This is a genomic window from Methanoculleus thermophilus (genome assembly GCF_001571405.1).
Taxonomy (GTDB): Archaea; Halobacteriota; Methanomicrobia; order Methanomicrobiales; family Methanoculleaceae; genus Methanoculleus; species Methanoculleus thermophilus.
Map to the genome: position 1 here is coordinate 114,331 of NZ_BCNX01000007.1, position 53,098 is coordinate 167,428.

Genomic DNA, 53,098 nt, shown 5'->3' on the forward strand with positions numbered 1-53,098 from the left:
TCACTTCGAACCACCGCCGTGCCGGGCACAACACCTCCATCGCCGCATCATCGATGTCCTGGAAGTCTCAAATCTCCGGAGACGAAGCCAGCGGCTTAAGGGTGACGGTCTCATCCGGTGGCTCCTCTCCAATTATGCGGGGAGAGTGCGCTCAATGCCACCAAGCGCATCGGCAAGCCGCCGGGTGCTTGCCTTCGGCTCGCCGCCCGTAGGGGTGAAGCGTCCTCCGTCAAGGGCGGCGCAGATCGCCCCGATGGCCTCTGGATGCGACCGCCCGTAACCTCCCTCGAGCACGAGGGCAAGGGGCGTGGGACTTTGGTCCACAAGCATCCCCACCAGAACTCCAAAGTCCTCGGGGCGAAGTCGCATTGAGCCAAGCGGGTCATCAAAGAGGGCATCCTGGCCTGCCGATACCACGACCAGATCCGGTTCAAATCGCTCAAGCGCCGGAATGAAGACTTTACGAAAGACTAAAGCGTAATCGGCACCGGTCGAACCCGGTTCAAGCGGGGCATTGATGATATGACCGGCACCCTGCTCATCCGGCCATCCGGTCCCGGGGAAGATTCCCGCCTGATGAACCGAACAGTAGAGCACCTGGCCGGAGGTGTAAAACACCGCCTGTGTCCCGTTCCCGTGATGCACGTCCCAGTCGAGAATTGCCACCCGATCGATCTCACGGAGCGCCCTCTCTACCGCCACGGCGACGTTATTGAAGAGGCAGAACCCCATCGCCCGGTTGGGCTCGGCGTGGTGTCCAGGCGGGCGGACCAGGGCAAACGAGTGTTCACCATCAAGCGCCCGGTTCACTGTAAGGATTGCACCTCCTGCTGCATACAGGGCCGAATCGAACGAACCCTGTGTGACATAGGTGTCGGGGTCGATGTAGCAGGCCCGACGAGGGGGGCACTCCCTGCAGAACGACCGGACGGCTTCGATATGCCGGTGCGTATGCACCAGCGCCAGATCTGCGAGCGTCGCCTGTTTTGGGGTTATGCGGCGAGCGTCCGCCGGTACGCCCAAAAGAGCTGCATCGAGACGTCCCTGCGACTCGGGATGGCCGGGATCGTCATGGGCACGGAAGAGATCGCCCGTTACGATCGAGTATGGCATGACCCGGAGATTGGAGGCACCGATCATGAATCTTGCCCATGGACCCGGGTGTGCATTTATATGGGGAAGCAGTCATGGAAGTCTGCATGGTCCCGTCCAGTATGATCTCCCCGTCTTACATCTATGCCTGCACGCGATTCCGGGTACGGAAGACCACACTCCTTCCTCGTGAAGAATACCTGAGGATCATGCAGATGAGCATACCGGAGATCATCACCCACCTTGGCCGACAGGAGGATTACAGGCAGGATATCGTGAGTCTTGCGCATGAGTTTACCGGTGCGCAACTCATCGAAGAGGCAGTAAACCAGAACCTCTCGCGGTCCTTCCATCACGCCACGGCGATCGCTCCCGGTGACCTGCAGACTCTGACGAGAGAGTATCTTGCCCGGTGGGATATTGCAAACGTCATGGCAATCCTGCGGGGCACGGTCCACAACGTGGATCGACAACAGATCCGCGACCTCCTCATCCCGGCGGGGGAGATCGACGACGCGCACCTCAATCACCTTCTCTCTCTTGCATCCTGTAGCGAGGTTATTGATGGGCTTAGAGGCTGGCGGTTCTACCCGGTCCTTGCAGAGCAATACCGGGCCTGCGGAGAGAAAGGTGTCTTTGCCCAGTTTGAGAATGAACTCTACCGCGAATACTATACCAAACTGCTCAATCTCGGCACATCCGGGTGCAGTGGGTGCCAGGAAATGATTGCTTACCTCCGGTTCGAGATTGATATCACCAACATGAGAAACCTCCTCCGGCTCCATTGTGCAGAAGAAGCATGCGACATCACCACCATCGAACGGACTATGATCCCGGGCGGCCGGATCCCCCTAAGCCTCTTGCAGCGACTTTACGGCATTGAGACGGAAGGAGAGTTTCTCAACGTCTTCCTCAAGACCGATATCGCTCCGGTTCTGGCCCAGGCGGTGCGCGAACTCCGGCAGGACCCGGACTTCTCCAGCACTGATGCCGCAGAACTGGTCTGGCAGCGGTGGCACGAGCGCCAGCGGCCGGTTCACGAGATCGAGATGGCCATCACCCGGATCAGACTTCACCAGATGGAGGCCCTCTCCCGGCGTCACCCATTCTCAGTTCTCCCGGTACTTGCCTACCTGGAGCGCAAGAGGTATGAGATTGCAAATCTGAGGGCAATCGCACGAGGCAAGGCATTCGGGCTGCCGGCAGAGCGAATATGGCAGTACATCGTCGTATAGGAGCTCAACCATGCCACCGGACAAGATCCAACCCACCCGGTCCGGCCTTCTGATCGTCAGGCGGCAGTTGGCACTCGCGAAGCGGATACACCGGCTCTTATCGATGAAACTCGACGGTATGATGCTGGAATTAACCAAACTCGCCGAACAGGCTGCCCTGCATCGGAGAGTTCTCGAGAAAAGGTACACCGGGGCCCGTGAGATGGCGGCGGTCGCCACCATGATGGAGGGGGGAACCGGAGTGCTCCTTGCAGCTCTCTCGGTTGAGACCGCCCCGACCTACAAGGCCGGGCGCAAGAATGTCTTTGGAGTGCACCTCCCTGACTTCGAGCCGGTTATGATAAAAAAGACGCTTGAGCAACGGGGCTATGGTCTCCTCGGAACCTCGTCAGTCATCGATGATGCCGCTGATGCCTACGAAGATCTCCTCGAAGCAATCATCACAAGCGCCGAACTCGAAGGCGGGGTCAAACACCTGCTCGACGAGATCGAACGGACCCGGCGGCGGGTGAACGCGCTGGAGTTCAAAGTCATCCCGGAACTTGAAGAGATTCGTCGGCTTATCGAGGACCAGCGCGACGAGATGGAGCGCCAGGAGTGGACGCGGCTCCGCCGTATTAAAAAGATAAAAGCAAAGAGAACAATACCCTAGGAGGTCTCGGTCTCTCGCTTCTTTAGGCACTTGATTGTGGTATCCACAATCGCGCCGAGAGCGTCCACGCCGAAGGTCTCAGACGAGAGGACGATATCGTATACCGAGAGGTCGGCGATATCGATGTTATAGTAGTTCTGGTAGCGAGTTGCTTCCGAACGCTGCCGGTTCTCGGTATAGATCCGAGCCTCTTCTTCGTCCATTCCGTCACGGCCTGCTATCCGCTTTGCCCGGCAGGAGAGGGGTGCAGAAAGCCAGATCCGGAGATCGGCGTTCTCAACCATCCATCCTGAGAGTCGACCCTCGATGATGATATCATCAGTCTCCTCACCAATCTCCTTCTGTCGGGCATCGATCATCTTGTCAATCGAGGGATCGTTCTCCGCAAGCCTGCCGAACTCAGCGAGATCCATGCCGTGCTCCCGGGCGAGCTGGCGAAAGACCTCCCCCGCGGAGATGATCTTAAATCCATATTTTCCGGCCAGGTAACGGGCAAGCGATGTAGTGCCGCTTCCCGGCGGGCCGCTGATAGTGATTCGCATCAGAGCCCTCCGATGTTAAGTGACTTCCTTATCACCTGGCTGATGGTCAGCGAACAGATCATATACCAGAGGATCCAGGCAGGGATAATCCAGAACGCGAAGTCCGAGAGGCCAACCGTTCCAAGGAAGGGCAGAACGATGCCGTTCGTGATGCTGATCTCCGCCCCTCCAGGAGGGAGACGGAAGAGAAGCCAGAAGAAGATCGGAACCGTCAGGATGAGGATGATCGCCATCGGGGTAAACTGCTGTCGGGATAGTTCAAGCTGCTCCTGCATCATCCGCTCCTGCTTCGTCTGAAGTTTCTTGATCTTCTTCTCGTCCCCGGAGAGCTGGGCTTCCCGGAACTCCTTCTGAAATGCTCGCATCTTTGCCTGCGACTCCTGCATCTTCTCGTAATCGATGGTGTACTTCTGGACGAGCGATGAATAGAGACCTGTGATACTGGAGAGGACCAGAATCATGACAAAGAATGGTACGCCGAGGGTATCTATGAAGGGGCCCAGCAGTGCATCCATTATCGCACCGATCGTCACTCGCACCCACTCGATGCTGTACGAGAGGAAGACCAGCATGGTGAAGAGGAGGGCGATCGTCGGGCCGTGCTTCTTCAGGTCTACCATGTCAGGTTACCTCAGCGCACTCACCAGGTCGTCAATGCCCTTCTCAAGCAGGAAGTTCTCGTTTCTGACTATCTTGATGGTGCAGCCGGTGTACATCGCATATGCCGCGCTGATGGCACGGTTAAACTCCTGGTGCTCTGCAATCTCGCGGAACCCCTCCATATCGCGGATCCTCGAGGCATCGCCAAGCCGGCGCGTCAGGATCTGGTCCGGGTCGGTCTCAACAAGCACGATCATATCGGGCATCAGTTCCCGGAGCACCCACTCAGGCAGCCCTGCAAGAAAACCGCCCGGGGTCTTGACGCTGCTGTGGGTGTCGATAATAATGTTCGAATCCCCGCTCATCGCGGCGATCTCGGATGCAGCAGCCTGCTGGAGGCGCTTCTGAACATCTTTTCCAAGCTTGCGCATCTCATCGCGATTCGAGACCAGGTTCTCTTTCATGGCCACTTCGAACATACACGTGCCGAAGTTGACAGCCTTATAGGGGATACCCTCAGCCGCCAGTCTCTCCATCGCACCGTTGATGACGGTGGTCTTCCCAACGCCGGGAACCCCCGTCACGACAACTTTCTTCCCCAAATCTATCACTCCATTAGCATTGGGTTTGCGTGTAAAATAAATCCGCGCCTGAAGAATAATTCCTTTCGGAATCATGTCGGGCGATCGCGGAAGGAATCGCGTGATGACCGGATGACCTGTCCAGGGTTAACCCGTGCTTGAAAAGAGCAATAATTTCAGGAAAACGAACCGGCCCCCAGAGGGGCTTCAAACGATCTTAAAATATCGGGAAAGGTGCGGATGCACCTTTGAACTTACTCTTTCCCGAAGAACCCGCGCATGAACGGGTACATCTCCATGATCTGCTGACTTGCGATCTCCTCGTAGAGGCGGTAGGTGATACTCACCGCAAGCAGCAGTCCAGTTCCTCCGACGGCCCCGATGACACCGAAGAGGTTCGCCACGACCGAGAGGATACCGATGAACGCACCACCGATGATGGTGATCCGCGGGATGTAACGGTCGAGATACTTCTCGAGCACCTGGGCGTTTCGGCGGTATCCGGGGATCTGCATTCCGCTCCTCTGGATCTGCCGGGCGACGTCCTTTGAATCGAGGCCGGCGGTCTTAACCCAGAAGAGCGCGAAGATCGCGCCTCCAACCACCATGACGGTGATATCGATGCCCATACGCAGGAGTATCTCCCAGGGAGCGTGCCCAAGATCGCTGAGCCACCACATCCAGTCTTGAGGGGAGTTGATGGGTGCGATGTACCACATCAGGCCGTTGATCGGCACCTGCCCCTGGAACTCACCAAAGATCGTGATCCCGGCGTTCGAGAGGAACATCCCGATCATCTGGATGTTCGCCTGCAGCACCCGGACAAGGATCATGGGTAGAACGCTCGCATAGATGAGCTTCACCGGGAACCGTGCACGGGCACCGCGGACAGCGCTGTGCGCAAGCGGGATCTCGATGCGGGTCGACTCCACGTAGACGATGACCATGAAGATCACGATCGTCGTGATAAGGGCCAGGATATCCGTGCCGAAGTACTCAAGGAAACTCGCACCCGACGTCCCTATGGCAATCAGTCGCGGGAAGAACCCGATCGGGAAGGGATCGGTGCCCGTCTGCCAGTTCAGGAAACCGTTCACGAGACCTTGCGAGACACCAGCGACGATGAAGAGCCCCACGCCGGAACCAATTCCCCACTTGGTGACGACCTCGTCCATCAGCACCACAAGCAGACCGCCGATGCAGAGCTGGAGGAAGATCAGGAACGAGACCAGAAGCATGTTCCCGCCGAAGATCTGCATTGCCACCGACGGGTCGGGCATCATCATCCCGCTCGCAACCATGGGGAACGCTTCGACGACGATCATCACGAAGATGAGCAACTTCTGCAGGCCCATATACATGACCTGCCCACGTGCTTCACTGGTATCGATCTGTAGGAGTCCAGCACCCTTGAGCAGCTGCAACACAATCGATGCGGTGACGATCGGCCCGATACCAAGATGCAGGAGCGAACCGCTCGCACCGGCAAGCAGGGCGCGGTACAGACCAAAGATATCCTGAGACTGCGGGGAGAGTCCAAAGATGTCAATGTTGGTCAATGCGAAGTAGAGGAGCAAGATTGCAAGCGTCCACATCAGTTTGTTCTTGAAGTGGACATGCCCCTCCGGACCTTTGACTGCAGGCATTGCTGCAAGGATGGGTTCGAATCTATCCAGCAGTTCTCCCATGGTATTTCACCTAAAAAGGATCAGACGGTCACTGCCTGACCGCCCATCTCCTCAATTTTTGCCCGGGCTCGTTCGGAGAACTCCCGTGCAGAGATACTCATCTTGTGAGTGACTTTTCCGCCACCGAGTACCTTATCGATACCGAGTTCGGTGACATCGAGGGCGATGAGATCGCCCTCCTGAGTGGCCAGCCCCTCACGGAGCAGCGCCTCGGCCATCTGATCGATCTCCCCGATGTCAAGAGCGGAGACCGGCACGCTGGTCTTGTTGACAAAACCATGCTTGCCGTTGGATATCTCACCCTTCAGGTAGAAGTGGGAGAAACGGTGGTCACGCTGCCCGGCTCTACCCCGTCCACCCCTGTTGCCGGCGCCACGCCGGTTTTTGTGCGTGCCGCCGCCGCAGGTTCGTGAACCCCTATATTTGGATCTCTTATTTACGGGCATGTATCTCACCTCATCTTATAGAGGAGATCGTTGATCTTGGGGCCGTAGTAACCGAGAGCCCCACCTTGCTGAAAGGTTCGCTTGATTGTTTTATAGCCCTTTCGCGGTGGGTGCAGTCTCAGCACCGGCTTGATCTCCGCAAGATCGCGCAAGTTTATCTCACCCTTGCAGAGGGCTGCCGCAAACTCGTCGATGTTGGCATATGAGGTATGCGCACGGATGTAGTCGTCGGTCAGCCGCTCGTCCCCGGTTAATCGACCCCGGGTGCGCAGGAGGGTGGCCAGAGTCTCCGGCTCCACCTCGCCGTACGCCACGAAGTCCTTCACCTTGCGAATCATGCCAAGATACGCCGGGGTATCAGGCACGAGGACACAGTGGTTGACGTGGTGCAGACGGAGCATCTTTAAGGTGTCCTTGATCTCGCGGTTGGTGTTGACCACACCGCGTACCTGCACTATCGCGTACATCACTCTTTCCCTCCAATCCTGACGATATTCGTCTGTCGGAGTGCCTCAAACGTCGCCTTGGCGTAGTTGATCGTCGTCCGGGTCTGCCCCCGGTTAAAGGCCCAGACATCCTTGATGCCTGCAAGCTGCAGGACCTTCTTCGGGATATCCCCGGTCACAAGACCGATCCCCTGCGGGGCGGGCTTCAGCGTCACACGAACGCTGCCTGCCTTACCGGTCACTTCGATGGGAATCGAGTGGGCAGTCTCGCAACCACATTCCCAGCTCCCGCATCCACGGGAGACCTTGATGAGATTCAATTTCGCGTTTGTTATTGCTTTCTGGATTGCGTTGCCAACCTGGGCATCCTTGCCCTGGCCGAACCCGACATAGCCGTTCCGGTTGCCAACGACCACAACGGTCCGGAACTTCACGCGGCGACCCGAGTCGGTCATCCTCTGGACCATGTTGATGTCCAGCACCTCGTCCTCGAGGTCGGGCACGAGGAGGTCGACGATCTGCGGCTCCTTGATCGGTCTGCCGCTTGCGAGCACCTCGTCAATACTGGTGATCTCGCCTGCGGCGACCTTGCGCCCGAGACCGGTGAGCGGAACCCATTCTTCCTGTACGTATGCCATGTCACACCAGCTCCTTCTTGATGGCCTGAGCCACAGCCTCTACATTCTCCACCAGGTCACCCGCACGCTCGGGGGCATACCCGGCAATGTGGGCACCTTTGAGACGATCCTCATCGGGGAGAACCGATTCACCGTGGGGAACGTCGAGACCTGCATCCACTGCTCCCTTAAGGGCAGCAAAGACACGTGCACCCGGTTTCGCCCGGGCAAGCCCGATATCAAGGATTGCCTCATCGTACCCCGCATTCAACGCCTTGACTGCAAACAGCATCCCGGTCAGATAGGCAGCCGGGGTGCACGAAGTCGATCCCTTGTAGCCATACTTGACAAGTTCAGTCGAGTATGCGGCTACCAGGGTGCGGTCTCCCTCAATCTCGGGGACGATCAACTGCACGATGATCTGCCGGTTTGTCTTCCGGACAACCATCCGTGGTGTTCCCGATGACAGGAGCGCCATCCGCTTGTAATAATCTGTCTTGCCCTCATGCCTTCTCCGGAAGGGCACGAAGTATCTTGGGCCAGTTGCCATTATCTCATCCTCCCTGCCATCGCCTCAATCTGAGCCTCAAGGTACGACACACTCCGGAACTGTCCTCCGGAAGCCCGCCGATACATCACGCGATAGAGACTCCGTTCGATTCTGCCTTCGTCGCGCATCTGGCGCAGAACACGGCGCTGTGCACGGATCTTGCGCATCCATGCCTGTTTCTTGGGATTTCGAGCGCCAGCGGCACCCTTTCTCCGTCCGGGTCCTTTCTGGTGACCGTAGGAACGCTTTGCCATCCGTGCACGGGTCCTGCCCCGGCTGTTTCCCTTCACGGGGTGTGCCCGGATCGCACCCTCCGCAATGAGCTCGCGAAGGTCGTTTCGGGAGATAGCAGCCTCAATATCGGCCTGGCGCTCAGGATCGAACCAGACACGATTGACACCGCACTTTAGGATGGCTGCCGCTATGCGCTTCTGGCTTGCGAGATCACTCATTCTCGCTCACCTCTTCTTCGGTCTTAGCGGGTTCTTCGACAGCACGGGTGAGGTCCTTTGCGTTCAGAACTTTGAGCCCCAGTTCCATGGCCCGCTTCTGAATCTCTCCACGCTTCCTGTTACCCACAGATCCGCCGATCCGGACAGCCTGAGTCTCCGGATTCAGCCCGGCAAGTTCTGCAGGCGTAAAAACCCGCACTTCTTCATAGCCGCTCGGGTGCATGCCGCGGACCGCAGCGGGGCTGCCATACCCAGGTCTCGGCAGAGCGCCCTTTGCCTTGATCTGGCGTCTCTGCTTGCTGTGCAGACCACGCGGGCGCCGCCAGACATCTTCCAGTTTTGCTTTTTGCCAAAGCCCCTGCCTCTTAAAGGAGGGCTTGTTGTGCCGGGTACGGACGCGGATCAATCTTCTTGTCTCATCCATCTTCTTCACGCCCTCTCGGTGATGTAAATGCCGTCCTGGAACACCCTGGGGTCCCGCTTGGTGATCTTGGTCGCGTGTTCGATGTTTGCGGCCGTGTTGCCCACCTTCTCTTTATCGATACCGGTGAGAATCACCTCGTCGCTCCCAAGCCGGACAGTAACGCCTTCAACGATCTTTGCTATCCGGGGCTGCTTCTCGCCAAGGAAGTTGTTGATCTCAAGACGATCGCCCTGCAGTTTCAGCTGGATCGGGAAGTGGCTGTAGACCACTTTCATACGATACTCGTAGCCTTCAGTGACCCCCCGGATCATGCTCTTTATCAGGGCCTCAAACGTGCCGCACATTGCAAGGAACCGCTTCTTGTCAGACGTCGTGGAGACGACAACCTCTCTGTCGTCAACCGTGACATCGATCTGCGGGAAACGCATGTTCCGTGCCAACGTGCCCTTCGGTCCCGATACCTTGAGCATGGTGCCTTCGAGTGCAACATCCACACCAGGAGGGATCTCAACCCGTCGTGTAACTCCCATATGCATCTCCTCCCTTCAGTAGACGAATCCCAGCAACTGCCCGCCGATACCCTGGCCGCGAGCCTCCGCATGGGAGATGACTCCTTTTGAGGTTGAGACAATCAGGATACCGAAGTTCTTTGCAGGGAGATACTGCGACTCCCAGTATTCCATATCAGCCATCGCCACCGCGAACCGGGGGGAGATGGCGCCACACTTATTGATCATTCCGGTAAGCTGGACCCGGAACTGGCCGCCGCGGCCGTCGTCAATGAACTCGAAGCCGCCGATAAAGCCGTTTTCCTGCATAACGCGGAGCATTGAGCCGAGGAGTTTGCTGGCGGGTTCGACAATTACCTCACTCTTCCCAGCATCGCTGGCATTCTTGATTGCGCTCATCGCGTCAGCGATTGGATTCAGTCGTGCCATATTCTCGAAACCCCCTAGTTCATCTTCTTAAAGCCCATCTTGCTCGCCCACTCGCGGAAGCACTGGCGGCAGAAGTAGATGCCGTACTTACGTACAAGCCCCTGTTTCCGACCGCAGATGCGGCATTCGTTTGCCCCACGGCCGAACTTCCTCTTATTCTCGCTTACCGAAGGGGCCCCTGATTCTTCTGCCATTCCTTACACCTCCACCTGATAGTGCTCACGCATGAACGCGATGGCTTCCTCTTTATTCACTTTCTGCCTCACCGGCAGTTTCCTGCGCCCGACGCTCCGACGCGCAACTCGCACGCCCTTATACTCGAGCACAATGTTGATGTCCATGCCGTAGATGCCGACCATCGGATCGTACACCATTCCCGGGAAATCGGTGTGCTCCTCGATACCGAAGGAGACGTTGCCGGTCTGGTCAAACTGCGAGGGCGCGAGCCGCCGATCGATGATCTCAAGCGCGGTCTGGATGAACTTCTCGGCATTCTCCCGGCGCAGGGTGACCTTGCACCCGATGGGTGCGCCCTTCCGGATGCCGAACGCCGGCTGAGTCCGCTTTGCGATGGTTCGAACTGGCTTCTGGCCGGTGATCTGCTTCATAATATCCTCGGCCTTGACCAGACGCTCACCGCTCTCACCAACGCCCATGTGCACAACGACTTTGTCAATGTAGATATCCTTCATTGCACTCATGCCGAGGCCTCCAGTTCGGGCGCTATTGCGGAGCGACCGACCATGAAGATATAATCCTCAATGGTCTCAAACCGCTCCCCTGACGAGTCGTCCACGAGGACGACACGGTTCGGGACGGAACTTGCAGTCTTGATGATCTCAACGATCCTGCCAACCTTTCCGGAGTGCTTCCCACCCACAATCATGGCCACATTGCCCTCCGCGAAGGGGAAGTGATCGACGATCCGGAACCGCTCTTCGCCGTCAACCCCGAGGGTCACCACGATAGAGTCTTTTGTCTTGTAGGTGTTGTCGGCGAGTATGTTTGCGCCGTATGCAAGGTTCAACTGGACTTTGCCGCCCTTAATGACGGTCTTATTCCGGATCTTGCAGAGCCGGGTCTTTGCGGACTCTGCCGGGATCTCAACTCCAACCAGGTTGCCCTGCTTGTCGAGCTGTATCCGGTAGTGCTTGTTGAGTCTCGGGATCGAGACGATATCAAAGACACCAAGGCCTATCTGCGGGTCCTTGCAGATTCGCCCATTGACGACGATATCGCGCTGGTGCAGGATCTTCCTGACCTCGCTTGCATTCTGCGCAAGACCAACGTGCTCACGGAGCCAGACCCCAACCGGCAGGGCACCGGCGTTGTGGGGGCCCGGAGCGGTCTTCATGACGAATTTCTGTACTTTCTTCGGGATGTGCCAGGACTCCGGCGCCACCAGTCGCTTAAGATAGGGGGACATTATTCTTCGCCTCCGAGTCTCTCCGCACGGAGTTTGTCTTTCAGATTGAGCTTCGTGATCTGCACGTTCGAGGGATCGATCGGCCGGGGAACCTCAGTTCCATCCGCCTTCGTCACCGTAACACCGTGCACAACCAGCCGGCACGTCTTCATATCTACCGCGTCGACGACGCCCTCTTCACCAGCGAAATCTCCGCGGAGGACTTTCACGGTGTCGCCCTTGACCACACGGACTCTCCGGGTTTTGTGCTTCTCACGGAGTTCGGGGGAGAGCGGTGCGGAGAGGAATCGCCCCCTGGTGTGGTTAGGTGCGTTGTAACGCGCCTTACGCTGTTTTCTCGGTTGTTTACTTGCTATGCGTACCATTTTGTCACCACACCTTACACGATCATCGTCGCCATTGAGGCGATCTTGGGGTACCGCTCTGCGATCTCACGGGGGACAGCACCCTTGATCTCGGTTCCCTTCGGCTCGCCGCGGTCGTTGACCAGCACCATGGCGTTGTCCTCGAACGAGAGACGGATGCCGTTCGCGCGGCGGATCTCTTTCTTCTGCCGGATGACCACAGCTTTTTCGAGCTTCCGCCGCATCTCGGGGGTGCCCTTCTTGACACTCACGGTCGCCATGTCGCCGATGCCCAGGCAGGGCTGCCGCTTCCGGACGCCGTGGTAACCATCGACCGAGACGACCTCAACAAGTCGTGCGCCTGTGTTGTCAGAGCAGACCACCCGGGTGCCGGTGGCGAGGGCGCGTGGAATGGTCGACTGCAGCGCCTTCATTCCTTCATCACCTCAACCACAACGAAGTTCTTGGTCTTTGAAAGCGGTCTGCACTCCGCGATCCGGACCACGTCGCCTACGCTGGGATGCAGACAGGGTGTGCTGTGGGCATGATACCGGGACCTGCGCTTCTCGTACCGCTTGTATTTCTTGACGTAGTGGAGGTACTCACGCTCCACGACGACTGTACCGCTCATACGGTCGCTCACGACTTTGCCGGTAATCACCTGGCCGTGTACCGGCAAAGTGCCGTGAAACGGACAATTTGCGTCCTCACATTCTGTTTCCGGAATGGGGACATCCAACCCAATGTTTCGTGCCATTATTCATCCTCATTTATTTGATCCGCATGCTAATCCGCCGCTCCGGCTGCGCCTCCAGGCTCGATCCGTCTACATCGACGATCGTGCCGTCCGGGAGCCGGATGCGAAAGACACTGGATCGTTTTGGTATCCGCTTCTTCTTCCCCTCGGTCTGGATGATCAGGGTATTCTTGGTCTCATCGATGATGCGGCCAGATACCCCGACATGACCGGGGTTGCTTGCAGAGACGACCAGAACGTTCAGGCCGAGCAACTCGTGCCGCAGAACGTTCTGGGGAGAGATCATGCGTTCCTCCGTGCGTTCTTCTCAGTCTGGATACGCGCGATCGTTCTCTTAACCTCGCGGATCCTCCCGGGGTTCTCAGTGGCACCGCCGGCGCTGACTTTCCCCCGCCCCTGGATCAGTTCAAGGGTGAGCTTCTGCTCCTGCTCGATAAGCTCGGTATCGGAGAGCTGCCTCACTTCTTTTGCGCGAAAGATTGCCATTTATCTCTCCTCCAGGAACTCCTCTTCAAAGATATCCTCGTCGGGTTCTTCATCGAACTCATCCTCGAAGGGAACTTCGCTGACTTCCTCGGGCTTAGGGGCCTCAGGAGCCTTCTTCTGCTGGGGCTCGACAACCTCAAAGGTATCTGGCAGTTTTGCACCCGGCGGGACGATCTTAACCTGGACACCGATGGTCCCGAGTTTCTTGACGGCAATTGCATAGCCCGTCTCGACGATCGTCTCGCTGGGCTCGCCGCTGTGCTTGACGTAACCCTCGGTGAACTTCTGGGTCCGCGCCCGGGCCCCGGTCAGTTTCCCGGAAATGACGACTTCGCAGCCGAGCGCACCGGAATCCATCACGCGACGGATCGTGCTCTGTCCTGCCTTCCGGAAGTACCAACCGCGCTCAAGAGCGTTTGCCAGCCTCTCCGCCATGATCTGGGCGTTGAAGTTGGGGTTCTGGATCTGCTGGACCTCCACCTGCGGGGACTCAACACCATAGGTGGTGGCAAGATCCTGGGTGAGTTGCCGAACCTGCTTACCGCCCTTTCCGATCACGATACCGGGCTTCTCCGCAAAGATGGTCACCTGGGTACCAAGCGGCGTCCGGGTGATGTCCATGCCGCCGTACCCCGCCCGCTTGAGTTCGTTCGCCAAGAACTTCTCGACGCAGACGTTGCGGACACCGTCCATGATAAACTTCTTCTCGGTCGCCATTACGCCACCTCGCTCACGATGATCTCGATGTTCACGGTCTCCCTGCGCTTCGGGGTGGCGCGGCCCATTGCACGTGGGAAGAACGCCCGAAGGCCACGGCCAGCGTTGGCAGCAACGTGGTCGATCCTGAGTTTCCCGGTATCGAGACCGATATACTCGGCGTTCTTCTCAACGGACTCAAGCAACTTGATGTATGCCTCCGCAGCCTTGACCGGGTACCGCCCTGCGGGCCACTTTGAGAGGCCGCGCTTGTGGGCGACGTTCCGTTTGAACCGCCTGAAGGGAATAGCCTTCTTTAATGCCACCACGTCGGTGAGGTATGCCTTTGCCTCGGTGGTGGTCATGTTCCGGATGAACCTGGCAATCTCAATCGAGTGCTTGGGGGAGACAGGGAGCTCGTTCGCCTTTGCACGAGCGACGTTCTCGCCCACAATCTTTGCAGAGTATTCTGTCCTTGCCATAGCCATCACTTCAGTGGTACGTACTTACTCGACCTGGTCGCACCGATACCAGCGCTGCCGTGGGTAACTTTCTTGCGGGTCAGTGCAAACTCTCCAAGGTAGTGGAAGACCGCCTCAGGCTGGATCTCCACCTTCTGGAACTCCTTACCGTTGTGGACCAGGATAGTCTTGCCGACCATCTCGGGCATGACAACCATGTCACGCAGATGGGTGCGGATGTTTTCGTCCCCCGACCGGATGTCGGAGAGGAGTTTCTCGTGCTCCCTTGAGAGACCGCGGTTAAACTTCCTGCGTGCCCGGGACGGCATGATCGACAGCAGTTCGGTGAGAGCCATCTGCTGCAGATCCTCAATGGAATAGCCGCGATAGGTGAATTCCTCTCGCCGCCGCGGCATTCGCTTCTGTGCTTTCTTTGCCATGCTTCATCCCTCACTTCTTCCACTTGCCGGTTCTCCGGGCGGCAATGTGTCCCACTTTTCTGCCAGGCGAGGTCCCATGGGAGACAGTCTTTGGCCGTCCGCAGTGCTGGTGACCACCGCCACCGAACGGGTGGTCGATGACGTTCATGCAGACACCCTTAACACGGGGCCATCTCTCAGCGGAGGACCTGACGTGGAAGGCTTTCTTTCCTGCCTTGACGAACGGCTTTTCACCCCGTCCGCCGCCAGCAACGATACCGACGGTTGCCATGCAGGCACCGTTGAACCACTTGTTCTTGCCGCTCGGCATCCGAACACCGACACGGCCGTCTTCAGACTTGCCGATGACGAGAGCCTGAACACCGCTCGAGCGGACGAATTTACCGCCGTCGTTGGGCCGAGCTTCGATGTTGCAGACGTACGCACCGACCGGGATCTCCTGGAGCGGAAGGGTGTTTCCGTTCTTCACCTCACCGCCTGGTCCCCAGGAGAGTCCATCCCCTACGCCGAGCCCTTCAGTGGCAAGGACATATACCTTCTCGCCGCTCTCAAGCCTGACAAGGGCGATCGGTGCGTGGCGGGACGGGTCATGCTCGATATCGAGAACCACTCCGGACGTCAGAGCAGTATTCTTCCCCGCATGTCTCAGGTCGGCTTTATACCGGTGCGACGGTGCACGGTACGAAGGGCCGCCTCTACCGCGGCTCTGTGCTATAATTCGATGTGCCATCGTCACTCACCTTACATTATTCCCAGCCGGCTGAGGAACTCTTCAGCCGCTTTCTCATCCGCAAACTTTACAATGGCTTTCTTCTCGCCCTTCATGGTCATCATGGTGCGGACTTCGGCCACTTTCTGCTCGAAGGTCGACTCCAGCTCGCGTTTGATATCCTGCTTGGTGGCGTTCCTCTGCACGATAAACTGGAGTTTGTTCCCGCCTTCGAGCATCATCGTTGCTTTTTCAGTAACGAAGGGATATTTCAGTACCATTTAGAACTCCTCCAGTCTCTTGATTGCAGACTCCGTCCAGATCGTCAGGCGCCCTGCCTGCGTGCCGGGTGCTAAGAGTTCGGCATTGAGCTGGTTGACGGCCACGGCATCGACACCGGCAAGGTTCCGGGCTGCCCGGAGCGGCTCGTTCCCGGTGACGATCAGGATGCTCTTGCGCTGCTTGTAGCGGCGTCCACGCATGGTGCCTCGTCCAGCACGGACCTTCTTGCTCCTCCTTGCACGCTCGACATCGGCATAGAGCCCGAGAGCAGAGAGTGTCGAGATGACGTCGCTGGTCCGGGTGATCTCTTCGAACTTGTCCTCAAGGACCAGTGGAAGTTCGCCCTCAAAGATGTGACCGCGCCCCCGGACAAGGTCCAGGTGTGTGCTGGCCGCGATGGCGGACCTGAGAGCCTTCTGCTTCTCTTTGCGGTTGATATTCTTGATGAGGACCTTTTCGACCTTCGGAGGATGCGCTGCCCGTCCGCCGGTTGCCTGCGGCACCCGGGCCGCCCTGCTGCCGTTCTTCAGGCGGGGGACCTGAGCGACGCCCCGGCCGCTGCCCCAGGACTCTGCGGAGGTGCGTATGCCAGCATAGGGGTTTGTCCCATGCGGCTGGAACCGGGTGCTCTGGAGTGCGAGGACAGCCCGCTTAATCAGGTCGGGCCTGTATTCTTCGTTAAAGATCTCGGGGAGATCGATCTCGTGGCTGATCTCGCCTGTCAGTGTTCGAACCTGTGCCTTCATCGCTGCTCACCCCTGCTTGCTCTGCGTACTGACGAAGTTGATCGTCGGTGCGCTGATGGTCTGCTCATCTTTCCGTATTGCAGGCCGTATCCGGACCAGCCGCTTGCTCGGCCCGGGGACGGAACCCTTGATCAGGACATAGGGCCCACGCACAAGGCCGTAGTGGAGGAATCCACCTGCCGGCGTTATATCGTCGCCGTTGGTGCCGATCTTCAAGATCCGCTTGTTGAACTCGGTGCGCTGCTGGTAGCCCATCTGTCCCATCTGGGGCACCTGCCACCGGACGTGGTGCGGATTCCAGGGGCCGAGGTTCCCGATGTGGCGCTTCTTGCCGCCGCGGGAGTGTTTGCGCTTCCTGACCTGGACACCCCAGCGCTTGACGGGGCCTTCCGTACCCTTACCGGTGGTGACGGCGGTCACATCGACGTACTCGCCGACCTCGAAGTTGCTCGAGATTGTGACCTCTTTTCCGAGAATCTCTGCGGCGTAGGCAATCTGGTCGTCGAGGCTTCCGCCGGCGATCCGCATCTCCATCAGGTCGGGGACCTTCTTCGGGACACCAGTCAGCTCGATTGGCCGGGTGTATGTCAGGGCATAGAGTTCTACGACCTTACCTTCGCCAATTGCATTCCTGATGGCTTCGAGGGCAGCAGCGGTGTCGTGGTTCTTCGGGACGTTAATACGGCGGGACAACTCAGGATCGAGGTCGGTAGCCCAGGCCTCGGTCAATGCGTGCTTCCCGTAGGTGTCCTCGCTGTATGCGCGCACGCCGGCCACCCGCATGGGTGGGACCTCAACCACGGTCACCGGTACCATTATATCCTTGCCTTCGGTGGGGCTGTTTTTACGGTCATCAACCATGATGACGTGCGTCATCCCCACCTTGTACCCTGCAAATCCCTGCACGGTCGGGGCACCCGTGTGCTCAGGCCATGAGCCGTATCGGGGAACCGGACTTTTCGCCCGCTTTCTCGGGCTGTATGCGAGGGATCCTCTGCGTGGTCTGTGTATATTCGGCATGTTTCAATCAACCCTTCGTGCGTTGTAGTGAGATGCATGCGCCGAACCCCGTGCCGGGGTACCCGACACGATGGATTCTTCTGGTGAACCCGTAACTCGGGGCAAGACATCGAACACCCCGGTACGTCTACCGGGGCGTGAAGGGAAACAGTTGATGGAGGCAGTAGATATGAGAGTACAAGAGACATCCGTCTCCGCACAATCCTGTCGCCCACTCCACTGCCGGCCCGGTGTGCACCGGGCACACTCCAGTCGTCGCCAATAGATCCTGATTCTTCGACGCTCCCAGGCAACGTTCTCCTGGAATCGGGCACGCTGCACAGGCGTTGGCCCAGCGTCTCGATCAGATCCAGCTCCTGTCATCCCGTTGTGACGAGCACAACTCCGTATCGACATCGGCCCTCCGGGAGGAGGGTTCGACCTTCGCTTAGACTGATACCCCCTACACCGCCCCGCCGCGCGTATCTGGTCCACAGATATTGCGGAGCCAGAGGGATCCCGGCAATTAGAGGCACATACTGTGCCGGCTGACTTTCAGGATCAGGCGAAGATGTGTAGAGCGGTTTCTTAAACATTACTTAAAATAAGATATAAATCTTGTTATAGAATTCTGCACCGCTCTACGCGAAACGGACATCTACTGTAATTAAAGCGGCAATTCTCTAAACTGAACGTTCGGGGGGGTGAATGAAAGGCTGCCGTCACTCCACAAAGAGGTGCACGGCCGGACAGACTCCCCATAAGGGATCATGGATCCAACACGGCCGCTCCGGCACGAGACCTGCGCGGGTGCAGGGGCGGAAGCTGGATCATCCAAAGTACAGATCGCCGTCGTTGTTGATGTAGATCTCGACGTCTTCGCGGACCTGCCGGCCCCTGAACCGCTCGGGATTCGCGTCCCGGATCCGGTTTATAAGCGAGATCGTGTCATACTTGACCTTCACACCCACCTTCTCGGCCTCAGCATAGATGATCTCAGGGACTTTGAGGAGATCGAGGCCCTTCTGGAGCGTACAGAGGTGCGTGGCGTCGAGGGTGTAGAGGAACTCAAGCGTCTCACGTGCACGCGCGATATTCTCAAGCGCGGCTTTCTCGATGGTGCAGACGTTTGCCTTTGAGGTATGAATAATCTCTGCAATCTGTTGTTGGGTCAACCCTTTCTTCCGGTAGCGCAACACTTCTTTCTGGCGATCGGTAAGCAGACCTTGTTTCATCACCTATATATTGATCATCTAAATTTAAACACTTTCCTTTAACTTAGTTAAGGACGGACCAGACATACGGGCAATTTCAAAACGTTTATATGAGAACTTGGCGATACTATCGTGTTCTCAAATTTTGAGAGGTGTATAAAGTGGTAGTTAAAGTAGGAATCGCAAAACTGGGGAATATCGCCAGTGGTGTAATGGCTGAGCTTCTTCTTGATGAGCGTGCCGACCGTGAGGATATGATCACTTTCATGGCGACCTCCGGTACGAAACTGCAGCCCGAGGATATCGACCGCGTCGTCAGCAATATGAAGGCATGGGGCCCGGACTTCTGTATCGTCGTCTCCCCGAACGGCATCCTCCCCGGACCCACCCAGGCCCGTGAGGCCCTTGCAGCAGCCGGAATCCCCTGCATCGTCATCACCGACGACGTCACCTCCAAGAAGGAGCAGTTCGAGGCACTCAAGGCGAGCAACTTCGGCTACATCATCATGAAGGCCGACTCCATGATCGGCGCCCGCCGTGAGTTCCTCGACCCCATTGAGATGGCGGACTACAACGGAAACCTCATCAAGGTCCTCTCCGTCACCGGCGCGTTCCGCAAGCTGCAGATGGAGCTCGACAAGGTGATCGACCAGGTGAAGGCCGGCAAGAAGGGTGCGGACCTCGTGCTCCCGAAGGTCGTCATGACCTCCGACAAGGCGGTCGAGGGCGAGTTCACCAACCCCTACGCGCTCGCGAAGGCACGTGCCGCCTACGAGATCGCCCAGTCTGTTGCAGGCGTCAACGTCAAGGGCTGCTTCATGACGAAGGAGTGGGAGAAGTACATCCCGATCGTCTCAAGCGCTCACGAGATGATGCGCCAGGCCATGCTCCTCTGCGAGGAGGCACGCGAGCTCGAAAAGGGCATGGATGGAGTCATCCGCAAGCCGCACAAGAAGACCGGCGAGATCGTCTCAAAGACCGCGCTCATCAGCAAGCCCGAGTAACCTCGACACCACTTCTTTTTTCGAGTTTGTAGATTGTCCTACCCGGTAGTGAGTAGGCCGTTTGTCTTCGTTGGCGATGAAGTGACGTGTGGGTTCCCGAGACCCATCTCTAGGCGAGGAACGATGGTCAGACGGGCGACGGGTGGTATTTTCCTCAGTAACACTGACACGGTTTTCAAGGGGATATCGCCATCTGGGGGAGGGGCTGACGGGGAGTGCGACTGACCGGAGGTCAGGAGCTTGAGAAACTCGAAGAGTTTCGAGGAACGAAGGGCGAAACGCCCTGAGTTCGAGCACCGTTAGGTGCGAAGGGGCGAGCCCCCCTCCCCTGTCCCCACCCCCCATGGTGATAGTCCCACGGTCCACTGCATGGGGATATTCCCCGCTCGGGTCACCCGGTTTGCCGCACAGTAAAGGCCTTCGGCCTTCTCAAAATCTGGTTCTAACCACCTACGGCGAAAAGATCATCATCCGCTCTTCGGTCATCTCCTCGATCGCGTACTTCGGCCCCTCCCGCCCGATGCCCGAGCCCCTGACCCCGCCATAGGGGGCGTGATCCATCCGGAACGTCGAGACGTCGTTGACCACCAGGCCGCCGACCCGGAGTTCCGCGAACGCCTGCGCAATCCTTCGGGAATCGTGGGTGAAGATGCCCGCCTGCAGCCCGTACTCGGAGTCGTTCGCGAGCGCGAGCGCCTCCTCGAAGGTCTCGTAGGGGGTGACCGTCACCACCGGGGCGAAGACCTCGGTCCGGTTCACTGCCATATCCGGCGTCGTCTCGACGAGAACTGTCGGCTCAAAGAGCGGACCGTCGCGGGTTCCTCCGGCAAGCACCTTCGCGCCGCCTGCGATGGCGTCCTCCACCTTTGCAAACGCTGTCTCCGCGGCAGACTCCGAGATCATCGGACCCACATCGGTCTTTAGTTCGCGTGGATCGCCGACGGTAAGGGCACGAGTCCGTTCGACAAGCAGCCCGAGCGCCTCCTCGTAAATCGGCTGATGGAGGTAGACCCGCTGCACCGAGATGCAGGCCTGGCCGGCGTTCGAGAACCCGCCGGCAACGATGCGATCGACCGCAAAGGGGATATCGGCATCCTCATGAACGATCACGGCCGCGTTTCCGCCGAGTTCCAGACCGACGCGTTTTCTGCCAGCAATCGACCGGAGGTGCCATCCGACGGCCGAACTCCCGGTGAAACTCACACAGGCGATCCGGTCGTCCCGTACCATCCGCTCCGCAAGATCGGTGCGGCAGGGGACGACGCTGAGCGCTTCCGCCGGAAACCCGGCCTCAAGCGCCATCTCGCCGAGCATCAGCGAAGAGATCGGGGTGGCCGACGCGGGTTTGAGGATAACGGAGTTTCCGGCGGCGATGGCCGGCCCCAGTTTGTGGCAGGCAAGGTTGAGCGGGAAGTTGAACGGCGTGATCGCGAGCACCGGGCCGAGCGGGAACCGGCGGAGGCAGCCTATCCGCCCTTCCCCGGCCACATTCCAGTCGAGAGGAAGGATCGTGCCGTCGATCCGGCGCGCCTCCTCGGCGGAGACCTCGATCGTCTCCTGCGCACGCACGACCTCGCTCTCGGCAAGGGCACGGGTCTTTCCCGCTTCGAGCACGATCGTGCGGGCAAGGTCTGCGGCCCGTTCCCGGATGAGATCGGCAAGCGCGTAGAGGATCTCCGAGCGGCGGTGTGCGGGAAGGCGCCGCGTGACGGAGAACCCGCGTTCGGCAGAACAGAGAGCGTCCTCGATATCCTCGCTCCCGGCAAGGCAGACCCGACCGGCGACCTCCCCGGTGTACGGGAACCGAACATCCAGGATATCGTTGTTCGTTCGCCATTCTCCGCCGATCAGGAATCCGCGTGGCTCTATCATAGAAAAAGAGTTGGTAGGCCCCGGAATTAACTTTTCTCACGGAAGAGTGCGCCGAGGTCTTCCGGGAGCGTCAGGATGACCGGCTCCAGGTGCAGTCGCTCCATGAACGCCGAGTCGCACATGGAGAGACTGTTGGGATTCAACCGTGCTATGAGGGAGCAGAATGCACGGTGACCACAGCCCGCAGTTCCCGGGGCGTCAAAGAAGATCGAGGCATTGAAGGCGTATGTGCCAAGGTCCCGGTAGAACTCAATGATGCGGATGATCCCGCGAGCCAACGGCTCTATGTAGGGCTCAAATTCATCAAGCGTCGATATCGGAAGAATTCCGCGTATCTCCCGCTCACCGAGGGGAACCGGGTTTGCAGACCAGAAGATCTCATCTTCAAAGAGGAACCGCTCGGAGCAGCGCTCGCGATCCACCAGATCGTCCCAGTAGAGGTGACCATGGTCGACAAGGTAGCGGCGCCCGGCAGAGAGGTAAAGATCCACAAGCCGGGTAGGCTCTGCATCGACGATACCCTGCAGGTGCGGGTGGACGATGCTCGCCCCGGCCGAAGGGAGGTAGTTCCAGTTTATGCTCGCGTAACCCGGAGACCGGATCATGGCCTGTGTCGTGCCGGATATAGCGTCGGCAAGGTGCCTTGCGCTAAGGCGGCCCGGCTCATGTTCGGTGGTGATTACGGTGACGACATGATGCTTGGCGAAAGGATAGAGGTTCGGGAACGTCACGCTCTCTCCGCAGTGGAGACGGCTCCCGTCCCCAAACGTCGGGGTGGAGGCGTTTATGGCGTCGGAGCAGAACGGACAACGTTCGCGCGAATCGGGCAGAGCAGGAGCGGAATCGATCTGCCGCTCTATCCGGACGGGACTGATCCTGCACCGGATACCGGTGAGGGACTCCCGGCGGTACTGAAGAATACCTCGTTCCGTCCGGATCTCATGAGTGGTGAACATGACCCTTTGTACTCCAGTTAGCGCGCCAATTGTATAAAACCCTGACAGGGGCGTGGTTGAGAGAGAAGAAAGGTCCCTATACCGGCAGGAGCGGCGGAGCAAACTCCTCTGCAGAGTGGCCGGGGAAAAAAGTGATGAGTGTTTTTCGGTCTTAGATGATGTACTTGCCGAGCAGGCGGATGGAGTTGGTCATGTCGGGGCCGAGCGGCGAGCCGAAGATGATCTGGGTAACTCCAGCCTTGGCAAGGTCCTCACACTTCTGCTTGACCGTGTCGGGGGTGCCGGCGATGGTGAAGGCATCGATCTCAGCGTCTCCGACGAGTCCGCCGACGGCCTTGAAGTCGAAGCGTGCGAGCGCATCCTTGATCTTCGCGACGTTGTTCATGTCAAGGTTGTGGCGCTCGAGGATCGCGGGCGGGGAGCCTGCGGCGATGAACGCGGCTACGATCTTTGCGGCGTTCCGGGCCTTCTTCTCGTCTTTGTCGATGGACATGGCGGTGTAGGCGCCGACGTCGAAGTTCTTCTTGCCGGCCTTCTCCATCGCTGCCTTGATGATCGGGATAGCGGCATCGAAGTCCTTGGGGTTGGACGCATTGATCAGGGCGCCGTCACCGATCGTACCGGCGAGTTCGAGGACCTTGGGGCCCTGGGCACCGATGTAGATGGGAATACCCTTCTTGCCGGGCAGGGTGACACCGGTCAGCTTGGCACCGTCGTAGTCGAAGAACTCCATGTTGCCGGTCTTCTTGACCTCTTCGCCAGAGAGGAGCTTGCGAATCTGGGTGACACCCTCAGTCAGGCGGGCGACGGGCTTGACGGGGTCGATGGCGAGCTTGGGAAGGGTCGAGAGGTCGCCGGGCCCGATACCGAGGACGGCACGTCCGTCGGAGATCTCGTTTAAGGTAGCCATGAATGAGGCAATGGCCGCGGGGGTGTCGGTGAACGTGTTCATGATTCCCGGTCCCATCTTGATCGTGTCAGTGTTTGCCGCGATCATGGCGAGGGTCGGGTATGCGTGGCGGTTGTTGTAGTGGTTGGTGATCCAAACGTAGTCGATATCCTTCGACTCTGCAAGCTTGGTGTAGTTCACCACCTGCTTAACATTGATTGCTCCGGGCACAAATTCAATTCCATATGTAGTCAAGGCTATACACCTCATTGAGTAGTTACGTGCAGAGAGTTATATACATTACCATTTTGTGCTCACTAAACGGCACGTACCGCACAGATAGTGCAAAAAGGAGTGGTGTAACGTGTTCTCCAGGGCATTCGCGATATCTCCTCCCTTACCCGGCAGAAGGATCCAGCCGGGCAAAGACAAACCGGAATTTTTAAATATATTCTATTTTATGAACAGGTTCCTTCCTGCACATTCGGGGACGTACAGAAATGTATATCTTCGCCCGCCCACATATTCATCAGTAGTTTGAGGAGATATGCGCGCTCATCTCCGCATGAAGAGGCATTCCGGGCATGCAATGGTTCAGGATAGGGGGTAGATGATATGCGAGTGCTGGCGATTGGGCTCGGTGGAGCCGGGTCACGGGTTGTAGATAGTCTCTACGACCATGACCGACGGAGCAAGGTCTACTGCATGAATGCAGCAGCAATTGATATCGACCCGAATGCTCTTGTTCAACTTCGCCACCTTCCAGAATCCGCGAGGATCTTCTTCCCGCAGATCGATCTCGTGAAACCCGACGATATCACGTATGCGATCGATATCGAAGAGGTGATGAACCGCATCCAGAGTCTGGATACTATAGAGATCGATGCTATTCTCATCTGTTGCGGGCTTGGGGGCAGTATCATCGATATTGCTCCGCTCATCATCGACAGACTCCGCAAGTCGTACGTGGAGCCGATATTTGCACTTGCCATCCTCCCATGCTTAAATGAGGGAAAACGAGTCTCGGCCAAAGCCGCTGACGACCTGGATCAGCTCAGGGACCTCGTCGATGCCGTCATCCTCTTCGACAACCAGACCTGGTCGGAGAAGATCAAGGCGGCCGCAGCTGCTGAGAGGGAGAATACGGGCATCATGGATCAACTGCGCCGGAATCCGCTCCCTCTGATCTCCAACCCAAGGGAACACTACAGCATGCTCAACGAGCGCATTGCCCGCCAGATCGGCCTCCTCCTCCGCGCCGGGGAGTTCAATGAGTCCGGGCTCGACGTTGCCGAAGTTGTCCTGGATGCCGGGGAGGTCCTCAACACCTTAAAAGGGGGCGGCTTCGTCGCGGTCGGCTACGCCACCGAGCGTCTGCCGGCCGCGTGGCTGGACTTCCTTCGCCGAAGGCAGTCTTTGAAGTACTTTATCCAGGGCTCGCAGGAGAAAGCCGCCCGGATCGTCTCGCTCGCAAAGAAAGCGGTCTACGAGGAGGTATCGATCCCCTGCGACCTAACCAGCGCCAACAAGGCTCTGGTCCTGATTGCCGGCCCCTCTGCCGAACTCTCGATGAAAGGGTTTCAGACAGTCAGAAAGTGGATTGACCGAAGCATTGCCGGCCTTGAGATGCGATCCGGTGATTATCCAGTAAAAAACACTTCGTTCGTCGGTATCATCATTGTGCTGTCGGGGCTGCTCAACGTACCTCGCGTCGAGGAACTCAAGGAGATCCGGGAGGAGTATCGTCTTGAACTCGAGGAAGAGCAGCTGAGAGCCGAAGAGGAGAAGCGACTCCGCGAAGAGGAAGCAGCCAGGGCATCGGATGCCGCCTTGGGAGAGGATGAACTGTATATCGCTTCGCCTCTCGAGTCGGCGTATCTGGAGGAGAGTGGTTACGTGGCGGGATCATCGATACCCGAGAAGGATGAGATGATTGCCCTGCCGGGCAGCGGTCAGGGCAATGTGAGGAGGAGCGACGATACCATCGAGATGCTTCCGAGAGCCGAGAAGAAATCAGACGATGGCGCTATCATTCTCCCTCCTAAGCAGGGCGGAAGAGAGATTGACCTCACCGCGTCCGCCTCGGTCACGTCATCTGTGCCTGCACCAAAGAACTCTATCTTCGATCCCAAGGGGATCAGCATCGAGAAGGCCGTGCCGAAAGATGATGCAACACTCTACACCGCATCCATACAACCGGTTCAGCGTCCGAAGGACGAGGCCTTTTCCGGTACCAGGGCCACGCTGGATCGTGGGGTACAGCGGCCGAGCGATAAGACCTTTGATGAACATAACCTGCGCATGCGAGGTCTGTCTCCCGCGCCGAAGGATACCCTGCTGGACCAGTCCGGCCTGCGTCTCGGCCGCCCGAATACTCAACCAAAGGAGCTTGACCCATCCCGCGGGCGACTCCAGGTGATCGACCCGGCCGCCCAATCGAAGAGCCGGAGAGAGAGTGAGAAGAAGCCAGATGATGAGCCCGGTGACGGCGGGATCACCTGGATGTAGTATCCATCATCCGTTCGAACGGTATGGTCCCGGCGCCGATCTCCGTCCTGACGGTGTAGCCCTTCTCGATTGCGTTGCCTATCATGTTCATGCCGCTGAACGAGACGATGGATAGGCGATAGGGGTGTTTGGGAAGGTTGTACTCCCCAACCCCTCCCCCGGCGGGGAAGGTGAACCCATACTCTTCCATCCGACCGATAGCCGCCTCTATGCGGTTTCGTGCAGCCTCAGGGACTGCACGAATATTGGCGAGCCCTACACCGGATCCGGTCGTCACAAGCCGATTGATCGAGGTGAGGCCTGCGGATATAAAGAGGTGGAGGGGATCGACCGAGGTCCCCCGATATCCGATGAGATCGAGGAATCCGGCGGAGCCGTCTTTGTCGATGGCGATCCTGCCGGCATACTCAAGCCTCGTCGGGATGCCCATCTTCTGAAGGATGCCGTCCAGGGTAACGCTGCAGGCGGTCATGATCCCTGTATATCCCTCAGGTACGCGAGGGTCGGAGTCGACGATGCGGTAAGCGTTCAGGAATCCATAGCCGGCTTTTGCCACCTCGTCGAAGGCGGCCGTGACCCCTTCAAGGTCTTCCTCGCGCACAAAGGAGAGGTTGTAGGCGATGCTCCCCGCACCGGTCTCGAGATCGAAGGTGCTCTGAAAGGCGAGTTGTTCGAGTCTTGATATGATAAAGCCGATCTGCTCGTCGACGAGCGCGCTCTCACTCTCGGCCACGCCGGCATCGGTGAGGAGGCGGCCACGATTCCCGACTTTCCTGGTGAATCCCATCTCATCGAGATACTGGAGGTAGTACTGGACGGCGCGGTCGCTCAAGACGAAACCCCGTTCGGCCATCTTCTCGCTCAATCTCTTGGCGCCCAGTGGTTCGTGCGATTCCGCAAGGATTCGCAGGATTTCAAGGTATTTCCTTTCTGAACGTATCGACGAACTCATCGTGAATGCACCGCGCCCTGGCTGTCCTGATATCGGCCCTCGTATAGCCGATCGCCGTTCAATACTTCCTGGAGAATCATCTGCACGACCCGGTCACCCTCCGCAAGGCGGATCTCCTCAGCACCGGCATTCGTCAGGCAGAGCGTCAACTGGCCGCGGAATCCCGGGTCTACAAACCCCCCACCGAGGAGGACGCCCCGGCGGGCAAGCGACGAACGGCACCGGAGGGTTGCTGCGAGGTCTTTTGGGAGTTCCACCCGCTCGATCGAGGGGACGAGGGTGCATCTTCCGCGCGGGAGTATGGTCTCCTCGGCTACCCGGAGGTCGTAGGAGGCGGGCTGCAGAGACGCACTATGGTATGGATCGATGATAAGGTCACCGGCTTTGAGCCGGCGAAGGATTTCGCTGGACGAGAGGATCATCGTACAATGTACTGGTATAAAAACGCTTAATAACTTATGATAGAAATCAAAGAGGGGACCCATAGGGTAGAGGATATCCTCTTGGGCTTCGAACCCAAGGACGCGGGTTCGATTCCCGCTGGGTCCGTCGTTTTTCTTCGGGCGCACAAGGTGTGCATCCCGGATGCTGTGCACCATCTCCGGGAGTCTTTGGTCGTGCAGGAGCTCCGGGCGGGATACCCCCAAAACCTGGCCCTGATTGCTGCAAGTATGGGTAAATCCGCCCCTCAAAAAAGGAGTGGGGAATTTTCATTGGATCTGGATGTACGCGCTCCGGTTTGTCCCAACAACCACTTCCTGGTCCAGCCAGGCCGAGGAATCCCCTGTATCCGGCGCATAGCCGGTAACCCTGATGATGTACTTGCCGGCAGGAAGACCGCGCACGTCCAGCGTGGATGTATCGTGCGTTGTCGTGTTCGTAGCGTGGCGCGTGTCGAACTTCACCCAGGAGTAGCCGTTATTGTTGGAGTAGAAGAGATCCTCCGTCACGGTATAGAGACCGGTATAATTGAGATCCCAGGCGACCGGGAGGAATTCGGTGACCGGCTCCACTCCGGTGAATCGAAGGTTGCTGATCTCAAGGCTCCGGAAGTCCAATCCCGTGTTGTTCAGCGGATAGGCCGTGATGAAGGTGTCAGGGAGCGCCAATGTATCGGTGCCGTTGTTGAACGTGATCGTCGAGCCCGGGCCAAAGATATTGATGTTACCTTCCTTCAACACCTTGAGGCGGAACGTCGTCTCCCAGGTCTGACCGAGCCGCATGGTGCCGATATCGAAATGGAGGTTGTGGTCATCGTTCCAATCGTCGGTCTGGTCGATGGTGTGCTTTGGTGTTACCACACGGCGCCCAGTCTCATTATCCACCCAGCTCTCGACGGTCGTCGAGACCCCGGTCTCGTGGACGTAATCGAAGACGTCGGCTCCGGATTCGAATCTCTCGTTCACCTCGACGTTCTCAAAGGCGATGTCAAGTTTGGTGTCGACACCGGCCTCGGTCCGAAGCTCGCCGGCGATCTCGGTGTAAACCCTCCGGAGGTCGTCCTCGTTGCCGGCCCAGACATATCTCCCACCAGTTGCGCTAGACAGGATGCTGAGATCCCTCTCGACGCGCCAATCCAGGTTCGACGCAAAACCAATGCTGTAGATCTTCACTTTGTTCGTTTCACCGCCACTGTTGGCATACACCGACATGTTCTGGTTGGTGTATTGGCCGTTATCACAGGTCCAGCTATCGGGGCGGATGCGGACCCACTTTTTCTCCTTGGTGTCATACCAGTCTCCCCGGTCCAACTCTCTCAGAACATTCGCATCGCCTTTCGGTCCCGGAAGATCATGGTACCACTCGTACTTCTCGCTTGAGAAACTGTAACTGCTCCCGCTCCACCGATATCCAGACAGAGGCGCCCAGTATGGAGACGAATACCAATCGCTGGTGAGATAGCGATTATTATCCGCGTAACCTATGCCTTTTGCGAGCGGTGAGCCATGGTAATTCCAGTCGCCATCACCCATGAGGATGACTGCTTTGACCGCATCGGGTCTTCCATTCTCCTTAAGGTACTTGATCGCAGTATAATACGCCATCCTCATGTTTGTCGCACCGTCTGGCGACAATTTGTTTATCGCTCTCTTTATCTCATCAGGGTCACTGGTTAACCCCTGGTCCAGCGTGGCACCGAAAGAGAACGAGACCAGAGCCACCCGGTCGCATACAAAGTTCATCTGGTCGACAAAATCACTCGCCGCACTCTTTGCCGCCGCCATCCTTGTCGGGAGTACGTCCGTCCCCCCCATACTCCCCGATCTGTCGATCACCAGCACCACATCAATCGGGTCCGGCTGAAGAGCCCAGCCGTCGCCACGGAGGCGGACCGTGACATCGGTTGTGTTATCCACCGCAACCGTCTCAGGGGAGACGGAGGTCTCCACCGAGAGGTAAGGGTAGTTCTTCCAGGCGAGAACGATATCCCGGGTGACGTTCTCCCATGTTGCCCGGACGACCGCCGTGCCGGTCGCGGTGTCGCTCCAGCCCTCCTCGCTCCGGTCGGTCGTGAACATACCCGGCCGGAAGTCAACGATCGCGGAGCCGTTCCCGTCGGTATAAGCCCATGTCGTCACCAGTTCCGGCTCCCGGGTCTGAACGTATGGTGCACAGTTCACCGATATGATCTCAAACGAGACCCGTTCCCCCCCTACCGGGTTCCCTCTCTCGTCGATCACCTTGGCCCGGAGGTGCGAGACGGAGCCGTCGTTGACGTCTCGGCTCGGCATCGTCTGCGGGCTTGCAGAGAGGAGCATGTTCACCGGCTCGGTGCTGGTAAACTCCACTTCCTGTGATACACTCACACTCGAGTTCGCGGCGGTCGTGGCGGTGATGGTCGCACGACCGATCGAGTCCTCAGGCCCGTAGGTGATCTTCACCTGCCCATCGGAGTTGGAGACAAGAAGCCGGCTCTCTCGCTTGTCCTGCTGCCCGGGCCGCTTCATCGTGGCGTTCACCCAGAGGTCCTGCCCGACTGAGGGGTTCCCATACCTGTCGAACAGAGTGTAGGTGAGCGATATCATCGTCTTTCCGTCAGCCGGGACCGAACCACTGGCAGGGACAACAGCCTGTGTGATGGTGGACGGCACCCCTCCAACACCCGTGATTGGGATGCACAGACCCTCAATCGGCTCCGGCGGCTGGATGAAGATAAGGTTCTCTCCGGCCACGGTATCGACCCGGAACTCCACAATAGCGCATCCGTTCTCATCTACTTCGACGGAGACAGAGTCCTTACCCCCATCAAACACCCCGCCGGTGCCCCCCTCAATCATGCCTGCCGCAAAACGCACCTTCTCGGCTATGTTGCGGTTATCGACCGGGTTCCCGTACTCGTCCTCCAGCCAGACGATGACTCTCGCCTTCTCGCCTGCGATAACATCCTGCGAGCACCACCAATTGGCAATAACACGCGGGACCGCGTGATCTATCGGCTGGTCAACGCTCGCGACCAAGGACCCATCCGGGATCATCGCTGTGATCGCTGCATTCCCACTCTTTGTCCCAGGGGTAAAGAGCGCCGTTGCTCTGCCAGCACCGTCCGTCACCACCCGGGCGGGAGAGATGGTGCCATATGTGCTCTCCACCCTCAGGTCAACGGTAACCCCGGGAAGGGGGGTGTTCTCGGTACTGTTCGAGACCCGCACAGTTATAGTCGCGGGATCTTTGCTCCCCGCCGTCAACCACGGGGTATCAGTAGAAAGTTCAATCGTATCCGGTATCGCCGCTCCTGTCGGGATCACAAAGAAAAGGACCCCTATAATCAGGCACGCATACGTCCAGGTCTTCATACGCCACCGTATGTGCTCTTTGGCGAATGATCGTATATAAAAATTATCAATTGAATAATTGATTAAAATTGGTCTTTTGCATATATGAGCAATAATATTCGCCAAAATCGGATAACATTTAGTTTAACTAAGATCACTGGAAACAAAAACATCACTCACACCCCTCTGGAAGCACAACCTTTCCCACAAGGACACAATTTTCCCAAAAAAAAAGATCGGGAGCCTTACAGGCTGTCTCGGCCGCGAGACCTGCCCGGGCCCTGCCCGACCCGCCTGGCCTGTCTCTGCCGCACGATGAAGATCGCTACGAAGACGATCAAGGCGACAATCCCTATCCCGGCGACGAGCATCCAGATATTGAAGTTTGGCTCCATGACGAGCGGGATGGTGAACTCGGTCGTGCCGAGGGGGATCTCCTGGTTAATCGAGACGTTCTGGTAACCGTCGCGTGCGGCGGCGATGACATGCACCTTGTTCGTGACAAGCTCCGTCCTGAGGCATCCCAGACTGTCGGTCACCCCGGCAACCTGACCATCGATGACGATGACTGCATCGGCAATCACTTTCCGGTCGGGGCCTTCTGCGCGGATGGTCACACTTGCCCGGTCATACGAGAGTTCGGCGATGATATCCTCCGCCTGTCCGGAGATCTGGCGCATCTCGCTCCAGTCCACGTAACCGGGCGCCCTCACCTGGATCTCGTAAGCCCCTGCATGGATATCGGAGAGGGCGAACCTGCCATACTGGTTGGTCTTGCCCTTGAACGTTCCGTTAAGGTAGACCTCCGCGCCCGCGATTGGTTTTGTCGCTTCATCGAAGGCTGTTATCGAGAGCGGGTATGCAGACTTCGAGAGATCTGCCCGGAGCAGCACGGTATCGGCATCGAGATAGCGCTCTTCCTGATAGGGCTGGTAGTCCGGGGCCGTGACCTTAAAGGAGTAGCGCATCTCCCGCTGCAGGTTGAGCGGCAGCCTGCCGGCGCTGTCGGTCGCCCCGGCGCGCTTACCGTCGACGTAGACCTCCGCACCCGCGATGGGGTCCAGGGTCGCGCTGTCCCGGACCTGGATAGCCAGGAGATCGCTCCTGAAGAGCCAGTACTGGACGATCTGGCCGCCGCTCTCCATCTGCACGGTCTTGGTGAGATCGTAGTAGCCGGATGCCCGGATCTCGACGTTGTAGACCGCACCCGCCTTCACCGAGAAGTCGACGCTCCCGTCGCTCCCGGTGGTTCCCGAAGAGGAGGTTCCTTCGCCTTCGATGCGCACCAGGGCACCGCGGATCGGCTCCAGGGTCGCTGAGTCGTAGAGCTCGAACGTGAGGGTCTCGTCTTTGCGCTCCATATCGACGAAGATGCTGGTCTTATCGGCATCAACGTAACCGACCCAGTCCTTGTAGCCCGTCCGGGCCACCTTCAGGCGCAGGTCCTTTTTTCCGGAGTGATAGTATGAGTAAATGCCGTCGGATGCAGTGCTTCCAACATAACTGCCATCGATGTATATAGAAGCATCAACGAGCGCGCTCCCAGTCTTCTCATCGGCCACGTTGATCCGGAGGGTGACCGCCTGCGCCGAGCAGCAGAGAAGGGCGCAGGAGAGGAGAAGTGCTATGATGAGACGACGATCTGCCATGCTGGAGTGTACTGTGGCAAAAAATTTGAGTGCATCGGTTTAGACCCAGCGTTCGGATGGAATCCGCTCAAGGACCATCCCTTCGACGACCACCGGCATCAGGGTTCTACCGACCTCGATTGCACGCTCAAGCCGCCATTCGCGATCCGCGTAGATGGTAAAGATGGGGTCGCCCTTCCGGACCCGGGTTCCCTTCTTTGCGTGGATGAAGAGCCCTGCGCCGTGATCGTTGGGAGACCCTGCAAGGCGGGCGAGCGTGACGAGCGCGCTGTTGTTGAGCTCGATGACGTAGCCGTCCTGCGGTGCCCTCACGTCGAACCGGTACTCGCCGGGGACGATATCCTCGGCCTTCACATCGGGATTGCCGCCCTGGATCTCGATGATCTGGCGCATCTTCTCAAGCGCCTTGCCGCTCCGGAGGATCTCTGCAGCCATCTGATACCCCTGCCCCGGTGCGGCTTTCCCGGCCATCTCAAGCGCGATCCCGGCAAGCGAGAGGCTCTTCTGGATCAGGGAGTTGGGCTCTGTCGCCCCTTCGAGGACGGCGAGCGCCTCATGCACCTCGAGGTTCGGGCCGATGGTGTGGCCGACGAGCGACTCTCCGTAGCTTAATGCGCACTCAACCCGCATACCGAGCCGCTCCCCGAGTTCGATGAACTCACGGGCGAGTTTCCGGCCGTCCTGGGCCGTTGGGATCTTGGTGTTCCGGCCGATGGGGATATCGATGACCACGAGGTCGGCGCCGACCGCGAACTTCTTGGCCATGACGCTCGCGATCATCTGACCCCGAGCGTCGATCTTGAACGGGTACTCGTAGGTGATGATCTTGTCATCGGCCGGAGCGATGTTCGTGGCCCCGCCCCAGACGATCGCGCCGCCGACCTTCTCGGTCATCTGCTGCACCTCTAGCGCTGTAAACGAGACCGGCGCGAGGACTTCCATGAGGTCCGCGGTCCCGCCGGCACCGGTGATGGCCCGGGAGCTGGTCTTCGGGATCATAAGGCCGCTCGCGGCGATGATCGGGACGATCAGGAGTGAGATCTTGTTCCCGGGGACCCCTCCGATGGAGTGCTTGTCGACGACGGGGTGCCGGGTGAACCGGAGGTGTTCCCCGGTCTCGACCATGGCCCTCGTCAGGTGTTCGACCTCATCCATATCGAGGCCGTGGATGTAGGACGCGGTGACGTAGGCGGTGATCTCGCCCGGCGAGAGAGTATCGTTGACGATATCCCTCACGATATCCATGGTCTCGTCCTTCGTGAACCGACCGCCGTCCATCTTCTTCTTGATGTGCAGGAGGGAGCGGGGCCGCTCGGCACTCCGGACCACAACAGGAGTTCCTTCGTCTACGGCGAGCGTGGCGTTCAGCGGCCGGTAAACCCCGATGACGCCGGGCTCGATGAGCGAACCGGTGGTGTCGACGTGGGCCTGGGCGGTCTTTCCCGTCGTTTCGTCGATGATCTGGACGCGGTCGCCGTCGCGGACCCGCATCTCCTGTGCGTCGGTGCAGTGGAGGAGGACCCCCTTGTTTGCGATGTCGAGGAGTTTCACTGTCAGCTTCATACGCGTAACCCTATCCTACCTGAAATTGAGGGTTTGTACTACTTAAGGGCGGCAGGTCTGGGGGCCGGGTTGGGGAATCACAGGACGATAGAGCCAGTCGTCACTCGCAGCGGCACGACCTACCCGGCAGCGAAACGGATATCCTGCAGTGGAACCATTACTGAATGGGGGCATGGTGTGGGAAGACTTCGGGGAATCAAAGGTCACGAGGCAGTGCGGGCCTTTGTGCGGGCAGGCGGCGTGATGCGGCAGGGAAAAGGCGATCATGTCAACATTAAAATGCCATCAGGAGCGATCATAACTCTGCCTTGGTCGAAGGAGTTAAAGATCGGGCTTCTTACGGCGGCAATAAAGAAAGCTGGTTTAACTGAGGAAGAGTTTCTCGCGTTACTTTAAATAGGGTGCTTAAAATGGAGTTTACTGTTGTGATCCAGAAGGCTGAAGAAGGAGGGTTCTGGGCAGAAGTCCCGGCGCTTCCCGGGTGCTACTCCCAGGGAGAGACAGTCGAGGAGACATTGGAGAACATCCGGGAAGCGATCGAAGGGCACGTGGAAGCGTTGCGGCAGGAGGGGCAGGGAGTTCCCCCGGAGGAAGACCTGATCATCGGCAGGGTCCGGGTCTCCGAAGGCGTGGCGTGAGCCGGCCGGTAGACCGCGATGACGCCGGGCCCGATGAGCGAGCTGGTGGTGTCGACATGGGCCTGGGCAGTCTTTCCCGTCACTTTATCGGTGACCTCGAAACAGTCGCCGTCGCAGATCCGTATTTCTTTCGCGTCGGTGCTGTATGGCAGAGATCCATTCACTGCCATTAGTGATCTAGCGTATATCGTCTCAACATACGGCCTCCTATCCCCTAAAAGGCCGCAGATTGCAGAAACTGTTCAATTTCGTCCCTGAAGAAAGAGAAGTCTTCGATATGCTCTTTTAAGATCGAGAAGGCAAGTTCATCGTCGATTCTCCCGTAACGGTACGCCACAATGTTCCGGAATCCCTTCATTGCCTTCAGATTCTGCCGCGTTTCGGGTTTCAGCACCCCATGCTGCACGAGATTCTCAAGAATATCCTCATCAGTACCGGGGACTCCGAGATAGAGATCGGCGTTTAGGATGGCACAGATATCGAAGATGTTTTCGATGGCATACTCAGTCCGTTTGTAGATGCCGTCCTTTACGATGCCGAGCCGCCTGAATTCGTCAGCTGAATCAGGGAGGTGATCTTTGACCATATCGATACTCTCCGCCATCTCTTCAAGATTGATGCGGATTATGGTATCCCTGACCTCATTCGTCACACCATCGCCTCCTTGCCGATATAATCGTACAACCGATGTTTGAAGTCGTCGAAGTCACGGATCGTCCGGTACGCGACGTCGTAGACGAACCGCTCATCGGTGGAGTAGAGAACCCGTCCACGCAAGACCTCCATACGGACGTACAGCGGCAGGTGAGAGAAGATCTGGATGTCGTAGCGGTCGTCGGCGAGTTCAGAGAGCGCTGCAAGCCGAAACCGGGCGGCCTCCTCGCGGTCTCCGTCGTAATAGATGCAAAGATCGATATCGGAATCATCTCTCGCCCGCCCGGCGGCGACGGAGCCGTAGAGGATGATGAAGCGGACCTTCGTAAACCCCTCGATAGCCTTGAGCCGCTTGAGGGCATGCCGGACGAACTTTTCCATTGCTCTCACCCCGGGGCGGGCCCGGAAATCCTCCCTGTTCTAGAGAGGGATGCTCGTGCATTAACGTTTCCCAAACCGCTCTCCTCCGCAAGATCGCACTCCGGACAACCGCTCTCTCCAAGAGGATAGATACCGGGGTCCCGTGCTGGAGAGCGTCTGGCCGAACTCCTGCGCCGTGGTAGAGGACTTTGCGGCGTTGATGTCGGAGAAACGTCGGGCCGGGACTTCCTCTCAAACTCACGACCCCCGGCTGAGAAGACAATCATCATGGATTGTTTCATCGGGCTTTCTGCCCGCGTTCCCTCCCGTATCGTCCAGGTGATCGGATCAGGGACTGCGCTTGATGAGAGTTCCGACAACCTATCAGTGATAGGTAAGTAGCATTATCACAATTCAGGGATATATATCAGTGATAAGTTTAAATACATATCACTTTGAAGAGATACATATGACTCTGACAGACCGCTCCTCCGACGTCGTCGAGTTCATCCTGAATGCGCTTGACCTGCCGACCAGTCCGGAAATCCTCGATGTCGGCAACCTGTACGAAGTACTCGGCCAGGATTTCCCATTCCAGCCGGATATGATGCTCAAAGCGGGTGGCCGCCTCTACTTCATCGAAGTGGTATCGAGAGTAGCGTCGCTGGACACGATCGCAAGAATGCAACTTCTGCGGGAACTCTGGCGCCGAAAGGGCCAGGAGTTGCCGGAGCCGGTGTTGGTCATCGCCGCCAGGGCTATTCACCCCCGGGAAGAGCAATTAGCCGAAAAACTCGATATTCAGGTGATTCGTCTCCCATGGAAACCGGATCTACCTCTCAAACATGAGTACAAGCCATCGAAAAGCAGGCTCACCACCGAAAAATCCTGGAAAGTTGTATCCCGCCTGCTCAAAGAGAAGAGCACGTCCATCCGGCAGCTGGCACTACGGGAGGGTGTCTCTTACGGCTGGGCGCATAAGATCATCGGGGCGCTCATCGAGCAGGAGATCGTAGAGAGAAACGACAGTTACGTCCGGATCGTCGACGTAAAAAGACTCCTTAACGGTATTGCCTGGGAGCGGCCGATGAAGAACCTGCAGATAGCAGAAGTGCCGATAGACTTCAGCGAATCGATACCGGCAGCAAGGGATATTTCATACATGCTGGAGAGGCAGAAGATCCCGTTTGCCTTTACCGGTTACACCTCCGGCGGGCTTTACACCGGGTATGCTGTGCGCCAGGATGCAGTCAGTCTCTATCTTGAAGAGAAACATCTCGATCTCTTCGAGGAGTTCTTCAGTGGACCGTCTGGAGGCGGGATCCGGGCCTGGATTTATGCGCCGGACAGGGATGTATTTACCGATACCCGACAGATAGAGGGTATCACCATCGTATCCCCCGCTCAGACCCTGCTTGACCTCGCAGGACTTGGTTACAGCGTGATGGATCTGACGAAAGCCATGGTGGATAGGTATGCCGCCCTATAATCCAAACCAGGGTATCATCGAACGGTCGCTTGGTGAACTCAGGGTAATTGCAGAGTGGATCCATGCACGAGGAGAAGACCCGGACAACCCTGAGGTCATCCTCATCGGTGGTTGGGCGGTGGACGCATACAATCCCTATCTCGGTTCGGTAGACATCGATCTCGTAACGACAGGTCGTATCAGGCGTACCCTGATGCACTATCTTCGTTCAGATCATGACTTCATGCCGGAACGTCAGATGAACGTCACAAAGAGCGTCGCGAAGATGACGCCTGCAGGGAAGATAATTCTGGATTTCGCCACGCGGGAGGCTCAGCAACCATTCGAAGGCAAACCGGAAGTGCTCTTCACCTTCGAGATCCTTTCCGGGAACACGTCAAGGAGGCTGATACGAGGCGGGGTCGAGATGTCGATCCCGACGCGTGCCATGCTTGTAATCCTCAAGATGAAGGCCGTGTGGGATCGTTCTTACCGGCTCGAACATGGTCTGTCGCACGATGAAGTCTGGGAGGAGGGGAAATTGGTCAAGGATTATGCGGATATCCTTGCACTCATCGATCCGGTGCATGGGGGGCACGAACTTGATATTGAGTGTCTTGGTGAGCACCTTAACCGATATGACTTCCTGAGAGGTTGCATTGAACACCTTCCCCGGGTGAATGCGGCACACGAGCGATATGCGAGGATGGATAGGGCAGATGTCCGCCGCGTGTGCGAGGATTTACTCTCAATCCTCTGAAACAGGGGCACATGGGGCGGGCGGAATGAAGGGGTGAGCCTGACCGGGGAGATAACTGTCATGAATTGTTCTATCGGGCATACTCCTCAATCCGTTCCATCGACTCGAGGATATGAATACATTTCTGGAGGAATGTCGTTCTTCTCAAACTCTGAATATCCTACCCGTCGTTCTCCGCGTGATGCGGTATTCATTACCCATACACCGCGGCATCACGCGTTTACAGAACCGGGAGGCCAAGAACCCTCCGGCATCGTGACACCGTCCCGTACCCAAAAAAATCGCTCAACAAAACAGAGACGAAACAAAAAATTAGGGTTGGTTAGTTAGGGTTTAGTCCCGACGAAGGACCAGGAAGGCAACCGCACCAAGGCCGGCAAGAGCAACAAGTGCTCCGAATCCGGGGGACTGGGTGGGGGTTGGCTCAGTGGTCGCAGTTCCGGTCGGGGTGGTGGTCTCAGTGCCCGTCGGGGTGGTGGTCTCAGTGCCCGTCGGCGTCGGCGCGGTGCCCTCAACGATGTTGAAGGTCGTGCTTGTGGACGTCTGAGTCTCGATGGACTCGACCGTGACGGTGTACTGGTCGGGCCTGAAGGTGGTTCCGTCGACCTCGAAGGACCAGGTGTTCGCGGTCTCGCCCTGCTGGATGGTCACGGTGCCAGCGTCGCTCGAGAAGCCAGAGGTCTCACCGGCCGCACCGGGCTGGAACGCAGCGGAGGTCACTTCGACGATCAGCTCACCGCCAGCCGCGAGGTTGGTGGTACCGGTGATCGTGAACGTGCTTCCTGCGGACTGGTCACCGATCGGGTCGATCCGGATCCAGGCATCCTCGAGGAAGAAGGTCAGCTTCGTGTACTTGTCGTCGGAATACGGCGAGTTAAGGGCGTTGATAACCGCGTTTGCTGCAGCGGAAGCCGTCAGCTGCGTGAGGTCAACACTACCTGCAGATCCTGCTGCGGGTAAGCCGGGCCCGGTCAGGTACCGCCCGTTGGTGCCAACTGCGTAGCCACCGCTCATCGGGTGCTGGACGATGACAAAGTACTGGCCGGAAGAGAGCAACTCGGTGTTGTCGAGTTCGTACTCGAACGTACCGTCATCCTCAACACTGACGGTCTCGACATTTACGACCCTGCTGTTTGCAGCATCGCCGTAGAAGTTCTTGCCGAAGATCCAGATCTGGACATCATTTGTGCTGCCCTGTGCAGTTCCGGTGATCTTGATGTCATCACCGCTGGCAACAGTAGCGCCGCTCACGGTCGCGGTGACAAATCCGGGCCGGAGCTGGATGGTGGCCGTGGCATACTTGGCGCCGGAAAGGTTATTCCTGTCCCGGGGCTCCGAAACTGCGTAGATTGTGTAACCACCGGCTTCAAGAGCGCCGAGGTTGCCAGTATCCCAGTCATAGGACCAGGTGTCGTCCCCCTCAACATCCACTTCGAGAGGCTGCGCATTGTTCAGGCGCGTAAGGTTCTCAGGGTTGACACCCTCACTGCCGAGGTTCGGACCGGTCATGAAGAGGTAGACTGTGTCGCTCTCAGTGCAGGTACCGGAGAGTGTGATCTCCTCACCGACGTAGTAGGTGCCGGTTCCGGACGCGGTGATGGTAACCGAGCCTTCCTCAACCCTCACCTTGACGCTGTCAGTCTTGACGGCGACGCCCGACATTGCAGAGCCAGTCGAGTTAACAGGACCTGCGACTTCGATGGTGTAGGTCTTGGCATCAGTCGAGGAGTTGGTGGTGAATGCAACAGTCCGGGTTCCACCAGCAGTGGTCTTAAAGAGCCCGTGAGTCTCGTCGCCATAACCGCTCTGCCATCCAACCTGGTTCGGGACAAGCTTCGGCTGGGCCTTGCCGGTGGATGCAGAGGTTGTGATGTTCACCCAGTAGTACTTCTCGGACTCGCCGGTGATGGTCACGGAGAAGTCATTGCCGCGAACAACCGAATCCTTGTCAGCCTCAATGGCGACTGCCCCGGAGGTGACCTCGAAGGTCACGGAGTTGGAGTCCGTCAGATCGGCAGAGTCGCTGGACCAGACTGCCCGTGCAGTGTAGGTACCGGTTGGGAGATTGGCCACAGGGATAACAGGCGTCTCATTCCACTGCGCCTGACCGAGGTGTACCTTAAGGTCCTCGCCACCGAGTGTCGTCACCGTACCGCCGCTGGGTGTGGTGACGCGGACTTCAACGAGGTTGTAGTCCTTAGGCATGCCAGGGGTGTTAAGGCCTGCAAGGTTGTGGTCAATCCGGAACCGGATGTCGCTTGTCCGGGACACAGACTGGCCATCCACGGACGTGGTACCAGTGCTGCCCAGCAGGACGCGAAGGTTCATCGAGGGGTTCTCAATGAGAACTCTTCCGTCAGGGGCTATACCTGGGTCAGTGTAATCGGCACCGGCTTGGAAGGCCTGCCAGGTGGTCCCGGCTCCGGATCCAACTGCCGTTGCAGTCAGGTCGAAGCTGGTGATATCGGATACCTGAATGACCTGTACGACATTCCTGTCACTCAGGCTGCCGCTGAAACGAACTAAGTTTCCACTGCCACTGGCAGCACCGAAGACACTCGACAGGTCGAGGTTTTCTTCACCTACATAGATGGTGTCGCCGGAACTTATAGTCCGCGCTGCCGCAACCGGTGCAACGACCAGCGCAGCCGCGAGGATCATGGCAACGACCATCAGTTTTGTCATACTCTTCATACTATACCTCCATTGTGATGACATGAGGGAATGTGAACGCGAGGTACTCGACAGACGTCGAATACGGGTTCACCACGCTCTATACTCCGAATTACGGAATATGTCACAATATTTGTGGAACACTTAATATATCCTTTGTGGTCGACCGGGTACCTGGCGTCTCCAAAAGGCACCACAACGCTGGAAATCGTCCTGAATATGCCAGGATTCCGCTTCATTCCCGGATCATCGAGGTTCATGGTTATACGAGGATAAAAACCTTACTCCATAAAAATCAACGAGCGCCGGGCCCCGCCAGCACCCCAACCACCTCCGTTGGCGCCGGCTGGAGTAACCTGCCGCGCCCGGGGCGAGCGGCAGACTGCCTCCCCGGGCACCACCCTCGCCGCAGGCCCGCCGGTGGAGCATCTATATAGGAGACTTTTCTATCCCGGCCGGCCAACCACTCTCTATGCGGATCATTCGGGCCCCCACACTCGCACGGGCACACGAACTGGCAGTCAAGACCGTCCTCGAGAAGGGATGGGTGCTGGAGACCGAGAACGACGAAGCGACGGTCGAGTGCGAAGAACTCACGCTCGAGGTGGAGTCGCCGGAGACCGAGCCGATGGCAAGCCCCGCCTCCCGGTTCCAGAAGCGGTTCCTGGACGTTTACGTCGATAACCTCCTGCACGGCTCCGATGCAAAGTTCGAGTACGACTATCACCGGCGGCTCTTCGACTGGGGGGAAAGACTCACGACGGAGGGCGAGGACGTCCACGTCGACCAGATCGACTATATTGCCAGAAAGCTCGCCGCCGCCCCGAACTCCCGGCGGGCGGTCGCGGTCACCTGGAACCCGGTCGTCGACGAGAACCTCAATGACTGCCCCTGCCTGCAGCTCGTCCAGTGTCTGCTGCGGGACGGAAAACTCCAGATGAAGGTCGTCTTCCGGAGCAACGATATCCTCTCCGCCGCCGGGTCGAATATGTATGCGCTCGTGCACCTCCAGAAGGCGATCGCGGATCGACTCGGTGTCCCCTGCGGGCGCTACACCCACATCGCGCTCGTCCCCCACGTATACTACAGGCGGGATCTCAACGATATCGAGCCGTTCTGCAGATCCGGGACGGAGATCCGGCCTATCGCCGAGGTCTGCAGGGTGTGCGGGAAGTGCCCGCGGTCGTCCGAAGTACGCCGCTGAGCCGTCAGGTTAATTAGGAACTAAATATAACATTTTAGAGCGCAATTGTAGCAGCCCGGTAGTGTAGCGGTCAATCATGCGAGACTCTGGATCTCGCGACAGCAGTTCGAATCTGCTCCGGGCTATACTCGAGCTTTTTTCTGATTCTCAACCATACAGTAGATTATGCCTGATTACAACCTCGGCGGCACCGTCCGGCTCGATGATCCAAAGACCCTCGCCCGGCTCACCGCACTCTACGAAGAGGAGGCTATCCACCACGTCCAGGTCCAGGCAGTCCTGCTCCCCCAGCCCCTCTTTCGCGAGCACCTCGACCGGATCGCCGCCGCCGGCATCCCGGCCGTCATCCACGCTCCCCACCACGGCCACGGCGTCAACCCCTGTGCCCCGGCCGCCTACGACAACCGGCCAATCAAGGAGATCGAGGCGTACGTTGAGGAGGCGATGAGCCAGACGCTTGAAGCCGCCGACGTCCTTGGTGCGGAGACGATCGTCCTCCACGCCGGACGCTACGAGCCGGGCGCCGATGCAGCCGCGAGGGAGACCTTCGCCGGATTCCTCGACCGCCACTCCGATCCACGGTTTGCGCTCGAGAACCTCCCCGCGGTCTACGCCGGCTACCCCCTCCTCGGGAATACCGCCAAAGATCTCACAGCCCTTGCGGGCGAGACGATCACCCACTTCTGCCTCGACTTTCCCCACCTTGCCTGCACAACAAACTATCGCGGCCTCTCATTTACAGAGGAACTTGAGCGGTTCGATGCCCTTAACGTGACTCACCACCACCTCTCGAACATCCGCCGCGGCTCGATCACCGACGAACACCTCGAACTCGACCATCCCGAGGGCGGGCTCGATCTTAACGCCGTCGTCTCCCGGCTCCGACGGCACCCAGCCGTCCCGACGACGCTCGAGTATAAGGAGGACTCCCCGGAGGTTTATGCCCGGCAGGCGCGGGTCTTTGCCGGGCTCTGGGAGGGGCATGCCCGGGGCGGGAGAGATTAATATATAACTCTCTGCCAGCCCCTCCCTCACGCCAGAAGCGCCGCGATGATCCCCGTCAAAAAGATCCCATCAAACGTCCCCGCCCCCCCGATACTCGCCATCGGCGCCCCGAGGTCCGCAATACGGTGGAGGTTCAGGAGATCCGCCCCGATCAGGGTCCCAAGCGTCCCGCTCACGTAGGCGATGATCACCGACGAGCCCGGGACGCCGCCCGCAAAGACCGAGAGGATGAGCGCCGCAATGAGCGCCGCAAGCGGCGGGATGAAGAACGGGGTCGCGATCCCGAGGCCCGGCACCGGGCGGGCGACGAGTTTTGTCACGACCGTCACGACCCCGACCCCGACGAGGGCAAGCCCGAAGAGCAGGTAGCCGCCGCTGATTATGACCGAGTCGTAGAGCAGGTAGAGCGATATCAGGACAGGAATCACGGCACCGCCGACGTTGACCGCGAGGACCGTCCGCGACACCGGCTGCGGGATGCGGTAGAGCCGTCCGTACATGGCGACGTAGCGGTCGTAGACAGGCGAGGCCGGGCGGCTTGTGAGCGTCCGGATGGGGATATTGATGAAACTTCCGATGAGGATCAGGAAGAGTATGACGAGCGCCTGCCACCAGGAGAACCCGAGCCTCGTGAACGTCGCCCCGATCGCCGTCAGGAAGAGGATCGGAAAGACAACAATGGCAAGGATGAAGAGAACGAACAAACCGAAGAGAAGGAGGAGCATCACGGGGGAGAACGGGTTGAAGATGACTCGGTCCATGCCGAAAGGTCTCCTCCTCATCTATAATATAAGCTACTCCGGAAGCGAGCAGACGATCGCGGCGTGATCCTGGTGGTAGGGCTCGAGCCACCGGACATCCACGACGACAAGGTGCTTCTCAAGCCCGGCCCGGGCCTCCGCGAGCACCTCGGCCGGGTCACGCCGGACGTCCACGCTCCGGGTCTTGAGCATCAGGATGAGGTGCCCGCCGGGTTTGAGGAAGACGAGGTTCCGCTCCGCGATCTCGACCTGGTTTGGCTGCGCCACATCCTGGTAGACCAGGTCCACCCCCTCCATGAACGGCGCATACTCCTCCGGCCTCCCCGCGTCGGCCATGATCGGGACGATATTCTTCCTCCGGCGGGCCACCTCAAGGAGGTCCTGCATCGGCCGGGGGGCAAACTCCACCGCGTAGACGGTCTCGACGTAGTCGGCGACGTGCGAGACCGTGGTCCCGTTCGCCGCACCGAGGTAGAGCACCCGCATCTCAGGCATAAGGTCTATCCCGCCACCGAGGGCATAAAGCGCCGCAAACTTGCTCCGGTAGGGGTCCCAGACCCGGTAGCCATCGAGCGTTCGCTCCCCGTAGACCCCGCCCTCGCCGGGCGAGACGAGCACGTTCCCAAGCCAGATCATCTCACTACCCCCGCCTCGTCGATCCGTGCCTGGGCATCCTCGATGAACTCCGGCACCGCCTCTCCCCGGTAATAGTCAAGTCGAGCGGCGATGGCGAGCTTCGCCGCGAGCACCCGGGCCACCCGGCCCCGGACCTCTTTTGGCGCGTTGTGGACCCGTCGGTGCTGGAAGATGATCCCGTGCTTCGGCGGCGGCGACCCGCCCCGGAGGTGCGAAAAGAGCGCCCGCTCCGAGCCGAGGACCTGGATGGTGCTCCCCGGCATCCTTGCTAGCGCGGCAAGTCCCCCTGCACAGGAGAGGAGACGGGCCGCGACCAGCCCGCCGATGAGGGCGCTCGTGTTCGGCATAACCTCGTCGGCCCGGGCCGAGACCTCCCGCATCAGACGGCTCCGCGTCCCGGCGAGCCGTTCGATCTCGCCTGCGACGTCCGCTAGACCTCCCCCTGCACCTCTGCGAACGATCGCGAGCATCTTCTTTGCCGGGAGGGAGCGGTACTTCCGGGAGAACGAGGGATTCGTGACCTGGTACCACTCCGCGGCGCGTTCCTGGAGGAGGTTGATGACATTGTCGAGTTCGTCGAGCATCCGGACCATCTGGAGGAGCTCGACGTCGCGGGCCTGGTATGATTGGGCAATCTTTTGCCGGGCAAGGGTCGTAGTGACCGCACGGAGCAGGTTGATGTACTCCTCCCGCGTCCGGATGACCCCGCAGTCCCGGGCAACCTCCCACTCTATGGGGGCGTATGACTCCATACCGGTGCGGAGCGTGGCGGCCCGCTCTGCGAGCCTGGCTGGATCGGTGCCGGCGGGCCGGCACCCGCTCTCATCGACGTCTCCGAACCAGTAGCGCTGTAGCATAGTACCGTATTGGGGCTTGGTCGATATAAGAGCGTCAGGCGAGCCCGAATGAGTAGGCCATCACCGGGACCATGATCGCCCCCATGCAGTAGACCCGGCGGATGTTGACGAGGGCCGGGACGTAGCCGACGGCCGTAGCAAGTATGAGGACGAGCACCCCGAACGGGCCGCAGAGGAAGAAGGAAAGGAGGGCGACAAAGGCGATGACGCCGTAATTTAACTTTTTGACGCTCATGCCGGAGAACCACGCGGCCATCGAGGAGAGGCGGACCGTCAGGAGGTAGGCCCCGACTGCGGCTATCGCACCCGCAAGGAGGATCGCGGTCGCAGGCGGGATCTCTTCGAGCGCCCCGATCGCGGCCATCACGCCGCTCCGCGTCCGGGATATGGCGTAGAAGGCGGCAAGCCCGAGGAAAGCGTTCACGGTGTTTGCGGCGCTGGTCGCGAGGATGTACTCCCGGGGGTTTGTGTCGTAGCCGACGACCGAGGTGAGAAGGGCGTTAGCCGTGGCGTTCGAGAGGCCCGGGAGCCAGCCGACGAGGGCTCCGACAGCCGAGCCGAGGAGAGAGCCCCGCCGGAGCGCACCCGGCGGGAGATCGATCCCCGAGAAGTGCTGCACCGGCATCGCCCCGTGCGATGCCTGGAGGAGGACCGCGATCCCGAAAAGCCCCGAGAGGAGGGGCATCAGCACCCCGGACTCCCCGCCCGTCGACCAGGCGAGGAATGAGTAGCCGAGCGAGAAGAGTCCGAGAACCCCGGAGACCGAAAAGACCGCGAACGCCCAGCCGGGAGATTCGGAGACGACGATGAGGTAGCCCGCAACCGCGAGGATGACAAGACCAATCCCCCAGTCGATCGCCGGCTGGAGCGCCGGGAGGACGAGGACGAAGGCGAGCGCGAGCGGGAGGGAGAGGACGACACCAAGAGCGCTCCCGAGAGCCGATATCCGGACGGCCTCCTCACCCCGACCATCGAGGCAGAGGGCGTGCGCCGGGAGGACCGCAAGCGAGGTGTCGGCATCCGGGATGCCAAGGAAGGTGCCCGGGACGTTGTCGAGGAACGTATGCGCTACAAGCGTGGCAAACATCGCAGAGGCGATGAACACCGGGTCGAACCAGGCGAGCAGCAGCGCCTGGAGCGATAGGAGAAGACCCGCCACGGTGTTTGCATGGATCCCGGGTACAAGACCGCTCACGGCGCCGCAACCGATCCCGACCGCGGCCCCGAGCAGAATACTTATGAGCACACAAAATATCGGTCAGAGCGGTTGGGGATAAATCAACCGAATTGCATCGCCCGATACAGTCATATTCCACCGGGGCGAAGGTTGTAACGATGAAGATCGCCATCACCCGGCTCGAAGACAAGGCAGCGGGCGACCGCGCCCTCTGCGCTTCCTACGGTCACGACTGCTACACGGTCTCGCCCCTTCGGGCGGAACTGCGGCCCGAACGCGTCGCTTCATTCGTCGAGGCCGTCCACCGGGGCGAGTTCGACTGCCTCTTCTTCTCAAGCGCTCTTCCCGCCGCAATCGTCGGACCGAGGCTTGAGCGCTGGCCCCGGGTGATCGCAATCGGGCCGAAGACCGCCGAAGTCCTCAGGGAGGCCGGGATCGAGGCGGAGGTTCTCCCCTCGTTCTACTCCCGGGACTTCGTCCCCTACCTCGGCGACTGGCTCCGGGGCCGGACGATCGGGATCCCGCGGGCCGACGTCCCGAACCCGCGCCTCCTCGAGGCGATCACCGCAGCGGGAGGGAAGGTCAGGGAGGAGCGGGTCTATGCCCTCGTCCCCACAGGGACCGAACTTGCGCTTGATGACGCCGACGCAGTCCTCTTCACGAGCGCGATGTCCTACCGCGAGGCCCGGTGGCAGCCCCGCGACGACCTCCTCCTCCTCGCCATCGGCGAGATCACCGCCGATGCCATGCGGGCCGGCGGGCACCCCCCGGCGGTCGTCGGAGACGGATCGCTTGCAGGAACCCTTGAGACACTGAACCGCTACCTGGAGAGCCGGTGAGAGCGTTGAACGGAGAGGAAGAGATCATACCCGAATCCGGGATCGTCGTCATCGACAAACCCCGGGGGCCGAGCAGCCACCAGGTGACCGCCTGGGTCGGGGATATCCTCGGGCGGCGGGTCGGCCACGCCGGGACGCTCGACCCACAGGTCTCAGGCGTGCTCATCGTCATGTTCGGCAACGCCGTCCGGCTCGCCCCAGTCCTCCTCTCTCACAACAAGGAGTACGTCTGTCTGATGCGGCTCCATGGCGACGCGGACCGCAAGGACGTCGACCGGGTTGCGGCGGAGTTCGTCGGCCGGATCTACCAGCGGCCGCCCAAGAAGAGCGCAGTCAAGCGGAGCCTCCGGATCCGAAAGATCCATGAGCTCGAGATCCTCGATATGGAAGGCCGGCTCGTCCTCTTCCGGGTCAGGTGCGACGCCGGGACCTACATCCGGACGCTCTGCATCCATATGGGCTACGCCATAGGGACCTGCGGCCACATGGAAGAACTCCGGCGGATACGCTCGGGCCCGTTCGACGAGGCTGCCGCCGTCACGCTCCATGAACTCGCCGATGCCGCAGGAGAGGCCCGGGACGGCAACCCCGCACCCCTCCGGCGGATGATCCTACCACCGGAGGCCGCCGTCGCGGACCTCCCAAAAGTCGTCATCCGCGATACCGCGGTCGACGCCGTCTGCCGCGGCGCGATCCTCGCCGGGGTGGGGATCAGGGAGTTGGTGGGCGGGTTTGGGAAGGGCGAGACGGTCGCGATCATGACGCAGCGCGGCGAGCTCGTCGGGCTCGGGAAAGCCCTCGTCAGTTCTGCGAAGGTAAAACCCGGCTCCCCCGGATTTGTCATCGCCCCCTCCACCGTTCTGATGCGGCCCGGCACCTATCCGAGGGGCTGGAAGGTGCACGCAAGAGAGTGAGAGGGGCGTTCCAGGAGATATTATTAATAGAGTATCCCGCCAACTAATGATGCACATTCTGTGCTGAGGTAGTCTAGACCGGTAAGGCGCGGGCCTGGAAAGCCCGTGGGGCGTTGAGCCCCTCGGGAGTTCAAATCTCCCCCTCAGCGCTATTGTTTTTGTTACTGTTGTTGTAGTTTGCGTCCAGTGAGATCCCAGGCGGTATACCGGCGGGCTCCCGGGCGGCGAAGCTATCCGGTGGACAGAGGGTCCGGCCGCCTATACATCCTGGCGCAAGGAGAGAAACATCCGGGATCTCCACGTCAAAACGATATCCCGAGCATCATCAGAGCAAAGAGCACCAGGTCGTAGACAGTGTGCGTGATCGCCGATGTCGTGGTGTTCGCGTACTGCCGGATGTACGCGAAAGCGATCCCCGCCATAAAGACCGAGATGAGGCCGTCCCAGCTGTACTGAAACGCGTGGAGCGACGCAAAGAGGAGCGCCGGGATGAGGATGCCAAACCGGGGCTGGAGCAGGCCGCGGATACTCACTTCCTCGCCAAACCCCGCTGCTATGGACGCCGCGATGATCCCGGGCAGGGTGAGAGTGCCTGCAAAGAGGAGGTTGACGGCCTCCTCGTCGGTGACCGGAATGCCGAGCCAGCCCACCAGAGCGGCGAGCGCCGGGTCGATGAAGTGGAACGCGACCACGAGTAGAATTGCCGCACCGATGGCAAGAAGGATCTCCCTTCCCGTCGGCCGGACGAGCCCGAGCCGGTCCAGGGTCTCGGGGATGGTCCGGCGGACGCAAGCCCCGGCGATGAAGAACGAACCGATGAGCGTCCAGAAGAGGGTATATGCATTCAGCGTGACCGACTCCGCGAGGAGGTCCCCGGACTCGAACAGGAGATCGAGGATGGGCTGCGAGAGGAACGGCGGACCCCCGGAGACCAGGAGCGGGACCGGCGGGATGAGGATCATCGCAAGGATGACCACGAGCGCAACCGTATGAAGCAGCGAGTCCGGGTCGAACGGGAGGTACCCCGCAAGCCATACCCGGAACCGGCGTGAGAGGCCGACGAGGCTTACGCTCCCTGCCGCAAGGACGCCGAGGAGAAGGAGAGCCACCTCTGCAGCCAGGCCGAGATCGACCGCATCGATATCGGGTTCATCGGCTTCGAGCACATCCGCCGGGACGATCGCGAGGATTCCAAAACCGGCCGCAGCGAGCGCAAACCCCCCGATGATGAGGAGGAGCCAGAGGACCGCAATCCACCGGAACGCAGGGTGCCGGATCCTCGCGAGATAGACAAGCATCGCGAGGATGACAAAGACTGATACATCGAGCGCTGCGGCAAGAAACGAGCCCACCTCCCCGCCGACTCCCCCGAAGGCCGCAATCAGGGTGAGGAGGCCGAAGAAGATGATCAGCAGTTCCGGGGCGTGGCGGCGGCAGGGTTCTAGCGACATGGGATCCTCGGTAAGTCTGGTACCCTTTGGGTCGGGAGCAGAAGAACGTAGCGTTCACCGCCAATGCAGCCGCCCTATAAGGATCCAGATTAAAACTCCCACGATGGCAAGGAAGACCGCCTGCGAAAGAAAGATCGCCGGCAACGGCAACGAACCAAGGAGAGCAGCGCCCGCGAACGGTCCGGCCGCAAGACCCACGGAGTAGAAGGTGTTGTAGATACCATAAGCAGCGCCCTGCGAGCCGTGATCGCGATAGATGCCGGAGAGGATCGGCATCACCGGAACCAGGGCGCAGCTCAGAAAGACCCCCAGTACGAAGACGGCGGCGACGGTGAGCATGAGGGCAGGAGCCTGTACGGCGGCGAGGATCGCAACCCCGGAGAAGGAGAGTCCTCCGCCGATGAGGTAGCGGCTCCCCCCATACCGGTCGTAGATTCTTCCTGCGACCGGCTGGGCGAGGATGGTCGCGACCGCGAGCACCGCAAAGACAAGCCCGATCATCGCCGGGGATGCTGCAAATGTGTCATGCAGGTAGACCGGCAGGTAAGGGTCGATGACGCCGTAGGTCCAGGAGGCGGCAACGATCGCGGCGGCACAGGCGGCCAGCGGAAGGAGGGCACCCGACGGCAGCATCGGTGAGCGGTCCTGTCTGCAGGTCGGCACCGGGATAGCCAAGACTACGAGGCCGACGACGGCGGCGAGGAGCGCCGGGACGAGGAAGGTCGCGGTGTAGCCCAGGTACTCGAAGAGCAGCCCGCCGACGACCGGCCCGACGATCGTCCCGAACCCGACGGCCGAAAGAGCGATACCCATCCTCTCCCCGAGCCTCGCCGGGTCGCAGGTATCGGCAAGGAGTGCAAGCCCGGCAGACCAGGTGGCTGCGGCCGATATCCCCTGAACAGTCCGGGCGATGAAGAGATGCGTTATCGTCGTCGAAAACCCGAAGAGTGCCGTCGCGAGGGCGAGGAGGAGCATCCCGACGACGATGAGGGGGCGGCGCCCCACCCGATCGGAGAGGAGGCCCATTGGAATGGAGAAGAGGAGGAGCATGGCGGCGTAGGTCCCAAAGACCATCCCGATGACCGATTCGTCCACCCCGAAACGGGGTGCGTATTGTGGAAAGATCGGGATAAGAAGGCCGTAGATCATCATATCCATGAAGATGACGAGCACGACCAGCACGAGAATGACGTCCGGCGATGCGGCAATGCGGTGTAGCAGATCCCTGGCAGTCACGGTCTTTCCTCTCCACGCGGCTGCCGCCGTCGGTGTGGCGCCGCTCCCCTCCCACCGTTAGGTAGGTACCGTCAGCGTATATCGATAGCAGAAAAGGTTTTTCGCCGGAGCCCCTTCACATGGGTTCCCGGTAGTACGCGAGCTCGCGGGCGTAGGGCCGGAACGCCTCAACGAGCGCCGCTGCTTCCTCATCGGGAAGGGGGCCCTTCCGTGCGGCGGCAGCAAGCGCCTGAACCTCGAGAGGCGTCGAGCACCCGACGATTGCGACGGTGATGTCCTGGGCGAGGGCGTAGCGGACGAGGATCTCCGCCGTCACCCCCGCATCGGAGGAGAGGTAGTGCGATCCTCCAAGCACCTTCATCCCGATGACCGCGACCCCCTGCTCCCGTGCGGCCGGGAGGGTTGACGAGAGGAACCCGCCGGGTGCGCCCTCGACAGGGTTGACCGGCATCATCACGGCGTCAATCGGCCAGGCCTCCACCGCATGCGAGAGGACGTCGGGGTCGTGGTGCCCCGTCACCCCGATGTACCGGACGATGCCGGAATCCCTCGCCTCGATGAACGCCTCAAGGGCGCCGTCAGAACCCTCGAGATCCCTGATATCGGTAAATGTTCTGACATCGTGGATCTGCCAGAGGTCGAGGGTCTCGATCTTCATCCTCTGGAGGGTCATCTGGAGATCCATCTCTGCATCGGCGTGCTGCCGGCTTGCCGACTTGCTGGCTAAAAAGACCCGTTCTCTGAGATCCGGGCGGCTCCCCCAGACCTCCCCGTAGTAGTCTTCGCTCCCCGCATAGACCCTCGCCGAGTCGAAGTAGGTGATCCCCTGATTGAGAGCCTCGGTGATGACGGCCTTTGCCTCCGCATGCCGTCCGTAGGTCCGGAGAACCCCCTCTCCCCCGAGCCCCACCCGGGTGACCTCCTGCCCGGTCCTTCCGAACCGGCGCTTCATGAGCCCCTCCATGGGCTATCCTATCCGGTCTTTGCGATATAAAACCTTCACCGAGGAACCAAAGAGTTATCCGTCCGGTATCCTACCAGGAGCCGGAGGTATCCATATGCCGAAAATAGTCTGGTTCAACATCCCTGCCGGCGATACCGGCAGGGCGCGGACGTTTTATGAGGACGTCTTCGCCTGGAGGATAAGACCGTTTCCCGGAATGGAGCAGGAGGGGTATCTCGAGATCGAGACCGGAGGGGTAGGCGGCGAGATCATTCCCCGGGCCCACGCCGGCGAGCCGCTAACGGTCTTCATCGGGGTCCCCTCCGTCGAGGAATACGCAGCCCGGGTCCAGAAGGCGGGAGGAAGGGTCGTGATCCCAAAGAGGGCGGTTCCAGGGAGAGGCTACTTCGTCATCTGCGAGGATACCGAGCAGAACCGGCTGGGCCTCTGGGAAAGCGACCCAACGGCAGCGTAAGTGGGTATCGGCCGGACTCGGGGCAGTTCACACCAGAACATGCTTTCACCAGCCATCGATCCCGGGGAGAGGGGGTGTTCCATCGGAGAGCGGGCAGCATAATGATGGATCGTCAATACGGTCTGACAGCCCGGGGGTAAAGGAACGGACTCTTCTCGTGCGGCATAATACCTAAAAGGCTCTCTGCATCAACCCAACGTTACTGCGGGAAGACGACGCACACCAACGAGGTTTTTACGCCCCGAATTTTCGTTTTCAGAGGGAGGATAAAGTTTATTTACGCCAAGCAACATCGTCCACCGCATGAAGAAAGTGTTTGGTATCCTTGCCCTCATGGTGATCGCGAGCATCATGATCGCAGGATGTGTACAGCCAGCGGGTAACGAGACGGTGACCCCCGGCGCTACGCCGGGACTTACCGAGACACCGATCGAAACAGTAACGACACCGATAGAGACCGAGACACCCGCAGGAACAGTAACGACACCGATAGAGACCGAGACTCCTGCCGGAACAGTGACGACACCGATGGGGACTGAGACACCCGCAGGAACAGTGACGACACCTGTCGGGGGTGAGACCCCGACGACGACTTCCGCCGCGAATGTAACAGAGACACCGCCGGCACCGCCGGCGGCTGCCGTCGCTGATGAGATCGTCTCCATCACCGACAGCGGGTTTAGCCCGAGCTCGATCACCGTACCCACGGGGACCACGGTAGGCTGGATCAATGAAGGTACGGTAAACCAGACCGTCACAGCAACGACCGATTCAACTGGCTTCTTTGACTCCGGGCTGCTTCAGCCGGGTAACTCGTTCGCCCACAACTTCAGGGCCACAGGGAACTACACCTACACTTCACAGACATCAGGAGCGACAGGAGAGGTCATAGTCGTCCCCAGTACCGCCTCCTAAACCCTCTTTTTTGTGCAGAGCACTCTACGCCCGCCGGTATGCCACGGCCGCTCGGACCAACCGTTCAGCAAAGCCTTCCGGGAAGTAGGCGTGGGTGTACTGTCCGACCGCGTTCTGCACGGAAAGGCCGTCACGGCCGTTGT

Annotated in this window: 62 protein-coding genes and 3 tRNA genes (1 of these 65 cut by a window edge); 17 read left to right on the plus strand and 48 right to left on the minus strand. The window is 59.3% G+C overall.

Features of this window, described 5'->3' with window-relative positions:
* Window positions 1-132 precede the first annotated feature (132 nt).
* The gene (locus MCUTH_RS06370; RefSeq protein WP_066957720.1) at window positions 133-1,113 is read right to left on the minus strand and encodes a histone deacetylase family protein; all 981 of its coding nucleotides are present in this window, start codon (window positions 1,111-1,113) and stop codon (window positions 133-135) included.
* A gap of 74 nt (window positions 1,114-1,187) precedes the next feature.
* Here MCUTH_RS06370 and MCUTH_RS06375 point away from each other — a divergent pair, with 74 nt between their 5' ends.
* Together MCUTH_RS06375 and MCUTH_RS06380 are read left to right on the plus strand one after the other, a co-directional pair.
* Window positions 1,188-2,327 carry a V-type ATP synthase subunit C gene (locus tag MCUTH_RS06375; RefSeq protein ID WP_236707438.1) on the plus strand — a complete coding sequence of 380 codons (1,140 nt, stop codon included), beginning with the start codon at window positions 1,188-1,190 and terminating at the stop codon, window positions 2,325-2,327.
* A gap of 10 nt (window positions 2,328-2,337) precedes the next feature.
* Complete coding sequence (locus MCUTH_RS06380) at window positions 2,338-2,979, plus strand: V-type ATP synthase subunit D (protein WP_066957262.1); 642 nt, start codon at window positions 2,338-2,340, stop codon at window positions 2,977-2,979.
* Here MCUTH_RS06380 and cmk read toward each other — a convergent pair.
* The 28 genes from cmk to MCUTH_RS06520 form a co-directional block, all read right to left on the minus strand.
* Window positions 2,976-3,521, minus strand: a complete 546-nt coding sequence (gene cmk / locus MCUTH_RS06385; protein ID WP_066957264.1) for a (d)CMP kinase — start codon at window positions 3,519-3,521, stop codon at window positions 2,976-2,978. The two genes, MCUTH_RS06380 and cmk, sit on opposite strands and share 4 nt — an antisense overlap.
* Window positions 3,521-4,141, minus strand: coding sequence for a DUF106 domain-containing protein (locus MCUTH_RS06390; protein ID WP_066957267.1), 621 nt, complete (start codon window positions 4,139-4,141; stop codon window positions 3,521-3,523). The genes cmk and MCUTH_RS06390 overlap by 1 nt, the downstream gene beginning before the upstream one ends.
* A gap of 6 nt (window positions 4,142-4,147) precedes the next feature.
* Complete coding sequence (locus MCUTH_RS06395) at window positions 4,148-4,723, minus strand: adenylate kinase (RefSeq protein ID WP_066957269.1); 576 nt, start codon at window positions 4,721-4,723, stop codon at window positions 4,148-4,150.
* Window positions 4,724-4,956: 233 nt separating this feature from the next.
* A complete protein-coding gene (gene secY, locus MCUTH_RS06400) occupies window positions 4,957-6,390 on the minus strand; it encodes a preprotein translocase subunit SecY (protein WP_066957271.1) in 1,434 nt (477 codons plus the stop codon).
* 20 nt (window positions 6,391-6,410) lie between these two features.
* On the minus strand, window positions 6,411-6,836 hold the full coding sequence (locus tag MCUTH_RS06405; RefSeq protein WP_066957274.1) for an uL15m family ribosomal protein: 426 nt from the start codon (window positions 6,834-6,836) through the stop codon (window positions 6,411-6,413).
* Window positions 6,837-6,841: 5 nt separating this feature from the next.
* Window positions 6,842-7,303 carry a 50S ribosomal protein L30 gene (locus MCUTH_RS06410; protein WP_066957276.1) on the minus strand — a complete coding sequence of 154 codons (462 nt, stop codon included), beginning with the start codon at window positions 7,301-7,303 and terminating at the stop codon, window positions 6,842-6,844.
* Window positions 7,303-7,920 carry a 30S ribosomal protein S5 gene (locus MCUTH_RS06415; RefSeq protein WP_066957278.1) on the minus strand — a complete coding sequence of 206 codons (618 nt, stop codon included), beginning with the start codon at window positions 7,918-7,920 and terminating at the stop codon, window positions 7,303-7,305. Before MCUTH_RS06415 ends, MCUTH_RS06410 begins: the two co-directional genes overlap by 1 nt.
* Window position 7,921: 1 nt before the next feature.
* Window positions 7,922-8,449: a 50S ribosomal protein L18 gene (locus MCUTH_RS06420; protein WP_066957280.1), complete on the minus strand. Its 528-nt coding sequence runs from the start codon at window positions 8,447-8,449 to the stop codon at window positions 7,922-7,924.
* Window positions 8,449-8,901: a 50S ribosomal protein L19e gene (locus MCUTH_RS06425; protein WP_066957281.1), complete on the minus strand. Its 453-nt coding sequence runs from the start codon at window positions 8,899-8,901 to the stop codon at window positions 8,449-8,451. Before MCUTH_RS06425 ends, MCUTH_RS06420 begins: the two co-directional genes overlap by 1 nt.
* Entirely contained in the window at window positions 8,894-9,325 is a 432-nt protein-coding gene (locus tag MCUTH_RS06430) for a 50S ribosomal protein L32e (RefSeq protein WP_066957724.1), read from the minus strand. The genes MCUTH_RS06425 and MCUTH_RS06430 overlap by 8 nt, the downstream gene beginning before the upstream one ends.
* A 5-nt stretch (window positions 9,326-9,330) precedes the next feature.
* The gene (locus MCUTH_RS06435) at window positions 9,331-9,855 is read right to left on the minus strand and encodes a 50S ribosomal protein L6 (protein WP_083524805.1); all 525 of its coding nucleotides are present in this window, start codon (window positions 9,853-9,855) and stop codon (window positions 9,331-9,333) included.
* A 15-nt stretch (window positions 9,856-9,870) separates the two neighbouring features.
* Window positions 9,871-10,263 carry a 30S ribosomal protein S8 gene (locus MCUTH_RS06440; protein WP_066957285.1) on the minus strand — a complete coding sequence of 131 codons (393 nt, stop codon included), beginning with the start codon at window positions 10,261-10,263 and terminating at the stop codon, window positions 9,871-9,873.
* Window positions 10,264-10,277: 14 nt separating this feature from the next.
* Window positions 10,278-10,457 (minus strand): 30S ribosomal protein S14, encoded by a 180-nt coding sequence (locus MCUTH_RS06445; protein WP_066957287.1) that lies wholly within the window; start codon window positions 10,455-10,457, stop codon window positions 10,278-10,280.
* A 3-nt stretch (window positions 10,458-10,460) separates the two neighbouring features.
* A complete protein-coding gene (locus MCUTH_RS06450) occupies window positions 10,461-10,964 on the minus strand; it encodes a 50S ribosomal protein L5 (RefSeq protein ID WP_066957289.1) in 504 nt (167 codons plus the stop codon).
* The gene (locus MCUTH_RS06455; protein WP_066957291.1) at window positions 10,961-11,689 is read right to left on the minus strand and encodes a 30S ribosomal protein S4e; all 729 of its coding nucleotides are present in this window, start codon (window positions 11,687-11,689) and stop codon (window positions 10,961-10,963) included. Before MCUTH_RS06455 ends, MCUTH_RS06450 begins: the two co-directional genes overlap by 4 nt.
* Window positions 11,689-12,054 (minus strand): 50S ribosomal protein L24, encoded by a 366-nt coding sequence (gene rplX / locus MCUTH_RS06460; RefSeq protein ID WP_066957293.1) that lies wholly within the window; start codon window positions 12,052-12,054, stop codon window positions 11,689-11,691. Before rplX ends, MCUTH_RS06455 begins: the two co-directional genes overlap by 1 nt.
* A 14-nt stretch (window positions 12,055-12,068) precedes the next feature.
* Entirely contained in the window at window positions 12,069-12,467 is a 399-nt protein-coding gene (rpl14p, locus tag MCUTH_RS06465) for a 50S ribosomal protein L14 (protein ID WP_066957295.1), read from the minus strand.
* Window positions 12,464-12,790, minus strand: coding sequence for a 30S ribosomal protein S17 (locus MCUTH_RS06470; RefSeq protein ID WP_066957297.1), 327 nt, complete (start codon window positions 12,788-12,790; stop codon window positions 12,464-12,466). Before MCUTH_RS06470 ends, rpl14p begins: the two co-directional genes overlap by 4 nt.
* 13 nt (window positions 12,791-12,803) lie before the next feature.
* Entirely contained in the window at window positions 12,804-13,076 is a 273-nt protein-coding gene (gene rnp1 / locus MCUTH_RS06475) for a ribonuclease P protein component 1 (RefSeq protein ID WP_066957299.1), read from the minus strand.
* The gene (gene rpmC / locus MCUTH_RS06480) at window positions 13,073-13,276 is read right to left on the minus strand and encodes a 50S ribosomal protein L29 (RefSeq protein WP_066957301.1); all 204 of its coding nucleotides are present in this window, start codon (window positions 13,274-13,276) and stop codon (window positions 13,073-13,075) included. Before rpmC ends, rnp1 begins: the two co-directional genes overlap by 4 nt.
* On the minus strand, window positions 13,277-13,993 hold the full coding sequence (locus tag MCUTH_RS06485) for a 30S ribosomal protein S3 (RefSeq protein ID WP_066957303.1): 717 nt from the start codon (window positions 13,991-13,993) through the stop codon (window positions 13,277-13,279). It lies immediately after the preceding gene.
* Window positions 13,993-14,454 (minus strand): 50S ribosomal protein L22, encoded by a 462-nt coding sequence (locus MCUTH_RS06490; RefSeq protein ID WP_066957726.1) that lies wholly within the window; start codon window positions 14,452-14,454, stop codon window positions 13,993-13,995. Before MCUTH_RS06490 ends, MCUTH_RS06485 begins: the two co-directional genes overlap by 1 nt.
* Window positions 14,455-14,459: 5 nt before the next feature.
* Window positions 14,460-14,873, minus strand: coding sequence for a 30S ribosomal protein S19 (locus MCUTH_RS06495; protein WP_066957305.1), 414 nt, complete (start codon window positions 14,871-14,873; stop codon window positions 14,460-14,462).
* A 10-nt stretch (window positions 14,874-14,883) separates the two neighbouring features.
* Window positions 14,884-15,603 carry a 50S ribosomal protein L2 gene (locus MCUTH_RS06500; RefSeq protein WP_066957307.1) on the minus strand — a complete coding sequence of 240 codons (720 nt, stop codon included), beginning with the start codon at window positions 15,601-15,603 and terminating at the stop codon, window positions 14,884-14,886.
* A gap of 11 nt (window positions 15,604-15,614) precedes the next feature.
* A complete protein-coding gene (locus tag MCUTH_RS06505) occupies window positions 15,615-15,863 on the minus strand; it encodes a 50S ribosomal protein L23 (protein WP_066957309.1) in 249 nt (82 codons plus the stop codon).
* Window positions 15,864-16,610 carry a 50S ribosomal protein L4 gene (rpl4p, locus tag MCUTH_RS06510; protein ID WP_066957311.1) on the minus strand — a complete coding sequence of 249 codons (747 nt, stop codon included), beginning with the start codon at window positions 16,608-16,610 and terminating at the stop codon, window positions 15,864-15,866.
* Window positions 16,611-16,616: 6 nt separating this feature from the next.
* Window positions 16,617-17,630, minus strand: coding sequence for a 50S ribosomal protein L3 (locus MCUTH_RS06515; protein WP_066957313.1), 1,014 nt, complete (start codon window positions 17,628-17,630; stop codon window positions 16,617-16,619).
* 809 nt (window positions 17,631-18,439) lie between these two features.
* A complete protein-coding gene (locus tag MCUTH_RS06520; RefSeq protein WP_066957315.1) occupies window positions 18,440-18,844 on the minus strand; it encodes a Tfx family DNA-binding protein in 405 nt (134 codons plus the stop codon).
* Between the two features lie 140 nt (window positions 18,845-18,984).
* On the opposite strand from MCUTH_RS06520, the gene MCUTH_RS06525 reads away from it, so the two are divergent.
* Entirely contained in the window at window positions 18,985-19,827 is an 843-nt protein-coding gene (locus MCUTH_RS06525) for a F420-dependent methylenetetrahydromethanopterin dehydrogenase (RefSeq protein WP_066957317.1), read from the plus strand.
* 450 nt (window positions 19,828-20,277) lie between these two features.
* Here MCUTH_RS06525 and MCUTH_RS06530 read toward each other — a convergent pair whose 3' ends face one another.
* The 3 genes from MCUTH_RS06530 to MCUTH_RS06540 all read right to left on the minus strand — a co-directional run bounded on the left by MCUTH_RS06530 (window position 20,278) and on the right by MCUTH_RS06540 (window position 23,814).
* Complete coding sequence (locus MCUTH_RS06530) at window positions 20,278-21,699, minus strand: aldehyde dehydrogenase family protein (protein WP_066957319.1); 1,422 nt, start codon at window positions 21,697-21,699, stop codon at window positions 20,278-20,280.
* A 26-nt stretch (window positions 21,700-21,725) separates the two neighbouring features.
* Window positions 21,726-22,655: a galactose-1-phosphate uridylyltransferase gene (locus tag MCUTH_RS06535; RefSeq protein WP_066957321.1), complete on the minus strand. Its 930-nt coding sequence runs from the start codon at window positions 22,653-22,655 to the stop codon at window positions 21,726-21,728.
* Between the two features lie 151 nt (window positions 22,656-22,806).
* A complete protein-coding gene (locus MCUTH_RS06540; protein ID WP_066957323.1) occupies window positions 22,807-23,814 on the minus strand; it encodes a 5,10-methylenetetrahydromethanopterin reductase in 1,008 nt (335 codons plus the stop codon).
* A 345-nt stretch (window positions 23,815-24,159) separates the two neighbouring features.
* Between MCUTH_RS06540 and MCUTH_RS06545 the strand changes: the two genes are divergently transcribed.
* A complete protein-coding gene (locus MCUTH_RS06545; RefSeq protein ID WP_066957324.1) occupies window positions 24,160-26,052 on the plus strand; it encodes a tubulin/FtsZ family protein in 1,893 nt (630 codons plus the stop codon).
* Here MCUTH_RS06545 and MCUTH_RS06550 read toward each other — a convergent pair.
* Both MCUTH_RS06550 and MCUTH_RS06555 read right to left on the minus strand, forming a co-directional pair.
* Window positions 26,039-27,004, minus strand: coding sequence for a DUF128 domain-containing protein (locus MCUTH_RS06550; RefSeq protein ID WP_066957326.1), 966 nt, complete (start codon window positions 27,002-27,004; stop codon window positions 26,039-26,041). The genes MCUTH_RS06545 and MCUTH_RS06550 overlap by 14 nt on opposite strands.
* Window positions 27,001-27,426, minus strand: coding sequence for a dCTP deaminase (locus MCUTH_RS06555; RefSeq protein ID WP_066957328.1), 426 nt, complete (start codon window positions 27,424-27,426; stop codon window positions 27,001-27,003). The genes MCUTH_RS06550 and MCUTH_RS06555 overlap by 4 nt, the downstream gene beginning before the upstream one ends.
* A 55-nt stretch (window positions 27,427-27,481) precedes the next feature.
* Here MCUTH_RS06555 and MCUTH_RS06560 point away from each other — a divergent pair.
* Window positions 27,482-27,553: transfer RNA gene (locus MCUTH_RS06560), tRNA-Arg, on the plus strand.
* Window positions 27,554-27,714: 161 nt separating this feature from the next.
* Here MCUTH_RS06560 and MCUTH_RS06565 read toward each other — a convergent pair.
* The 3 genes from MCUTH_RS06565 to MCUTH_RS06575 all read right to left on the minus strand — a co-directional run bounded on the left by MCUTH_RS06565 (window position 27,715) and on the right by MCUTH_RS06575 (window position 33,989).
* Window positions 27,715-30,798, minus strand: coding sequence for an Ig-like domain-containing protein (locus MCUTH_RS06565; RefSeq protein WP_066957330.1), 3,084 nt, complete (start codon window positions 30,796-30,798; stop codon window positions 27,715-27,717).
* A gap of 224 nt (window positions 30,799-31,022) precedes the next feature.
* Window positions 31,023-32,426, minus strand: coding sequence for a carboxypeptidase regulatory-like domain-containing protein (locus tag MCUTH_RS06570; RefSeq protein WP_066957332.1), 1,404 nt, complete (start codon window positions 32,424-32,426; stop codon window positions 31,023-31,025).
* 39 nt (window positions 32,427-32,465) lie between these two features.
* A complete protein-coding gene (locus MCUTH_RS06575; protein ID WP_066957334.1) occupies window positions 32,466-33,989 on the minus strand; it encodes an AMP phosphorylase in 1,524 nt (507 codons plus the stop codon).
* Between the two features lie 33 nt (window positions 33,990-34,022).
* Here MCUTH_RS06575 and MCUTH_RS11730 point away from each other — a divergent pair, with 33 nt between their 5' ends.
* The gene (locus MCUTH_RS11730; protein ID WP_150468716.1) at window positions 34,023-34,385 is read left to right on the plus strand and encodes a type II toxin-antitoxin system HicA family toxin; all 363 of its coding nucleotides are present in this window, start codon (window positions 34,023-34,025) and stop codon (window positions 34,383-34,385) included.
* Window positions 34,386-34,399: 14 nt separating this feature from the next.
* Entirely contained in the window at window positions 34,400-34,627 is a 228-nt protein-coding gene (locus MCUTH_RS06585) for a type II toxin-antitoxin system HicB family antitoxin (RefSeq protein ID WP_066957339.1), read from the plus strand.
* A gap of 214 nt (window positions 34,628-34,841) precedes the next feature.
* Here MCUTH_RS06585 and hepT read toward each other — a convergent pair whose 3' ends face one another.
* Both hepT and mntA read right to left on the minus strand, forming a co-directional pair.
* Window positions 34,842-35,279 carry a type VII toxin-antitoxin system HepT family RNase toxin gene (gene hepT / locus MCUTH_RS06590; RefSeq protein ID WP_224732769.1) on the minus strand — a complete coding sequence of 146 codons (438 nt, stop codon included), beginning with the start codon at window positions 35,277-35,279 and terminating at the stop codon, window positions 34,842-34,844.
* The gene (gene mntA / locus MCUTH_RS06595) at window positions 35,276-35,662 is read right to left on the minus strand and encodes a type VII toxin-antitoxin system MntA family adenylyltransferase antitoxin (RefSeq protein ID WP_066957341.1); all 387 of its coding nucleotides are present in this window, start codon (window positions 35,660-35,662) and stop codon (window positions 35,276-35,278) included. The genes hepT and mntA overlap by 4 nt, the downstream gene beginning before the upstream one ends.
* Window positions 35,663-36,110: 448 nt before the next feature.
* On the opposite strand from mntA, the gene MCUTH_RS06600 reads away from it, so the two are divergent.
* On the plus strand, window positions 36,111-37,130 hold the full coding sequence (locus MCUTH_RS06600; RefSeq protein WP_066957343.1) for a hypothetical protein: 1,020 nt from the start codon (window positions 36,111-36,113) through the stop codon (window positions 37,128-37,130).
* The gene (locus MCUTH_RS06605) at window positions 37,117-37,869 is read left to right on the plus strand and encodes a hypothetical protein (RefSeq protein ID WP_066957345.1); all 753 of its coding nucleotides are present in this window, start codon (window positions 37,117-37,119) and stop codon (window positions 37,867-37,869) included. The genes MCUTH_RS06600 and MCUTH_RS06605 overlap by 14 nt, the downstream gene beginning before the upstream one ends.
* Window positions 37,870-38,202: 333 nt before the next feature.
* Here the strand turns inward: MCUTH_RS06605 and MCUTH_RS06610 are convergent, their stop codons facing one another.
* Window positions 38,203-40,563: an MEMAR_RS02690 family S-layer glycoprotein gene (locus tag MCUTH_RS06610; RefSeq protein WP_066957347.1), complete on the minus strand. Its 2,361-nt coding sequence runs from the start codon at window positions 40,561-40,563 to the stop codon at window positions 38,203-38,205.
* Window positions 40,564-41,014: 451 nt separating this feature from the next.
* Here MCUTH_RS06610 and MCUTH_RS06615 point away from each other — a divergent pair, with 451 nt between their 5' ends.
* The 3 genes from MCUTH_RS06615 to MCUTH_RS06625 all read left to right on the plus strand — a co-directional run bounded on the left by MCUTH_RS06615 (window position 41,015) and on the right by MCUTH_RS06625 (window position 42,751).
* Window positions 41,015-41,746 (plus strand): thymidylate synthase, encoded by a 732-nt coding sequence (locus MCUTH_RS06615; protein WP_066957349.1) that lies wholly within the window; start codon window positions 41,015-41,017, stop codon window positions 41,744-41,746.
* 52 nt (window positions 41,747-41,798) lie between these two features.
* Window positions 41,799-41,871: transfer RNA gene (locus MCUTH_RS06620), tRNA-Gln, on the plus strand.
* Window positions 41,872-41,911: 40 nt separating this feature from the next.
* The gene (locus tag MCUTH_RS06625; RefSeq protein ID WP_066957351.1) at window positions 41,912-42,751 is read left to right on the plus strand and encodes a TIM barrel protein; all 840 of its coding nucleotides are present in this window, start codon (window positions 41,912-41,914) and stop codon (window positions 42,749-42,751) included.
* Between the two features lie 26 nt (window positions 42,752-42,777).
* On the opposite strand, the gene MCUTH_RS06630 is transcribed toward MCUTH_RS06625, so the two are convergent.
* From MCUTH_RS06630 to MCUTH_RS06645, 4 genes are read right to left on the minus strand one after another with little or no spacing between them, the layout of a single operon-like run.
* Entirely contained in the window at window positions 42,778-43,512 is a 735-nt protein-coding gene (locus tag MCUTH_RS06630; protein ID WP_066957353.1) for a DUF1614 domain-containing protein, read from the minus strand.
* A 33-nt stretch (window positions 43,513-43,545) separates the two neighbouring features.
* A complete protein-coding gene (locus MCUTH_RS06635) occupies window positions 43,546-44,148 on the minus strand; it encodes a fibrillarin-like rRNA/tRNA 2'-O-methyltransferase (protein ID WP_066957355.1) in 603 nt (200 codons plus the stop codon).
* Window positions 44,145-45,005: an NOP5/NOP56 family protein gene (locus MCUTH_RS06640; RefSeq protein WP_066957358.1), complete on the minus strand. Its 861-nt coding sequence runs from the start codon at window positions 45,003-45,005 to the stop codon at window positions 44,145-44,147. Before MCUTH_RS06640 ends, MCUTH_RS06635 begins: the two co-directional genes overlap by 4 nt.
* Before the next feature lie 34 nt (window positions 45,006-45,039).
* Window positions 45,040-46,251 carry a tripartite tricarboxylate transporter permease gene (locus MCUTH_RS06645; protein WP_066957359.1) on the minus strand — a complete coding sequence of 404 codons (1,212 nt, stop codon included), beginning with the start codon at window positions 46,249-46,251 and terminating at the stop codon, window positions 45,040-45,042.
* An 89-nt stretch (window positions 46,252-46,340) separates the two neighbouring features.
* Between MCUTH_RS06645 and MCUTH_RS06650 the strand changes: the two genes are divergently transcribed.
* The 3 genes from MCUTH_RS06650 to MCUTH_RS06660 all read left to right on the plus strand — a co-directional run bounded on the left by MCUTH_RS06650 (window position 46,341) and on the right by MCUTH_RS06660 (window position 48,084).
* The gene (locus MCUTH_RS06650) at window positions 46,341-47,021 is read left to right on the plus strand and encodes a uroporphyrinogen-III synthase (protein WP_066957361.1); all 681 of its coding nucleotides are present in this window, start codon (window positions 46,341-46,343) and stop codon (window positions 47,019-47,021) included.
* A 5-nt stretch (window positions 47,022-47,026) separates the two neighbouring features.
* Complete coding sequence (locus tag MCUTH_RS06655; RefSeq protein WP_066957363.1) at window positions 47,027-47,935, plus strand: RNA-guided pseudouridylation complex pseudouridine synthase subunit Cbf5; 909 nt, start codon at window positions 47,027-47,029, stop codon at window positions 47,933-47,935.
* A gap of 62 nt (window positions 47,936-47,997) precedes the next feature.
* Window positions 47,998-48,084: transfer RNA gene (locus MCUTH_RS06660), tRNA-Ser, on the plus strand.
* Between the two features lie 153 nt (window positions 48,085-48,237).
* On the opposite strand, the gene MCUTH_RS06665 is transcribed toward MCUTH_RS06660, so the two are convergent.
* The 3 genes from MCUTH_RS06665 to MCUTH_RS06675 form a co-directional block, all read right to left on the minus strand.
* Window positions 48,238-49,386: a CPBP family intramembrane glutamic endopeptidase gene (locus MCUTH_RS06665; protein ID WP_066957365.1), complete on the minus strand. Its 1,149-nt coding sequence runs from the start codon at window positions 49,384-49,386 to the stop codon at window positions 48,238-48,240.
* 54 nt (window positions 49,387-49,440) lie between these two features.
* Window positions 49,441-50,622 carry an MFS transporter gene (locus MCUTH_RS06670; protein ID WP_066957367.1) on the minus strand — a complete coding sequence of 394 codons (1,182 nt, stop codon included), beginning with the start codon at window positions 50,620-50,622 and terminating at the stop codon, window positions 49,441-49,443.
* Between the two features lie 115 nt (window positions 50,623-50,737).
* Window positions 50,738-51,586 carry an aldo/keto reductase gene (locus tag MCUTH_RS06675; protein WP_066957369.1) on the minus strand — a complete coding sequence of 283 codons (849 nt, stop codon included), beginning with the start codon at window positions 51,584-51,586 and terminating at the stop codon, window positions 50,738-50,740.
* A 94-nt stretch (window positions 51,587-51,680) separates the two neighbouring features.
* Here MCUTH_RS06675 and MCUTH_RS06680 point away from each other — a divergent pair, with 94 nt between their 5' ends.
* Both MCUTH_RS06680 and MCUTH_RS06685 read left to right on the plus strand, forming a co-directional pair.
* Complete coding sequence (locus MCUTH_RS06680; protein WP_066957371.1) at window positions 51,681-52,040, plus strand: VOC family protein; 360 nt, start codon at window positions 51,681-51,683, stop codon at window positions 52,038-52,040.
* Window positions 52,041-52,343: 303 nt separating this feature from the next.
* A complete protein-coding gene (locus MCUTH_RS06685; protein WP_224732768.1) occupies window positions 52,344-52,955 on the plus strand; it encodes a cupredoxin domain-containing protein in 612 nt (203 codons plus the stop codon).
* Between the two features lie 24 nt (window positions 52,956-52,979).
* Here the strand turns inward: MCUTH_RS06685 and MCUTH_RS06690 are convergent, their stop codons facing one another.
* Window positions 52,980-53,098, minus strand: partial view of a cobyrinate a,c-diamide synthase gene (locus MCUTH_RS06690; protein ID WP_066957373.1) — the 3' end only. 1,213 nt of this gene lie beyond the right edge of the window; the window shows 119 of its 1,332 coding nt (coding positions 1,214-1,332); its start codon lies beyond the right edge, outside the window — the gene reads right to left on this strand; its stop codon occupies window positions 52,980-52,982.

What these genes read in the sequence shown, in the direction of transcription:
- secY (WP_066957271.1), bottom strand. Translation starts at nt 6,390, where the DNA reads ATGGGAGAACTGCTGGATAGATTCGAACCCATCCTTGCAGCAATGCCT.
- MCUTH_RS06370 (WP_066957720.1), bottom strand. Translation starts at nt 1,113, where the DNA reads ATGCCATACTCGATCGTAACGGGCGATCTCTTCCGTGCCCATGACGAT.
- MCUTH_RS06550 (WP_066957326.1), bottom strand. Translation starts at nt 27,004, where the DNA reads ATGAGTTCGTCGATACGTTCAGAAAGGAAATACCTTGAAATCCTGCGA.
- MCUTH_RS06380 (WP_066957262.1), top strand. Translation starts at nt 2,338, where the DNA reads ATGCCACCGGACAAGATCCAACCCACCCGGTCCGGCCTTCTGATCGTC.
- MCUTH_RS06485 (WP_066957303.1), bottom strand. Translation starts at nt 13,993, where the DNA reads ATGGCGACCGAGAAGAAGTTTATCATGGACGGTGTCCGCAACGTCTGC.
- MCUTH_RS06605 (WP_066957345.1), top strand. Translation starts at nt 37,117, where the DNA reads ATGCCGCCCTATAATCCAAACCAGGGTATCATCGAACGGTCGCTTGGT.
- MCUTH_RS06515 (WP_066957313.1), bottom strand. Translation starts at nt 17,630, where the DNA reads ATGCCGAATATACACAGACCACGCAGAGGATCCCTCGCATACAGCCCG.
- MCUTH_RS06565 (WP_066957330.1), bottom strand. Translation starts at nt 30,798, where the DNA reads ATGAAGACCTGGACGTATGCGTGCCTGATTATAGGGGTCCTTTTCTTT.
- MCUTH_RS06545 (WP_066957324.1), top strand. Translation starts at nt 24,160, where the DNA reads ATGCGAGTGCTGGCGATTGGGCTCGGTGGAGCCGGGTCACGGGTTGTA.
- MCUTH_RS06570 (WP_066957332.1), bottom strand. Translation starts at nt 32,426, where the DNA reads ATGGCAGATCGTCGTCTCATCATAGCACTTCTCCTCTCCTGCGCCCTT.
- MCUTH_RS06535 (WP_066957321.1), bottom strand. Translation starts at nt 22,655, where the DNA reads ATGTTCACCACTCATGAGATCCGGACGGAACGAGGTATTCTTCAGTAC.
- MCUTH_RS06520 (WP_066957315.1), bottom strand. Translation starts at nt 18,844, where the DNA reads ATGAAACAAGGTCTGCTTACCGATCGCCAGAAAGAAGTGTTGCGCTAC.
- MCUTH_RS06505 (WP_066957309.1), bottom strand. Translation starts at nt 15,863, where the DNA reads ATGGTACTGAAATATCCCTTCGTTACTGAAAAAGCAACGATGATGCTC.
- MCUTH_RS06445 (WP_066957287.1), bottom strand. Translation starts at nt 10,457, where the DNA reads ATGGCAGAAGAATCAGGGGCCCCTTCGGTAAGCGAGAATAAGAGGAAG.
- rpl14p (WP_066957295.1), bottom strand. Translation starts at nt 12,467, where the DNA reads ATGAAGGCGCTGCAGTCGACCATTCCACGCGCCCTCGCCACCGGCACC.
- MCUTH_RS06495 (WP_066957305.1), bottom strand. Translation starts at nt 14,873, where the DNA reads ATGGCAAAGAAAGCACAGAAGCGAATGCCGCGGCGGCGAGAGGAATTC.
- rpmC (WP_066957301.1), bottom strand. Translation starts at nt 13,276, where the DNA reads ATGGCAATCTTTCGCGCAAAAGAAGTGAGGCAGCTCTCCGATACCGAG.
- MCUTH_RS06640 (WP_066957358.1), bottom strand. Translation starts at nt 45,005, where the DNA reads ATGCTACAGCGCTACTGGTTCGGAGACGTCGATGAGAGCGGGTGCCGG.
- MCUTH_RS06540 (WP_066957323.1), bottom strand. Translation starts at nt 23,814, where the DNA reads ATGAGGTGTATAGCCTTGACTACATATGGAATTGAATTTGTGCCCGGA.
- MCUTH_RS06665 (WP_066957365.1), bottom strand. Translation starts at nt 49,386, where the DNA reads ATGTCGCTAGAACCCTGCCGCCGCCACGCCCCGGAACTGCTGATCATC.
- MCUTH_RS06625 (WP_066957351.1), top strand. Translation starts at nt 41,912, where the DNA reads ATGCCTGATTACAACCTCGGCGGCACCGTCCGGCTCGATGATCCAAAG.
- MCUTH_RS06440 (WP_066957285.1), bottom strand. Translation starts at nt 10,263, where the DNA reads ATGGCACGACTGAATCCAATCGCTGACGCGATGAGCGCAATCAAGAAT.
- MCUTH_RS06450 (WP_066957289.1), bottom strand. Translation starts at nt 10,964, where the DNA reads ATGAGTGCAATGAAGGATATCTACATTGACAAAGTCGTTGTGCACATG.
- MCUTH_RS06500 (WP_066957307.1), bottom strand. Translation starts at nt 15,603, where the DNA reads ATGGCACATCGAATTATAGCACAGAGCCGCGGTAGAGGCGGCCCTTCG.
- MCUTH_RS06555 (WP_066957328.1), bottom strand. Translation starts at nt 27,426, where the DNA reads ATGATCCTCTCGTCCAGCGAAATCCTTCGCCGGCTCAAAGCCGGTGAC.
- MCUTH_RS06680 (WP_066957371.1), top strand. Translation starts at nt 51,681, where the DNA reads ATGCCGAAAATAGTCTGGTTCAACATCCCTGCCGGCGATACCGGCAGG.
- MCUTH_RS06615 (WP_066957349.1), top strand. Translation starts at nt 41,015, where the DNA reads ATGCGGATCATTCGGGCCCCCACACTCGCACGGGCACACGAACTGGCA.
- rplX (WP_066957293.1), bottom strand. Translation starts at nt 12,054, where the DNA reads ATGGTACGCATAGCAAGTAAACAACCGAGAAAACAGCGTAAGGCGCGT.
- MCUTH_RS06650 (WP_066957361.1), top strand. Translation starts at nt 46,341, where the DNA reads ATGAAGATCGCCATCACCCGGCTCGAAGACAAGGCAGCGGGCGACCGC.
- MCUTH_RS06530 (WP_066957319.1), bottom strand. Translation starts at nt 21,699, where the DNA reads ATGATAGAGCCACGCGGATTCCTGATCGGCGGAGAATGGCGAACGAAC.
- MCUTH_RS06600 (WP_066957343.1), top strand. Translation starts at nt 36,111, where the DNA reads ATGACTCTGACAGACCGCTCCTCCGACGTCGTCGAGTTCATCCTGAAT.
- rpl4p (WP_066957311.1), bottom strand. Translation starts at nt 16,610, where the DNA reads ATGAAGGCACAGGTTCGAACACTGACAGGCGAGATCAGCCACGAGATC.
- MCUTH_RS06455 (WP_066957291.1), bottom strand. Translation starts at nt 11,689, where the DNA reads ATGTCCCCCTATCTTAAGCGACTGGTGGCGCCGGAGTCCTGGCACATC.
- MCUTH_RS06415 (WP_066957278.1), bottom strand. Translation starts at nt 7,920, where the DNA reads ATGGCATACGTACAGGAAGAATGGGTTCCGCTCACCGGTCTCGGGCGC.
- MCUTH_RS06405 (WP_066957274.1), bottom strand. Translation starts at nt 6,836, where the DNA reads ATGCCCGTAAATAAGAGATCCAAATATAGGGGTTCACGAACCTGCGGC.
- MCUTH_RS06470 (WP_066957297.1), bottom strand. Translation starts at nt 12,790, where the DNA reads ATGGCACGAAACATTGGGTTGGATGTCCCCATTCCGGAAACAGAATGT.
- MCUTH_RS06420 (WP_066957280.1), bottom strand. Translation starts at nt 8,449, where the DNA reads ATGGCAACTGGCCCAAGATACTTCGTGCCCTTCCGGAGAAGGCATGAG.
- MCUTH_RS06410 (WP_066957276.1), bottom strand. Translation starts at nt 7,303, where the DNA reads ATGTACGCGATAGTGCAGGTACGCGGTGTGGTCAACACCAACCGCGAG.
- MCUTH_RS06435 (WP_083524805.1), bottom strand. Translation starts at nt 9,855, where the DNA reads ATGGGAGTTACACGACGGGTTGAGATCCCTCCTGGTGTGGATGTTGCA.
- MCUTH_RS06630 (WP_066957353.1), bottom strand. Translation starts at nt 43,512, where the DNA reads ATGGACCGAGTCATCTTCAACCCGTTCTCCCCCGTGATGCTCCTCCTT.
- MCUTH_RS06610 (WP_066957347.1), bottom strand. Translation starts at nt 40,563, where the DNA reads ATGAAGAGTATGACAAAACTGATGGTCGTTGCCATGATCCTCGCGGCT.
- rnp1 (WP_066957299.1), bottom strand. Translation starts at nt 13,076, where the DNA reads ATGATCTCTCCCCAGAACGTTCTGCGGCACGAGTTGCTCGGCCTGAAC.
- mntA (WP_066957341.1), bottom strand. Translation starts at nt 35,662, where the DNA reads ATGGAAAAGTTCGTCCGGCATGCCCTCAAGCGGCTCAAGGCTATCGAG.
- MCUTH_RS06575 (WP_066957334.1), bottom strand. Translation starts at nt 33,989, where the DNA reads ATGAAGCTGACAGTGAAACTCCTCGACATCGCAAACAAGGGGGTCCTC.
- cmk (WP_066957264.1), bottom strand. Translation starts at nt 3,521, where the DNA reads ATGCGAATCACTATCAGCGGCCCGCCGGGAAGCGGCACTACATCGCTT.
- MCUTH_RS06430 (WP_066957724.1), bottom strand. Translation starts at nt 9,325, where the DNA reads ATGGATGAGACAAGAAGATTGATCCGCGTCCGTACCCGGCACAACAAG.
- MCUTH_RS06425 (WP_066957281.1), bottom strand. Translation starts at nt 8,901, where the DNA reads ATGAGTGATCTCGCAAGCCAGAAGCGCATAGCGGCAGCCATCCTAAAG.
- MCUTH_RS06490 (WP_066957726.1), bottom strand. Translation starts at nt 14,454, where the DNA reads ATGGCAAGGACAGAATACTCTGCAAAGATTGTGGGCGAGAACGTCGCT.
- MCUTH_RS06685 (WP_224732768.1), top strand. Translation starts at nt 52,344, where the DNA reads ATGAAGAAAGTGTTTGGTATCCTTGCCCTCATGGTGATCGCGAGCATC.
- MCUTH_RS06585 (WP_066957339.1), top strand. Translation starts at nt 34,400, where the DNA reads ATGGAGTTTACTGTTGTGATCCAGAAGGCTGAAGAAGGAGGGTTCTGG.
- MCUTH_RS06675 (WP_066957369.1), bottom strand. Translation starts at nt 51,586, where the DNA reads ATGGAGGGGCTCATGAAGCGCCGGTTCGGAAGGACCGGGCAGGAGGTC.
- MCUTH_RS06375 (WP_236707438.1), top strand. Translation starts at nt 1,188, where the DNA reads ATGGAAGTCTGCATGGTCCCGTCCAGTATGATCTCCCCGTCTTACATC.
- MCUTH_RS06390 (WP_066957267.1), bottom strand. Translation starts at nt 4,141, where the DNA reads ATGGTAGACCTGAAGAAGCACGGCCCGACGATCGCCCTCCTCTTCACC.
- MCUTH_RS06635 (WP_066957355.1), bottom strand. Translation starts at nt 44,148, where the DNA reads ATGATCTGGCTTGGGAACGTGCTCGTCTCGCCCGGCGAGGGCGGGGTC.